The sequence below is a fragment of the Kitasatospora sp. NPDC015120 genome (genome assembly GCF_043080305.1).
Taxonomy (GTDB): Bacteria; Actinomycetota; Actinomycetes; order Streptomycetales; family Streptomycetaceae; genus Kitasatospora.
On the sequence record NZ_JBIBVJ010000006.1, the window covers coordinates 113,778 to 170,758 of the forward strand.

49 protein-coding genes (2 of these 49 cut by a window edge) are annotated in these 56,981 nt (G+C 73.6%); 19 read left to right on the forward strand and 30 right to left on the reverse strand.

The annotated features are described in order from the left end of the window. The 4 genes in view from ACF1AK_RS17070 to ACF1AK_RS17085 are tightly spaced (at most 59 nt apart) and all read right to left on the reverse strand, a layout consistent with a single transcriptional unit that may run on beyond the window. Positions 1-198 carry the 5' portion of a radical SAM protein gene (locus tag ACF1AK_RS17070; RefSeq protein WP_391499559.1) on the reverse strand. 900 nt of this gene lie to the left of the window's left edge, so the window shows 198 of its 1,098 coding nt (coding positions 1-198); the start codon lies at positions 196-198; its stop codon lies off the left edge, out of view. A 59-nt stretch (positions 199-257) separates the two neighbouring features. Then, positions 258-1,082: a carbohydrate ABC transporter permease gene (locus ACF1AK_RS17075; RefSeq protein ID WP_391499560.1), complete on the reverse strand. Its 825-nt coding sequence runs from the start codon at positions 1,080-1,082 to the stop codon at positions 258-260. Beyond that, the gene (locus ACF1AK_RS17080) at positions 1,079-1,993 is read right to left on the reverse strand and encodes a carbohydrate ABC transporter permease (RefSeq protein WP_391499561.1); all 915 of its coding nucleotides are present in this window, start codon (positions 1,991-1,993) and stop codon (positions 1,079-1,081) included. Before ACF1AK_RS17080 ends, ACF1AK_RS17075 begins: the two co-directional genes overlap by 4 nt. Next, a complete protein-coding gene (locus ACF1AK_RS17085) occupies positions 1,983-3,242 on the reverse strand; it encodes an extracellular solute-binding protein (RefSeq protein ID WP_391499562.1) in 1,260 nt (419 codons plus the stop codon). Before ACF1AK_RS17085 ends, ACF1AK_RS17080 begins: the two co-directional genes overlap by 11 nt. Positions 3,243-3,465: 223 nt before the next feature. On the opposite strand from ACF1AK_RS17085, the gene ACF1AK_RS17090 reads away from it, so the two are divergent. Continuing rightward, on the forward strand, positions 3,466-4,638 hold the full coding sequence (locus ACF1AK_RS17090; RefSeq protein WP_391499563.1) for a serine/threonine protein kinase: 1,173 nt from the start codon (positions 3,466-3,468) through the stop codon (positions 4,636-4,638). 10 nt (positions 4,639-4,648) lie between these two features. After that, complete coding sequence (locus ACF1AK_RS17095; RefSeq protein WP_391499564.1) at positions 4,649-5,413, forward strand: HAD family hydrolase; 765 nt, start codon at positions 4,649-4,651, stop codon at positions 5,411-5,413. On the opposite strand, the gene ACF1AK_RS17100 is transcribed toward ACF1AK_RS17095, so the two are convergent. Next, complete coding sequence (locus ACF1AK_RS17100; protein ID WP_391499565.1) at positions 5,364-6,815, reverse strand: N,N-dimethylformamidase beta subunit family domain-containing protein; 1,452 nt, start codon at positions 6,813-6,815, stop codon at positions 5,364-5,366. The genes ACF1AK_RS17095 and ACF1AK_RS17100 overlap by 50 nt on opposite strands. A gap of 239 nt (positions 6,816-7,054) precedes the next feature. On the opposite strand from ACF1AK_RS17100, the gene ACF1AK_RS17105 reads away from it, so the two are divergent. Next, positions 7,055-7,900 (forward strand): class I SAM-dependent methyltransferase, encoded by an 846-nt coding sequence (locus ACF1AK_RS17105; RefSeq protein WP_391499566.1) that lies wholly within the window; start codon positions 7,055-7,057, stop codon positions 7,898-7,900. Positions 7,901-7,926: 26 nt separating this feature from the next. Further along, positions 7,927-8,688, forward strand: coding sequence for an N-acetyltransferase (locus ACF1AK_RS17110; protein WP_391499567.1), 762 nt, complete (start codon positions 7,927-7,929; stop codon positions 8,686-8,688). Between the two features lie 96 nt (positions 8,689-8,784). Here ACF1AK_RS17110 and ACF1AK_RS17115 read toward each other — a convergent pair whose 3' ends face one another. Both ACF1AK_RS17115 and ACF1AK_RS17120 read right to left on the reverse strand, forming a co-directional pair. Further along, the gene (locus tag ACF1AK_RS17115) at positions 8,785-9,888 is read right to left on the reverse strand and encodes a hypothetical protein (protein WP_391499568.1); all 1,104 of its coding nucleotides are present in this window, start codon (positions 9,886-9,888) and stop codon (positions 8,785-8,787) included. Positions 9,889-9,989: 101 nt separating this feature from the next. Beyond that, positions 9,990-10,247, reverse strand: coding sequence for a hypothetical protein (locus ACF1AK_RS17120; RefSeq protein ID WP_391499569.1), 258 nt, complete (start codon positions 10,245-10,247; stop codon positions 9,990-9,992). A gap of 431 nt (positions 10,248-10,678) precedes the next feature. On the opposite strand from ACF1AK_RS17120, the gene ACF1AK_RS17125 reads away from it, so the two are divergent. Next, on the forward strand, positions 10,679-11,728 hold the full coding sequence (locus ACF1AK_RS17125; RefSeq protein WP_391499570.1) for a substrate-binding domain-containing protein: 1,050 nt from the start codon (positions 10,679-10,681) through the stop codon (positions 11,726-11,728). Positions 11,729-11,800: 72 nt separating this feature from the next. Here the strand turns inward: ACF1AK_RS17125 and ACF1AK_RS17130 are convergent, their stop codons facing one another. Further along, on the reverse strand, positions 11,801-14,161 hold the full coding sequence (locus tag ACF1AK_RS17130; RefSeq protein WP_391499571.1) for a collagenase: 2,361 nt from the start codon (positions 14,159-14,161) through the stop codon (positions 11,801-11,803). 369 nt (positions 14,162-14,530) lie between these two features. Between ACF1AK_RS17130 and ACF1AK_RS17135 the strand changes: the two genes are divergently transcribed. The 10 genes from ACF1AK_RS17135 (at position 14,531) to paaI (ending at position 26,432) form a co-directional block, all read left to right on the forward strand. Next, positions 14,531-15,715, forward strand: coding sequence for an aminotransferase class V-fold PLP-dependent enzyme (locus ACF1AK_RS17135; RefSeq protein ID WP_391499572.1), 1,185 nt, complete (start codon positions 14,531-14,533; stop codon positions 15,713-15,715). Between the two features lie 57 nt (positions 15,716-15,772). After that, on the forward strand, positions 15,773-17,116 hold the full coding sequence (locus ACF1AK_RS17140) for an extracellular solute-binding protein (RefSeq protein WP_391499573.1): 1,344 nt from the start codon (positions 15,773-15,775) through the stop codon (positions 17,114-17,116). Next, a complete protein-coding gene (locus ACF1AK_RS17145) occupies positions 17,113-18,057 on the forward strand; it encodes a carbohydrate ABC transporter permease (protein ID WP_391499574.1) in 945 nt (314 codons plus the stop codon). Before ACF1AK_RS17140 ends, ACF1AK_RS17145 begins: the two co-directional genes overlap by 4 nt. Before the next feature lie 83 nt (positions 18,058-18,140). After that, complete coding sequence (locus ACF1AK_RS17150) at positions 18,141-18,938, forward strand: carbohydrate ABC transporter permease (RefSeq protein WP_391499773.1); 798 nt, start codon at positions 18,141-18,143, stop codon at positions 18,936-18,938. Positions 18,939-18,945: 7 nt separating this feature from the next. Next, positions 18,946-20,736: a glycoside hydrolase family 36 protein gene (locus ACF1AK_RS17155; RefSeq protein WP_391499575.1), complete on the forward strand. Its 1,791-nt coding sequence runs from the start codon at positions 18,946-18,948 to the stop codon at positions 20,734-20,736. Between the two features lie 28 nt (positions 20,737-20,764). Then, positions 20,765-21,793 (forward strand): LacI family DNA-binding transcriptional regulator, encoded by a 1,029-nt coding sequence (locus ACF1AK_RS17160; protein WP_391499576.1) that lies wholly within the window; start codon positions 20,765-20,767, stop codon positions 21,791-21,793. 405 nt (positions 21,794-22,198) lie between these two features. After that, the gene (locus tag ACF1AK_RS17165) at positions 22,199-22,870 is read left to right on the forward strand and encodes a hypothetical protein (protein ID WP_391499577.1); all 672 of its coding nucleotides are present in this window, start codon (positions 22,199-22,201) and stop codon (positions 22,868-22,870) included. Between the two features lie 95 nt (positions 22,871-22,965). Then, the gene (locus ACF1AK_RS17170; RefSeq protein WP_391499578.1) at positions 22,966-24,231 is read left to right on the forward strand and encodes a styrene monooxygenase/indole monooxygenase family protein; all 1,266 of its coding nucleotides are present in this window, start codon (positions 22,966-22,968) and stop codon (positions 24,229-24,231) included. A gap of 150 nt (positions 24,232-24,381) precedes the next feature. Further along, positions 24,382-25,833 carry a WGR domain-containing protein gene (locus ACF1AK_RS17175; protein WP_391499579.1) on the forward strand — a complete coding sequence of 484 codons (1,452 nt, stop codon included), beginning with the start codon at positions 24,382-24,384 and terminating at the stop codon, positions 25,831-25,833. 203 nt (positions 25,834-26,036) lie between these two features. Further along, positions 26,037-26,432 carry a hydroxyphenylacetyl-CoA thioesterase PaaI gene (paaI, locus tag ACF1AK_RS17180; protein WP_391499774.1) on the forward strand — a complete coding sequence of 132 codons (396 nt, stop codon included), beginning with the start codon at positions 26,037-26,039 and terminating at the stop codon, positions 26,430-26,432. Between the two features lie 47 nt (positions 26,433-26,479). On the opposite strand, the gene ACF1AK_RS17185 is transcribed toward paaI, so the two are convergent. From ACF1AK_RS17185 to ACF1AK_RS17260, 16 genes are all read right to left on the reverse strand, one after another. Further along, the gene (locus ACF1AK_RS17185; RefSeq protein ID WP_391499580.1) at positions 26,480-27,733 is read right to left on the reverse strand and encodes a phenylacetate--CoA ligase family protein; all 1,254 of its coding nucleotides are present in this window, start codon (positions 27,731-27,733) and stop codon (positions 26,480-26,482) included. 21 nt (positions 27,734-27,754) lie between these two features. Continuing rightward, positions 27,755-28,624: an SDR family NAD(P)-dependent oxidoreductase gene (locus ACF1AK_RS17190; protein ID WP_391499581.1), complete on the reverse strand. Its 870-nt coding sequence runs from the start codon at positions 28,622-28,624 to the stop codon at positions 27,755-27,757. Beyond that, the gene (locus tag ACF1AK_RS17195) at positions 28,621-29,916 is read right to left on the reverse strand and encodes an MFS transporter (protein ID WP_391499582.1); all 1,296 of its coding nucleotides are present in this window, start codon (positions 29,914-29,916) and stop codon (positions 28,621-28,623) included. Before ACF1AK_RS17195 ends, ACF1AK_RS17190 begins: the two co-directional genes overlap by 4 nt. Further along, positions 29,913-31,163, reverse strand: coding sequence for a phenylacetate--CoA ligase family protein (locus ACF1AK_RS17200; RefSeq protein ID WP_391499583.1), 1,251 nt, complete (start codon positions 31,161-31,163; stop codon positions 29,913-29,915). Before ACF1AK_RS17200 ends, ACF1AK_RS17195 begins: the two co-directional genes overlap by 4 nt. Beyond that, entirely contained in the window at positions 31,160-32,191 is a 1,032-nt protein-coding gene (locus ACF1AK_RS17205) for a RimK family alpha-L-glutamate ligase (RefSeq protein ID WP_391499584.1), read from the reverse strand. The genes ACF1AK_RS17200 and ACF1AK_RS17205 overlap by 4 nt, the downstream gene beginning before the upstream one ends. Beyond that, the gene (locus tag ACF1AK_RS17210; RefSeq protein ID WP_391499585.1) at positions 32,188-33,624 is read right to left on the reverse strand and encodes a KamA family radical SAM protein; all 1,437 of its coding nucleotides are present in this window, start codon (positions 33,622-33,624) and stop codon (positions 32,188-32,190) included. The genes ACF1AK_RS17205 and ACF1AK_RS17210 overlap by 4 nt, the downstream gene beginning before the upstream one ends. A 7-nt stretch (positions 33,625-33,631) precedes the next feature. Continuing rightward, positions 33,632-35,368 (reverse strand): class I adenylate-forming enzyme family protein, encoded by a 1,737-nt coding sequence (locus tag ACF1AK_RS17215; RefSeq protein ID WP_391499586.1) that lies wholly within the window; start codon positions 35,366-35,368, stop codon positions 33,632-33,634. Between the two features lie 98 nt (positions 35,369-35,466). Next, positions 35,467-36,858: a flavin monoamine oxidase family protein gene (locus tag ACF1AK_RS17220; RefSeq protein ID WP_391499587.1), complete on the reverse strand. Its 1,392-nt coding sequence runs from the start codon at positions 36,856-36,858 to the stop codon at positions 35,467-35,469. Positions 36,859-36,869: 11 nt separating this feature from the next. Next, on the reverse strand, positions 36,870-37,112 hold the full coding sequence (locus tag ACF1AK_RS17225; RefSeq protein WP_391499588.1) for an acyl carrier protein: 243 nt from the start codon (positions 37,110-37,112) through the stop codon (positions 36,870-36,872). 124 nt (positions 37,113-37,236) lie between these two features. Beyond that, positions 37,237-38,775 (reverse strand): amino acid adenylation domain-containing protein, encoded by a 1,539-nt coding sequence (locus ACF1AK_RS17230; RefSeq protein ID WP_391499589.1) that lies wholly within the window; start codon positions 38,773-38,775, stop codon positions 37,237-37,239. Positions 38,776-39,312: 537 nt separating this feature from the next. Next, positions 39,313-40,893 (reverse strand): S41 family peptidase, encoded by a 1,581-nt coding sequence (locus tag ACF1AK_RS17235; RefSeq protein WP_391499590.1) that lies wholly within the window; start codon positions 40,891-40,893, stop codon positions 39,313-39,315. After that, positions 40,890-42,461 (reverse strand): hypothetical protein, encoded by a 1,572-nt coding sequence (locus tag ACF1AK_RS17240; protein WP_391499591.1) that lies wholly within the window; start codon positions 42,459-42,461, stop codon positions 40,890-40,892. The genes ACF1AK_RS17235 and ACF1AK_RS17240 overlap by 4 nt, the downstream gene beginning before the upstream one ends. Continuing rightward, the gene (locus tag ACF1AK_RS17245) at positions 42,461-43,231 is read right to left on the reverse strand and encodes a hypothetical protein (protein WP_391499592.1); all 771 of its coding nucleotides are present in this window, start codon (positions 43,229-43,231) and stop codon (positions 42,461-42,463) included. The genes ACF1AK_RS17240 and ACF1AK_RS17245 overlap by 1 nt, the downstream gene beginning before the upstream one ends. Positions 43,232-43,504: 273 nt before the next feature. Continuing rightward, positions 43,505-45,487: a LamG-like jellyroll fold domain-containing protein gene (locus ACF1AK_RS17250; RefSeq protein WP_391499593.1), complete on the reverse strand. Its 1,983-nt coding sequence runs from the start codon at positions 45,485-45,487 to the stop codon at positions 43,505-43,507. 109 nt (positions 45,488-45,596) lie between these two features. After that, positions 45,597-46,199, reverse strand: a complete 603-nt coding sequence (locus ACF1AK_RS17255; RefSeq protein WP_391499594.1) for a response regulator — start codon at positions 46,197-46,199, stop codon at positions 45,597-45,599. Next, positions 46,196-47,401, reverse strand: a complete 1,206-nt coding sequence (locus ACF1AK_RS17260; protein ID WP_391499595.1) for a sensor histidine kinase — start codon at positions 47,399-47,401, stop codon at positions 46,196-46,198. The genes ACF1AK_RS17255 and ACF1AK_RS17260 overlap by 4 nt, the downstream gene beginning before the upstream one ends. A gap of 329 nt (positions 47,402-47,730) precedes the next feature. On the opposite strand from ACF1AK_RS17260, the gene ACF1AK_RS17265 reads away from it, so the two are divergent. Then, positions 47,731-48,369: a hypothetical protein gene (locus ACF1AK_RS17265; protein ID WP_391499596.1), complete on the forward strand. Its 639-nt coding sequence runs from the start codon at positions 47,731-47,733 to the stop codon at positions 48,367-48,369. Between the two features lie 35 nt (positions 48,370-48,404). Then, complete coding sequence (locus ACF1AK_RS17270) at positions 48,405-49,022, forward strand: RICIN domain-containing protein (RefSeq protein WP_391499597.1); 618 nt, start codon at positions 48,405-48,407, stop codon at positions 49,020-49,022. Between the two features lie 124 nt (positions 49,023-49,146). Here ACF1AK_RS17270 and ACF1AK_RS17275 read toward each other — a convergent pair whose 3' ends face one another. The 5 genes from ACF1AK_RS17275 to ACF1AK_RS17295 all read right to left on the reverse strand — a co-directional run bounded on the left by ACF1AK_RS17275 (position 49,147) and on the right by ACF1AK_RS17295 (position 52,842). Further along, positions 49,147-49,614 carry a hypothetical protein gene (locus ACF1AK_RS17275; RefSeq protein ID WP_380287518.1) on the reverse strand — a complete coding sequence of 156 codons (468 nt, stop codon included), beginning with the start codon at positions 49,612-49,614 and terminating at the stop codon, positions 49,147-49,149. Between the two features lie 336 nt (positions 49,615-49,950). After that, the gene (locus ACF1AK_RS17280; protein WP_391499598.1) at positions 49,951-50,898 is read right to left on the reverse strand and encodes a hypothetical protein; all 948 of its coding nucleotides are present in this window, start codon (positions 50,896-50,898) and stop codon (positions 49,951-49,953) included. Between the two features lie 2 nt (positions 50,899-50,900). Next, complete coding sequence (locus ACF1AK_RS17285) at positions 50,901-51,824, reverse strand: ABC transporter ATP-binding protein (RefSeq protein WP_391499599.1); 924 nt, start codon at positions 51,822-51,824, stop codon at positions 50,901-50,903. Then, positions 51,821-52,276, reverse strand: coding sequence for a septum formation family protein (locus ACF1AK_RS17290; RefSeq protein WP_391499600.1), 456 nt, complete (start codon positions 52,274-52,276; stop codon positions 51,821-51,823). The genes ACF1AK_RS17285 and ACF1AK_RS17290 overlap by 4 nt, the downstream gene beginning before the upstream one ends. 275 nt (positions 52,277-52,551) lie before the next feature. After that, positions 52,552-52,842: a hypothetical protein gene (locus ACF1AK_RS17295; RefSeq protein ID WP_380287522.1), complete on the reverse strand. Its 291-nt coding sequence runs from the start codon at positions 52,840-52,842 to the stop codon at positions 52,552-52,554. A gap of 499 nt (positions 52,843-53,341) precedes the next feature. Here ACF1AK_RS17295 and ACF1AK_RS17300 point away from each other — a divergent pair, with 499 nt between their 5' ends. Continuing rightward, a complete protein-coding gene (locus ACF1AK_RS17300) occupies positions 53,342-54,463 on the forward strand; it encodes a serine hydrolase domain-containing protein (RefSeq protein WP_391499775.1) in 1,122 nt (373 codons plus the stop codon). Between the two features lie 52 nt (positions 54,464-54,515). Next, a complete protein-coding gene (locus ACF1AK_RS17305; protein WP_391499601.1) occupies positions 54,516-56,015 on the forward strand; it encodes an alpha/beta hydrolase in 1,500 nt (499 codons plus the stop codon). Positions 56,016-56,108: 93 nt separating this feature from the next. On the opposite strand, the gene ACF1AK_RS17310 is transcribed toward ACF1AK_RS17305, so the two are convergent. Then, on the reverse strand, positions 56,109-56,981 hold the 3' portion of the coding sequence (locus ACF1AK_RS17310) for an alpha/beta hydrolase family protein (RefSeq protein ID WP_391499602.1). 345 nt of this gene lie beyond the right edge of the window; only the last 873 of its 1,218 coding nucleotides appear in the window; its start codon lies beyond the right edge, outside the window — the gene reads right to left on this strand; its stop codon occupies positions 56,109-56,111.

Here is a 56,981-nt window from a genome sequence, read left to right on the forward strand (position 1 = left end):
CCGCTCGGGGGTGAACCGGCCCTGGTTGAGCAGCTTGCCGCTGATGCACTCGGGGCAGGCGAGATCGCAGAAGGTCGTCGGGTCGAGGTCCACGACGAGCGGGGCGTCGGAGGCGGCCCCTTCGGCCGCTTGCAGGATGCGGGGCCAGCCGGAGGGCTGGTAGAGCTTGGAGACGAGATCGAGACGGTCGTGCGTCACGGAGTCCTCCTGTGGACGTGAACGGGGTGCGACCGGGGCAGGGTGTTCGTCGTGAGGGGTCAGCCCTTGACCGCCCCGGCGGCGAGGCCGGAGGCGATCCTGCGCTGGATGACGAGGAAGAAGACCACGACGGGCAGGGCGGTGAGCGTGGCTCCCGCCATCAGGCCGCCGTAGTCGGTCCCGCGGCTGGTCGTGAAGGAGACCAGCCAGATGCTGACGGTCTGCTTCTCGGGAGTGGACAACAGGATGTAGACGAGGACGTACTCGTTCCAGGCCTGGACGAGTGCGAAGACCGAGGTGGCGACGATGCCGGGGGCCAGCAGCGGGAGCACCACCCGGCGGAACGCGCCGAGGCGGCCGCAGCCGTCGACCATGGCCGCCTCCTCCAGCTCCACCGGGACCCCGTCGATGAATCCGCGCAGCATCCACACCGTGAACGGCAGGGTGAACACCAGATAGGTGAGGATCACCCCGGTGAGGCTGTCGGTCAGCCCGGCGTCGTTCAGCAGCAGGTACAGCGGGATGATCAGGGCCGTGAGCGGCACCATCTGGACGACGAGGATCACCACGACGAAGGCCTTGCGGCCCGTGAAGCGGAACCGGGCGAGGGCGAACGCCGCGAGCGTGCCGACGATCAGCGACACCACGACGGTGCCGAGGCCGATGAGCACGCTGGAGCGGACGTTCGCCCAGAAGGTGTCCGATCCCAGCGCCCGGGCGAAGTTGTCCACCGTGGGCGAGCTCGGCCAGAACTTCGGTGGCAGGCTCAGGATCTCGGACGCCGGCCGGAACGCGGTGAGCACCATCCAGTAGATGGGGAAGCCGATCACCGCCGCGACGAGCAGCCCGAGGAGGTCGTGGCCGAGCGACCGTTGCCGCCTCATTCGAGCTCTCCCGTTCTGAGCATCTGACGCAGGTAGACGACCGATCCGGCGAGCAGCAGGACGACGGTCACGAGGGCGATCGCGGCCCCGGTGCTGTACCGGTTCACCGCGAAGGACTCGATGAAGGAGTAGACGCCCAGCAGGTAGTACTCCCGCTCGGGCTGGCCGCCGCGCATGAGCCAGATCTGGTTGAAGACACCGAAGTTCCAGATGGCGTTCAGCGTGGTGACCATGAGCAGGACCGGTCTGATCACCGGCAGGGTGACGTGCCGGAAGACCTGGAACGGCCGGGCGCCGTCCAGGATCGCGGACTCCTCCAGTTCGGGCGGGACCTGTGCCAGCGCGGCCCGCAGGGTGATGGCGGCGAACGGCAGTGCGCCCCACACCACGACGGCGACGATGACGGTGAAGCCCTGCCAGGGGTCGATGAACCAGTTGTGGTGGGTCATGTCGACCCCCGGCAGTCTGGACAGCACCCAGTTCGTGACGCCGTAGTCGGTGTCGAACAGCCAGCGGAAGATCGACGCCGCGACCATCGCGGGCATCGCCCACACGGTGACCAGCACCGCGGCCATGACCGCGCGCACCCACGGGGAGACCCGGTGCATCAGCTGCGCCGTGAACAGCCCGAGGGCCACGGTGAACACCACGGTCACCGCGGTGAAGAGCACCGTGCGGCCCACCACCGTCCAGAAGAAGCCGTCCCCGAGGATCCTGGTGAACTGGTCGAGCCCCGCCCACGGCGGTGCCTCGCCGCTGAAGAGCTGCTCCCGGGTCATGTCCTGGAAGGAGAGCATGACCATGTCCACGAGCGGGTAGCCGAGGACCAGCAGGAGCGCCAGGACGGTGGGGGCGATCAGCAGGTACGGCAGCAGCGGTCGACGCTGCCGCCGGCCCCGGTCAGCGCTCATTGATCACTTCGTCGATCCGCTGGTCCGCCTCACGCGCGGCGTCCTGCACGGACTGCTTGTTGTTGGCGATGCGCTCCAGCATCTCCGGCAGGATGTTGGACTTCTCCACCGACGTCCAGCCGGGCGCGAACGGGGTCATCCAGCCGCCGGTGGCCGCGGCCTGGGCCGCCGGGCCGTTGATGCCGCCGGCCGCGACCTCGGCCAGCTGGACGGTGTTGTTGGGGAGGGTGTCCACCTCGATCAGGGTCTTCTGCGACTGCGTGTCGGTGAACATCTTGATCCAGTCGGAGGCCAGGTCCTTGCGGCCCGACTTGGCCGGCACCGCCAGGGTGGACCCGCCGAGGAACGGCGGCAGGAGCTTGCCGGACGGGCCGGGGAAGGGGAAGGTGCCGAACTTGTCCTTCAGCTTGGGGTCGCCGCCGGAGCGCTCGTCGGTGGCCATGGCGGACTCCCAGGTGTTGCCGTAGAAGACGCCCACCCGGCCCTGGCCGACCACGGCCGGCTGGTCGGAGTTGTCCTTGGCCCGGTCACCGACGTAGTAGGTGTCGATCAGCCGCTTCCACTCGGTGAGCCCGGCCACGGACTTGGGCGAGGCCAGCGAGCTCTTCCACTTGTCGCCCTCCTTCACGGCGATCTCGCCGCCCGCGTCCTTCACGAAGGCCATGGCGGCGTACCAGTAGCGGCCGGGCATGTAGAGCGCCGAGTAGTTGGGGTCCTCGGGGCCCAGGGTGGCCTTCAGCTTGTCGAGCGCGGAGAGCAGCTCGGGGTAGGTCTTCGGAGCGTCGGCGACACCCGCGCGGGCGAACTGGTCGGTGCGGTAGATGCCGATCCGGGCCCCGACGTAGTACGGCACGCAGTAGGTCTTGCCGTTGGCACGACAGGCGTCGGCGAGCGCCGGCAGCCACTCGGCCGAATGGTCGAAGCGCGCCGGGTCCACGGGGGCGAAGGCGTTGTTGACGATGTAGTTGGTGGTCTCGCTGTTGCCCATCTCGACCACGTCGGGAACGTTCTTCCCGGCGAGGACGGCGTCCAGCTTCTGGTTCTTCGTCGTCCACTGCTGGTACTGGACATCGACCTGCACCCCGGGGTGGGCCTGGGTGAAACGGTCATTGGTGGACTGGACCAATTGCGGCCAACTCTCCTGCGCGTCCACCGCCAGCCACACCGTCAGTTTGCCGCCCGCATCGGACCCGCCGCCCGACCCGGAGCTGCAGCCGGTGGCGGCGAGGGACAGGAGAAACGTGAGCACAAGGGGGCGATAGGACATGCGAATGGCCATGAGGTCTCCAAGTTCGCTATGGGGGTACCCATCTGATTACCCGTCTGATCGCCAAGAGTCGCAAAGGTCCAGACATTCGGCCGGAAGATGACGTTCAGTGTCCCGCATAGAGATCAACCCTTGACTCCTCCCGGGCGGTACCCGCAGGTTAGGCCTCTGCACCCACGTGATCCCGATACGAAGGGCCTGTTACGTGTCCGAGCAGACGACTTCCCCCGAAGAGACCCCCGACGCCGCCGCCCGCCCGGTCCGGGTCAACGCCTGGAACGGCTGGGACCCGCTGCGCCACGTGATCGTCGGACGCGCCGAGGGCACCGTGGTCCAGGCCCCCGAGCCCGCGGTGCGCCGGGACTACCCCGAGGACGGGTTCCCCCTGGGCACCTACGGCCCGATGCCCGAGGACATGGTCGCCGAGGCGGAGGAGCAGCTCGACAACTTCGCCGAGATGCTGCGCCGCCGCGGCATCAGGGTGGACCGCCCCACCCCGATCGACTTCAACCAGAAGGTCTCCACCCCCGAGTGGACCCAGGACTCCATGTTCGGCTGCATGCCGCCCCGCGACCTGCTGCTGACCGTCGGCAACGAGGTCCTGGAAGCGACCATGTCCTACCGCAGCCGCTGGCACGAGTACCTCGCCTACCGGCCCCTGCTGCAGAACCTGTTCGATTCCGACGAGCACATGCGCTGGGAGGCCGCACCCAAGCCGCGGCTCACCGACGCCTCCTACAACACCAAGTTCTGGGACACCTACAACGACCTGCCGACCGAGGAGCAGCTGGCCCGGGTCCGTGACTACGACCTGGTGCTGACCGAGGCCGAGCCGCTGTTCGACGCCGCCGACGTCGCCCGCTTCGGCAAGGACCTCTTCGTCCAGCTGTCCTTCGTCACCAACCGCAGCGGCTACCAGTGGCTCAAGCGCCACTTCCCCGACCACCGGGTGCACGCGGTCACCTCCACCAACACCCACCCGCTGCACATCGACGCGACCTGGGTGCCGCTGCGCCCAGGCCTGGTGCTGCACTGCGGCGAGCGCCTCGCGGACGCCGAGCTGATGGAGTTCTTCCGGCTCAACGACTGGGAGATCATCGAGGCGGTGCAGCCGGCGAGCTGGGACCACCCGCCGAAGCTGTCGTTCTGCAGCCCGTGGCTCGCCGGGAACATGCTGAACATCGACGAGAACACCCTGTGCATCGAGGAGAAGGAGGTCCGGCTCTCGGAGCAGCTGTCCTCCTACGGCTTCGAGATCGTGCCGGTGCCGTTCCGGGCGGTCGGGCCGTTCGGCGGCGGGCTGCACTGTGCGACCGTCGACATCGAGCGGGACGGCGAGCTGCAGGACTACTTCCCGCGCCGCCACGGCCGCTACTGAGGCCGGGCCGGTGCCGTCCGAGCCGTTCGCGGCGTCGGAGGTCCGCGCCGTCGTCTTCGATTTCTACGGGACGCTGGCGCGGATGGTCGAGCCGCTGCCGCCCGACCACCGTGCGGTCTTCGACCGCCGGGGCCTGTCCGCCCAGGGCGCCCGCTGGGGCGACCAGTGGACGGTGGGCCCCGCCGAGGGCGAGCATCACGCGGCCCACTCCGCCAGCGAACTCACCTATCACCAATGGGAGTTGGACCGTCTTCGGCGCAGGGCCCGCGGTTGCGGAGTGCCGGAGCACGAACTGGAGGGACTGGTCGGGGAGATCGACCGCGCCATGAAGGCCGTCCGGCTGGAGCTCTTCGAGGACACCCGCCGTGTCCTCGGGGAGCTCCGCGCCCGGGGGCTGCTGGTCGGCATCTGCTCCAACTGGTTCTGGAACCTGGAGGACTGCCTGGAGGAGGTCGGCCTCGGCGGGGCGGCCGACGTCGTGGTGGGCTCCGCCCGGGCGGGCGCGCGCAAGCCGCATCCGCTGATCTACCGGGTGCTGCTGGAGCGGTGCGCCCTGCCGGCCCGGCAGGTGCTGTTCGTCGGCGACATGTGGGCGCCCGATGTGCTCGGCCCGGTCGGGGCCGGGATGCGGGCCGTTCACCTGTGCCGGCCCGACCCGGCGGTGCTCGGGTCCGAGCCGCCCCTGCCGGACGGGGCGGCCCGGATCCGCGGGCTGGACGCGTTGCTCAGTCTCCTGCCGAGCGGTGCCGCAGCCGGTCCAGCAGGTTGCGGGTGACGCGGACGACGCCGGCGTCCTGCTCGTGCCCGCAGACCACCGGCCAGTCGGTGGTGCCCGCGGAGAACACGGTGCCGCCGGCGGTGTAGACGCCCATGGTCGCGGCCCGGGGGCTGGTGATGCCGGCCTCCCGGGCCGGGCCGTTCCAGTGACCCCACTTGAAGTCGTGGAAGTCCTCGTGGACCGGGTCGAGCACATGGATCCCCAGGATGAGGAAGGAGTCCGGGGTGCCGTCCTCGCCGGTGGCCCGGGCGACGCCGTGCTCGTCCCGGGCGTAGGCGGCGCCGTCGCACTCGTACCCGATCAGCGTGGTGCCCGCCCCGAGCCGGTCGGGCTCGCCGCCGTCGGAGCCGTCGCGCAGCCCGGTGCCGGCGAAGACCCAGTGGTCGGCGTGCTGCACGGTGTACCCCTCGCGCGGACGGTCCCCGGGCCACCCCTCGGCGCTCGCCCACATGCCGCCGTTGCGGAAACTCACCCCGGTGAGGGAGTTCTCCGGGCGGCCCACGCCGTTCGGCCGCTCCGGCCACCACTGGTCGGTCGCCGGAAGATGCGGATACTCGTCCCCGACGTGGTGGTCGGTGTCCGAGACGAAAGCGGTGTTCCGGTCCGTCGGATGAATGCGCCACCAACAGGTGTTGGCGCTCAGGAAAGCGATGTTCCCGCCGTCCCGGACGAATCGCTCGGCCTGGCCGCGCATCGCCTCGCTCCAGTATTCGTCATGGCCGACGCTGAGCAGCAGATCGTACGATGACAGCAGCTCCGGATCCTCGTGCAGATCGAGATCCGTGCAGAATTCGACCGGGTAGCCGTTGCGCTCCAGCCAGGCGATGAAAGGGGCGTCCCAGTAGGCCAGGTCGATGATTCCGCCGGGCCGGTGCAGGCTCACTTTGTGCCCGCGGGGATCGCCGTCCGGCAGGTACACCGGGTGGTCGTAGAGGCTGACGGCGCGTTCCTCGCCCGGCCGGTCGGAGCGGTTGTAGGCGTGCCGGGTGTACGTCGACTTCTTGTAGAGGACGCGCGAGCGGCTGCCGGCCCGCCGGGGCCGGACGACGAAGAACTCGCGGGCGGGCCCCTCGATGCTCGCGGCGTCCAGCAGCGGCGGGTCCTCGCCGTCCTCGACGAACTGGACCAGGTGCATGCCGGGCGTCCAGTGCTCCGGCACGGGCAGGGTCAGCGGCGGCCAGTCCCAGTCGTGGGCGGGCGAGACCCGGCCGGGGACGCCGTCGGGGTGCGGGGGCGCCGGGTGCCGGGAGCCCGGGTACGGGCCGCTCTCCGCGAGCAGTTCCACGTCCTCGCCCAGCCGGTAGAACCGCAGCCGGAACCGCGCGGCGTCGGTGGAGACGTGGACCGTCAGCTCCTCCCCGACGACGACGCTTTCCCTGCCGAGATATCCCTCTGTCATTCCGCCTCCCAGCAGAGCGAGCGGCCGGTGAATAGGTGTCCGGCGGCTTCGGCCCGCCATCGTAGGCGGTGCCGGGAATTCCCGGCAATCGGTGCCGTGGAACCGGTCATTCAGCGCCGCCTTTCGGACAGCGAACCGGACCGGGAGAATCCTCTACGGTCCGGCCGGGTAACCGGAATTCAGCCGGTCCGGTCCGGCTGTCGCAAATCCTTCGGCTCAGGCCAGGAACGAGGCTTCGCATGAGCAATGAATTCCGGGTGAGGGAACTCGTCCTCGGAATCGAGGGCCTGGCGCTGCTGCGCCACGCCATGGACGGGGAGGAGAAGTTCCTCAAGGAACGCGTCGAGGACATCCGGCGCTTCGTGACCGGCGACGGCGAGCTGCCGGCCGGGGGCACCGACGTCAGCGAACTGGGCCTGTCCGAGGGCTACGCGTCCTGGTCGGCGGTCTACGACTCGCTGCCCAACTCGTTCATCGAGGTCGAGGAGCCCGTGCTGCACGGGATCCTCGACACCCTCCCCGTGGGCACCGCCCTGGACGCCGCCTGCGGCACCGGGCGCCAGACCGGCGCGCTGGTCGCCCGGGGACACCGCACCATCGGTGTGGACCAGTCGCCCGAGATGCTGGCCAAGGCCGGTGAACGCGCCCCGCAGGCCGAGTTCAGGACCGGGCGCCTGGAGAGCCTGCCGCTCGACGACGACTCGGTCGACCTGGCCGTCTGCTCGCTGGCCATGACCCATCTGCCGGACGTCGCGGCGGGCGTCGCCGAGCTGGCCCGGGTGGTCCGCCCGGGCGGGCGGATCCTGGTCTCGGACCTGCACCCGTTCGTCATCGCCCTCCAGGGGCAGTGCGTCTTCGTGCACGGCTCCGACCGGCTCGCCTTCGTGCGCAACCACGTCCATCTGCCCGGGAAGTACCTGGAGGCGTTCACGGCGGCCGGGCTGCGCGTCCGGGCCTGTCATGAGCCGCTCTTCAACGGCCGCCTGGCGCCCGGGGGTTACGAGGAGTTCATCGCGGACGCGGCCCGCGCGGCCTGGGACGGGCTGCCGATCGTCATCGTCTGGGACGTCGAAGTCCCGGCCTAGGAACACGAGAAGAGGAGGACGACGCGATGGCCCTGGTCGTGGTGACCCACGCGGAGAAGCCCGAACTGTGGGACCGCATGCCGGAACGGTTCGCCGGCATCGTGCCCGAGTACAACCTGCACGGCGACGTCAACGACGGCTACTGGGACCGGCTGTTCGGGGACTTCCCGGAGTACCAGTTCGTCCTGTACGACGACGAGCGCGAGGAGGTGGCGGGCGCCGGCCGCTCGCTGCCGCGCACCTGGGACGGCACCGGGGCCGACCTCGGCCCCGGACTGGACGACTCGATCGCCCGGGCGTTCGCGGACCGCGAGGCGGGCCGGGCCCCCGGCGCCCTGTGCGCGCTGGGCATCGAGGTCGCGGAGGACTACCAGCGCAGGGGCCTGTCCAGCCTGCTCCTCGGCGGGATGCGCGAGGTCGCCCGGCGGGCCGGCCTGTCGACGGTGCTGGTGCCCGTGCGGCCGACCTGGAAGGACCGCTACCCGCTGGTGCCGATCGAGCGCTACGCGGCCTGGCGGCGGGAGGACGGCGCCCCGTTCGACCCGTGGATCCGCACCCAGGTGGGCGCCGGCGGTGCGATCGCCGGCGCCTCCGAGCGTTCCTCGCGGATCACCGGTACGGTGGCCGAATGGGAGCGCTGGACCGGCCTCGCCTACCCGGAGGACGGCGACTACGTCTTCCCGGCGGGCCTGTCCACCCTGCGGATCGAGCGCGAGCGGGACCTCGGCTCCTACTGGGAGCCCGCGGTGTGGATCACCCACCCGGTCACCCCGGACGTCACCGGGTAGGCCGCGCCGGGGGCCACCGGACCGGTCGCCGTACCGGTCGCCGGCCAGGTCGCCGGTCAGGTCACCGGTCAGGTCGTCCGGGGGCCGCCGTCCGGGTCACGCCGGGGGCCACTTCTCCCCGGCCCTGACGGCGGTCCACGCGAAGGCCGACATCAGCCGCACCTCGTCCGGCCCGGCCTCCGGACGGCGCTCCGGCGGCAGGCCGGCGGGACCGGCGGTGGACACCGCCGCGTCCCGCAGCCGGGCGAGGGCGGCCGGCGGTACGTCGCCGGGGTCGTCGCCCAGCCGGCGGGCGGCCTCGGCCGCCTGCCGGCCGAGCAGCAGGCAGTGGATCCACAGTTCCTCGGCGAAGTCGCGGCCGAACCGCCCGGCCACCTGCGCCGCCAGGTCCGCCGGCATGGCCTCGGCCACCGCGTCGAGCACCGCGCGCTCCGTGAGGCCGGTCGCCGGCAGGGCGTCGCGCCACCGGTGGTGGCCGCGTCCGCCGTCTGCGCCGTGCTCCTGGCCGACCAGCCGGATGTAGCCCTCGCCGTAGCGCATGTACGGGATCCAGCCCGGCTCCTCCAGGACGCGGCCGTGCTCCAGGAGCGGTTCGGCGTCGGCGGCGTCGGTGGGGCAGACGGCGAGCCGGATGCCCTGGGTGGCGTGGCCGTTGATGCTGCTGGTGCCGATGTGCTCCACCACGTTGGGCACGGCGATCAGGGCCATCCGGCCGCGGGCGCGGAAGAAGACGGAGAAGAGCTCGTCGTCGTGGCGCTCGGCGCTGCCGGTGGCGAACCGGCGGAACTCCTCCGCGGTGCCGAGCGGCAGGCAGACGGCCAGCGACGGCGTGAACTCGTCGGGCACGGCCCGCACCCAGGCGGCGCCGGCGAGCGCGGCGAGCCGGGAGGCGCCGCCGTTGCGCGCGTGCCAGTTGGTGTAGAACACCAGGGCCTCGTCGGGGAAGCGGGCGGCCGCGCGGCCGACCAGCTCCACCAGGTTCTCCGGGGCGGAGACGTCGTCCTGGACGACGAGGTGGTGGCTGCCGCCGGTCTCCGCCGCCGCCCAGGCCACCAGGGCCGTCCGGAGGGCCGAGGGCGGACCGTCCGGCTCCGGGTCGAGCGCCAGGCCGTCCAGCCCGAGCCGCTCGGCCAGTTCACGGGCCTGGACCAGGCGCACCGGGTGGGTCATGACCGCCGAACTCACGCGCACCGTACGCACCGTGGCTCTCCCTCGCTTCTGGGGTCTCGCGCCATCGTGGCAGGCGCCGCCCCGCCGCCGGAAGGGTGCGGAGTGATCTCGGCCGGTTACCGACGTCGGGCTCAGGGCCAGTGGCGTCCTCTCCAGCGCGCGGCGATGCGCGGCTCGTTCTCCGCCCGGTAGGGGAGGGCGGCGAGGAGCGGCCGAGCCGCACAGTCGTCCACCGGGTCGACCGGGGGCTCGCGGCGCGGGAAGGCCATCGCGGCGATCGACATCCAGCTCACCAGCACGAACCCGTCCACACACAGGGCGGGGACCAGCGGCATCCCGTCACCGGCGTGCACGGCCGTCACCACACCGGCACCGATCACGGCCGCCATCCCAACGATGAGACCGCGTAAGGCCCTTCGCATTCCTTCTCCACCCTGCAGTCGTGCGGCCAGTGAACCCGGCTGCTCGGGTGCAACAGTGAACGGCACACCAACGCCTGTTGTGACGACGTATTCCGGACAGAATTGGAGTAGACCAATATTTCTTCGGCCGGCCCGGGTACCAGGGGCGGGACCGCGCGGAGCCGGTAGCCGTGCGTCCGGTGTGCGGACGGCCGGGTTGCCGGGGGAAGAACTCTTGGGGGGCGGGGCTTCGCCCGGGGCGCATCCTGGCTGGTCGGAGGCGCCGGGCCGGCTGTCAAGAGCACGAGGTGAAATCGACTCGGCGTTGCCGCACCTTGGCCGGGCGATGAAGATGGGCGGGCCCGTCGGCCGGTGGGGCCGGGCGGGCCGATACCCGAGGGGGATCTTCGATGCGTTCGATGGCTGCCCGTGTGACGACGGGACTCGCGGCCGCGGTGTGCGCGGCGGGACTGCTGGCGCCGGCGGCGGCGGCCGATCCGCCGGCCGGGGGGAGCCTGCCGGCCGCCACCGACCTGGTGGGGGCCGGGGCGGACACCACGCAGGGATTCATGAACCAGACGTCCCTCGACTACGACGCGGCCGTCGTCGGGACCACGCAGCCGAGGCTCTACAGCATCGACGCGACCGGGGCCAGCCCGATCACCACCAAGACCGGGGCGACGCCCATCCCGCGGCCGGACGGCAGCCTGGCCGGCTTCAACGCGCTGGCGGGCACCACCGCCGCGACCCTGGACTACGCCCGCTCCGCGCGCGGGCCGGTGTCCAGCCTCAACCCCCAGCCGTTCACCTTCGTGGCGTTCGCGCGGGACGCGGTCAGCTGGGCGGCCAGGGCCAGCGGCCACGCGCCCGCCAATCTGACCACCGGGCAGCTCAGGGACATCTACCAGTGCACCGTCACCAACTGGACCCAGATCGACCCGACGCTCGCCAACGCCACCATCAAACCCGTGCTGCCGCAGGCGGCGTCGGACTCCCGCCAGGCCTTCCTGAAGGCGCTCGGCGGGGGGACGACGGTGCTCACCCCCGGCGCCTGCGTGACCACGGGCCCGCGCAGCGACCGCGGCACCGACCCGCTGCTCAACGACGACGACGTGGTGTTCCCCTACTCGGTCGGCCTCTTCGTCGACCAGGTGTACCGGGGCCACGGCACCGCGGTGGAGTCGCCCGGCCTGCTGGACCTGCGCCGCATCGACGGCATCGCGCCCGTCGACGCCTCGAACAACATCAACTCCTCGTTCGTCGCCACCGCCTACGGCCACCAGCTCTGGCACGCCTTCCGCACCGCCGACTACGCCGCCGCCAACGCCCGCGGCGTCGCACTGCGCTCCGTCTTCAACTCCTCCGGCTGGATCTGCACCCACCCGGCCGCGACCGTCGCCCGCGGATTCCTCCCGCTCCCCGTCCCCAACTGCGGCGCCTCGGTGTACGCCACGGGCCTCGCTCTCTGAGGCCGGCGGGCGCCGCGCCGAACGGGAGGACCGGGCCGGTGGGTGCGGCCCGGTCCTCCCGCGGCACGGGGGTCAGCGGCGCAGCGGCCCCTCGCAGGTGTAGTCGGCGCTGCCGGCCCGGCCGTCGGGCCAGACGTCGACCTTGCCGAACCAGCAGGTCATGTCGTCGAGGTTGTTGGCGGCGGCCCCGGCCCGGGTGAGCAGGAAGTAGTCGACGGTGTCGGCCATCGACTCGCGGACCTGCCCGGCGCTCAGCGCGTTGGTGAGGGTGGCGGTGATCCGGCCGGTGCAGGAGAATCGCACGCTGTTGTTCCAGTCGGCGTTGTCCTTGCAGACCGGGGTGTTCTGGGTGGCGCGGGCGAAGGCGTCCTGGACCTCGGAGGCGTAGGCGTAGCGCAGCCGGCCGTTGGGCGTGTAGGTGGTGACCGGCACGTAGAGCTCCTCGGCGCGCGGGATCTCGGCGTCGAGGTGGGCGTCGTACTCGCGCTGGAGGCCGGCGTCCCGGCCGAGGCGGTCGCGCCAGGCGTTGTAGCCGTCGAGGTCGTCGGCGCGCAGCAGGCGGTACATCTCGGCGAGCTGGTCGGGGTGGCGCTCGCCGAGCAGGTTGAAGAAGGTGGCCGCGTACGGGTAGGCCCGGAAGCCGAGACCGCGCCAGGTGGCGTGCAGGACCTGGTCGACGGTCAGCCGCGCGTTGCCGTTGCGGACGTCCGAGGCGACCTGGCCGACCATGTACTTGCGGGCCTTCACGCCGTCCCTGGCGGTGGCGCCGGCGAAGTACTCGGCGGTGCCCTCGTTCATCGCGAAGGTGGCGTCGCTCGGCCAGCGCGTGGTGTACCCGGTCTCCGGGATGGCCCAGCGGGCGTTGAGGTAGTGGGTGTACTCGTGCCGGAAGAGCTCCTCCAGGCTGAAGTACGACTCGGCGCTGGTGCGCTGGTAGGTGTAGAAGGTGGAGTCCTGCTCGATGAACATGCCGCCGTTCTCGACGTCGCCGATCCCGAACAGCAGGTACTGCAGCCACTTGTAGTTGGTCTTGGTGTCGTACAGCTGCACGGTGAGCACGGGGTGGGTGTCGTCGGCGAGCGGGAGGTCGGTGCCGATGGTGCGGAAGAACTGCGCCTTGACCTGCTTGGTGGCGTAGTAGAGCTGGTCGGCGGTGTCCTTGTCGAGGGCGGTGCGGATGACCAGGGTGCCGTTGTCGTAGCTGTAGGTGTGGGGGAAGTACTGCCGGACCAGGTCGGCCCGGCAGGCCTCGTACGGCTGACAGAGGCCGAAGTCGTTCACCGGGACGGCCACGTTGATCCACGGGCGGCTGAGCCGGCCGAAGGTGTCGCGGACGGTGGTGATGACCCCGCCGATCTCGGCCTTCATCTCGGGCTTGAGCGCCTCGACGGTGGCCAGGCGGGCGTACTCGTTCAGGGCGTCGCCGACCGCCCACTCGGTGCCGGTGCCCTTGAGGTGGGCGTAGCCGGCGAAGTCGCGGATCGCGTGGCGGTAGCCCGGGGCGGCGACGGCGGCGGCCCGGAACGCGCCGCCGTCCTCGCTGACGTTGTTGACGCCCTGGAAGTTGATCTGCAGCGCGCCCTGCAGCGCCCAGTTCCAGCCGCGGTTGCCGATGTACGGGCTGGTGGCGTAGGTGTACTGGCGCAGCACCCGTTCGGTGAGCGGGAGGCGGCCGGGGCGCAGCCGGGGGGCGGTGGAGGCCTGCAGCAGCTCGCCCATGGCGTTGCCGGCCGCCTCGGTCGGGTCGAAGACCCGGGGGTTGGCGGTGTACGCGGCGATCGCGCGCTCGATCGCGGCGGTGGTGGTGTCGTCGTTGAGGTCGAGTTCGGCGTGGTCGAAGTCGAACAGGGCGGCGACGTGCAGGAAGTACCAGAGTTCGTGCTGGTGGAGGGTGTTGGCGCCGTCGAAGCGCGGCGCGAGGGCGGTGATCCGCTCGGCGACCGCCCGCACGTGGGCCGGGGTGAGGACCTGGGCGAGTTCGGGGCTCCAGGTGCGCAGCAGCGGCAGCAGGCAGCTCTCGTAGCCGTGCGAGCCGTCCGCGAGGAAGTCGGCCAGCGCGGTGGGGGAGAGGGCGGCGAAGGCGGCGACGGAGCACGCGGCGTGGGCGTCGGCGGCGGGCGTGGCCGGGGCCGCGGGTGCGGCGGTGAGGTCGGACGGGTCGGCGACCGGCTGCCCGGCGGTCGTCGTCGGCCGGCGGGTCTCGTTGCCCGGCGCGCCCTCGGGGCCGGGGATCGCGGTGCCGGTGGTGCCGTGGGCGACGTCGCCGGCGGGGCCGAACGGGGAGGTGGCGGCGGGCGCGGAGGCGGCGGCCGCCGGGGCGGTGGGGAGGGGGCCGGGCGTGGCGGCATGGGCGCTCTGCACGAGCGGGGCCGCGAGGGTGACGGCGAGGGCCGCCGAGAGCAGGACTGTGCGCAGACGTGGGGTGGCTGACACCGGTTCTCCAGTGAGGGTGTGGGGGTGCACGGCGCTGGGCGTGGTGCCGGCCGAGGGCGTGGGGGAGCGCCAGGACCGCGGAGTCGCACGGCAGTTGTGTGGGCGACGGGGCCGGCGTGGGTTCCGGCGCGGGTTCTCTGGCCCGTCGTTCAGTAAAATAGTAATGTCAAATTGCATTGCGCAAGAGGCTTTCGGCGGGGTGCCGGGCGCGGGTAACGAGAGGGTCTCGACCTGGTCTTCCGGTCGCACAGGTCTTGACGCGCACTCGACCAGGGGCGTTTGCTGGCTCCCGCTCGTTCGATGTTGATGCCTTCTGTTGATTTATGTGTGATTTGAACGTTCAAATCGCCCCAGAGGTGGGGGATAGCCATGCATGACTACCTGGCGCAGTTCGCCGAACCGTTCGGCTATCTGGACTTCGCCCGGTTCGGGCCGGTTTCGGACCCGGTCCGCCGGGTGCTCGTCCGCGAGGCCGACCGGCTCCACCGGCGCGGCTGGGCCGCGCTCGACCGCCTCGACGCGGAGGCGGACGCGGCCGCCCGGACGGCGGGCGGGCTGCTGGGCTGCGCCCCGCACGAGATCGCCTTCGTCAGCTCCACCTCGCACGGGCTCTTCGCCGCCGCCCACGCGTTCGCGCCGCCGTCCGCCGGCGCGTCCCCGCGGCCGGCGGACCGGGCGTTCGCGCACCGGCCCGGCCGGGCGGACGGGACGGTGCTGATGGCGCGGACGGACTTCCCCGGCGCCCTCTACCCGTGGCTCCGGGCCGAAGGCCACGGGGGGCTGGCCGTCCGCCTGCTCGACGGGCCGCTCACCGTCGACACCGTCCGGGCCCGCCTCGACGACCGGGTGCGCGCCGTCGCGGTCTGCGCCGTGGACGCCGCCACCGGCGTCCGGGCGCCGCTGGCCGCGCTCAAGGAGCTGATCGGCCCGGACCGGGTGCTCGTGGTCGACGCCGTCCAGGCCCTCGGCGCCGTCGACCTCGCCGCCGACGCGGCCGACGTGCTCGCCGCCGGCGGCCAGAAATGGCTGCGGGCGGGCTGGGGCGCGGCCGTGCTGATGGTCCGCGACCGGGTCGCCGGGCGGCTCGGTCCCGGGCTCGGCGGCTGGTCCGGCGTCCTCGACCCGCTGGAGGCGCCGGCCCACCCGTGCCCGCCCCGGCCCGGCGCCGTCGCCCACACCCTCACCAACCCGGACGGCCCCGCCGTCGCCGCCCTCGGCGCGGCGCTCGGCCTGGTGCGGGACGCCGGTGCCGCCCGGATCGAGGCCCGGATCGCGGAGGTGCTCGGCGGGCTGCTGGCCGCCGCCCGCGCCGCCGGGGCCGAGACCGACGGCGGACCGGGGGTGCCGGGAGCGCCGGGCAGTGGCATCGGCCGGCTGCGGCTGCCCGGCGCCGACCCCGCGGCCGTCCACCGGGCGCTGACCGCCGCCGGACTGGCCACCACCCTGCGCGGCGGCTGGATCCGGCTGTCGCCGCACGCCAGCACCGACCCCTCGGCCGCCGAGCCGCTCGCCGAGACCCTCGACCACCTCCGGCGGGGCGTCCGCGCCGCCTGAGCGGACCGCCGCACCGACCCTTCGCCCAGCCCTTCACCCCCCTCGGAAAGGCCTGCCATGTCACACCTCACCCGCCGCGACCTGCTGCGCGCCTCCGGCGCCGGCCTGCTGGCGCTGTCCGCGGGCGGCGCCCTCGCCGCCTGCGGCGGCTCCGACGGCGCCGGCTCCTCCGGTGGGGACGCCGCCACCGGCACCGTCACCGTCTGGTCCTGGACCAGCGCCGCCGAAGCCCTGCGCGGGGTGGTCCCCGCCTTCGAGAAGGACAACCCCGGCATCAAGGTGGACGTCCAGGACGTCGGCAACCCCGCCATCTGGGACAAGATCACCGTGGGCCTCGCGGCCGGCGGCAAGGGCCTCGCCGACGTCCTCCACATCGGCTGCGACTACCTGCCCGGCTACCTGGAGAAGTTCCCCTCCGGCTTCGCCGACCTCTCGGCCCTCGGCGCCGACGCCCACAAGGACAAGTTCACCCCCGGCCTGTGGCCGGTCGTCACCGACAAGGCGGGACGAGCCCGAGCCCTGCCCTGGGAGGTCAACGCCCAGGGCTTCTTCTACCGCAAGGACATGTTCGACAAGGCCGGGCTCGACCCCACCACCTTCGCCACCTGGGACGACGTGATCGCCGCCGCCGGCGCCTTCAAGGCCGCCAACCCCGGCGTCGGCCTGGTCGGCATCAACCGGACCGGCACCCCCAGCCCCGACCTGGACTTCCTGCAGTCCCTCATGCAGCAGCAGGGCGCCTTCTTCTTCGACCTCCAGGGCGACATCACCCTCACCTCCCCCGAGTGCGTGCGCGCCCTCACCCTGCTCAAGCGCCTCGACGAGGCGGGCGTCGTCGTCGAGACGCCCGGTTCCACCGTCTGGCGTTCCCAGATGAAGGAGGGCAAGCTCGGCGCCGGCCCGCAGCCCTCCTGGGCCGCGCACTTCATCGAGAGCAAGTTCCCCGACCTCAGCGGCAACTGGCGGCTCACCCGGCCTCCGGCGGTCACCCCCGGCGGCAAGCGCACCGCCCTGGTCAACTCCACCCACCTCGCCGTCGCCGCCTCCAGCCCGCGCCGCGCCGCCGCCTGGAGGTTCGTCGAGTACGCGCTCACCCGGCCCGACGCCGTCAACGCCATGTTCAAGGCCGGCAGCGTCTTCCCCGCGCTCACCGCCGCCTACCAGGACCCGGTCTACAGCGAGCCGAGCGCCTACTACGGTGGTCAGCCGGTCCTGAAGACCTTCACCGACCTGCTCGCCGAGGGCGGCGACGCCACCAACTACTCCGGCGACTACGCCCGCGCGCTCAAGCTCGTCAGCGACGCCCAGGCCAGGGTGCTGACCAAGGGCGCCGACCCGGCCGCCGCCCTCCAGGAGGCCGCCAAGCAGCTCGCCCAGCAGACCGGGCGCAAGCTCAAGTGACCGCCACCGCCCCCTCGGCGGCCCCCGCCGCCGGCACGCCGACGGCCCGGCCCGCGCGCCCGGGCGGACCGGTCCGCCGCGCCCGGCTGCGCCGCCGCGCCGTGCCCTACCTGCTGCTGGCACCCGCGCTGGTGCTCTTCGGACTCTTCAAGGCCTACCCCGTCGTCTCCTCGATGCTGCTGTCGCTGACCCCCGGCTCCGGCAGCGTCACCCACGGCACCGGACTCGCCAACTACCGCCGGCTGCTGGATGATCCGCTGTTCTGGACGGCGCTCGGCAACACCGCCCGGATCCTCGTCGTGCAGGTCCCGGTGATGCTCGCGCTCGCCCTGCTGCTGGCGGTCGGCCTCAACACGGCCCTGGTCCGCTGGCGCGCCGTGTGGCGGCTCGGCGTCTTCATGCCCACCGTCACCGGCCTGGTCGCCACCGGCATCCTGTTCTCCTTCCTGCTCAACACGGACAACGGCGTGGTCAACAAGGTGCTCCAGGCGATCGGCCTGCCCGCCGTCGACTGGTTCGGCAGCGGCTTCTGGTCCCGCATGGCGATCGTCCTGGTGCTGACCTGGCACTACACCGGCTACAACGCGGTCCTCTACCTGGCCGGACTCCAGGGGATCCCGCGGGAGCTGTACGAGGCCGCGATGGTCGACGGCGCCGGACCGGTACGCCGCTTCCTGTCCGTCACCCTGCCCGCGCTGCGGCCGGTGGTGCTGTTCACCGTGGTGCTCTCCACCATCGGCACCCTCCAGCTCTTCGACGAGCCCTATGTGCTGACCCGCGGCGGCCCCGACAACGCGACCCTCACGGTCTCCATGTACCTGTACGACAACGGCTTCCGCTACTTCGACTTCGGTTACGCCTCCGCCATCGCCTACGCGCTCACCCTGATCGTCGCGGTGCTCGGCGCCCTCCAGATGCGTCTGATGGGAGAACGCGAATGACGCCCGTCACGCCCCCGGCCCCCGCCGCCGCCCCTGCCGCCCCCGGCGCCCGCCCGGGACGCCGCCGGCTGCGCGGCTGGCCGATGACCCTGCTGCTCGCCGCCGTCACCGGCCTGTCCGTCGCCCCCTTCTACTGGCTGGTGGTCTCCGCCACCCACAGCGACAACGAGATCTTCGACTGGCCGCCCCACCTGCTGCCCGGCTCCCACCTCGGCGAGAACCTCGCGCACCTCCAGGAACGGGTGGGCCTCGGCCGGGTCGTGCTCAACTCCCTGCTGGTGTCCGGGATCCAGACCGTCGGCGCACTCGTCGTGGCGCTGCTGGCCGGCTACGCCTTCGCCAAGTTCCGCTTCCGCGGCCGCACGGTGCTGTTCGCCGTGCTGCTGTCCACCCTGGTCGTGCCCGACCAGGTGATGCTCGTCCCGCTGTTCCGGATGATGATGTCCTTCGGCCTGCTCGACAGCTACCAGGGCCTGATCCTGCCCGGCCTGTGCGTGCCGTTCGCCATCTTCCTGATGCGCCAGGCGCTCAGCAGCATGCCCGACGAACTGCTCGACGCCGCCCGGGTCGACGGCGCGGGCGAACTGCGGGTGCTGTTCGGCGTCGTGGTACCCGTCATGCGGCCGGTGCTCGCGGCGCTCGGGATCTTCCTGTTCCTCGGCTCCTGGAACAACTTCGTCTGGCCGCTGATCGCCCTGCGCACCCCCGCGATGCACACCCTGCCGGTCGCCCTCGCGACCCTCCAGGGCATGAAGACCAACACCGACTACGGCCTGATCCTCGCCGGAACCGCGCTGTCCACCCTGCCGATGATGGTCCTCTTCCTGGTCCTCCAACGGCAGTTCATCTCCGGCCTGCTGGCCGGCGCCACGAAGGGCTGAACCGAACATGACGGAGAACGCCGAAGCCACGGCGGCCACGGCGGCCACGGCGGCCGCGGAGGTCTGGGAGCCGCACGCCACCGCCACCACCGCCCGCCCGCGTCCGCTCGCCGTGCCCGGCCTCGCCCCCGGCCGGCTGGAGCTGCTGGTCGCCGGGACCCCGGGCGTGCGCACCGTCGCCGCGGACGTCGTCGAGATCACCGCCGAGGACCAGGGCCCCGACGGCACCGGCGACGTCCGGATCGAATGGCGCGTCCCCTGCACCGACGCCACCTCCTTCTGGACCCCCGAACCGCGCGGCACCGGCTGGCTGCCCGCCGCCTGGAGCGCCCCGCGCCGCACCACCCTCTCCCGCGGAGCCCCCGTCGCCGCCCTGGTCGGCACCGGCGACACCACGCTCTGCGCGTTCGCCGCCGACCGCGAGGACGCCCTCGCGAGCGCCGGTGTCGTCGAGGAGAGCGGGGAGTTCCGCTTCTGGGTCCAGGCCGCCGGCCGGCTCACCGTCCGCATCGACACCTCCGGCCGGCACTTCGCCCACAGCCTCGCCGACCTCGCCGACTGGTGGGCCGCCCTCGCCGGACGCCCGGTACGCGTCCCCGACGCCGCCCGGCTGCCCGCCTACTCCACCTGGTACGCGCTGCATCAGAACATCACCCCCGAGGCCGTCGAACGCCAGGCCGCCCTCGGCAAGGACCTCGGCCTCGACACGATCATCGTCGACGACGGCTGGATGACCACCGACCGCACCCGCGGCTACGCCCACTGCGGCGACTGGGAACCCCACTCGCTGCCCGACACCGCCGCCCACGTCGCCCGCGTCCACGACCTCGGCGTGCGCTACCTCCTCTGGTACGCCCTGCCCTTCGTCGGCAAGGACAGCGCCGCCTGGGACACCCTCTCCCGGTACGCGCTCGCCGACGCCGGCCACCTCGGCGCCGTCGTCGTCGACCCCCGCTACCCGCAGGTCCGCGCCCACCTCGCCGACCGGCTCGCCCGCGCCGCCGAGGAGTGGGGCATGGACGGGCTGAAGGTCGACTTCGTCGACTGGTTCGGCGTCCAGGACCCGCCCGCCCCCGGCCCCGAGGCCGACTGCGCCACCGTCGACGAGGGCCTGCACCTGCTGCTCGGCGAGATCCGCCACCGGATCGACGCCGCACGCCCCGGGGCGATGATCGAACACCGCCAGCCCTACGTCAGCCCCGGCCTGTGGCCCTACGCCACCATGGTCCGGGCCACCGACTGCCCGCTCGGCCCGCACGAGAACCGGCAGCGGATCGTGGACACCCGGCTGATCGCCGGCCCGCTCGCGGTCCACGCCGACATGCTGATGTGGCACCCCGCCGAACCGGCCGAACAGGTCGCCTGCCACCTGATCAACGTCCTGTTCGGCGTGCCGCAGATCTCCGTCGACCTCGCCGGGCAGAACCCCGGCCAGCTGGAGGCGCTCGCCTTCTGGCTGGGCATCGCCCGCACGCACCTCGACACCCTGCAGCTCGGCGCGCTGCGCCCGGCCCGGCCCGACCTCGGCTACCCGATGGTGACCGCGATCGGCGACGACGAGGTGATCGTCGCCCGCTACGCGGCGCTGCCGGTGGCCGCGGCGGGGCAGTGGCGTACCCTGCTGGTCGCCAACGCCGACGCCGACCCGGACGTCCGCCTGGCCGGCGGACTCGGCATCGTCGAGGCCACCGTCCAGGACGCCCGGGGCCGTACCGTCGGCACCACGACGGTCCCCCTCGACGGCGGGGCCGCCGTCCACGTCCCCCGGGGCGGGCTGCTGACCCTGCGCCGGGTCTGAGGGCCCCGCCCCCGCCCGAGGAGCACCGATGACCACCCCGGCACCGCGTCCGGCCCGCCGCGCCACCACCGTCGCGGACGTCGCCCGCGAGGCCGGGGTGTCCCGGCAGACCGTCTCCAACACGCTCAACGCCCCGCACCGCGTCCACCCCGACACCCTCGCCCGGGTCAGCGCCGCCATCGACCGGCTCGGCTACCGGCCCGACCAGTCCGCCCGCTCGCTGCGCACCGGCGAACGCCGCACCATCGGCTACCTCGCCCCGGTCGACGACCCGCACGACCCCAACCCGCTGATGGCCGGCTTCCTCGAAGCGCTCGTCGACGCCGCCGGCGCCGAGGGCCACCACGTGCTGCTGCTGCGCCCGGCGGCGGGGGAGCGGCACGCCCGGGCGGCGATCGACGCCGTGGTGGCGGCCCGGCAGGTCGACGGACTCGTCCTCGCCGACGTCCTCCCCGACGATCCGCGCGCCGACCACGCCGCCCGCCTCGGCATCCCCTTCGCCGCCTTCGGCCGCACCGGCCCCGGGCTCCCGCAGCACTGGGCCGACATCGACAACGCCGGCGCCACCGCCGAGGCCGCCCGCCACCTCGCCGAACGCGGCCACCGCCGGGTCGCCTTCGTCGGCTCCGCCTCGCCCCTGCCCTGGCTCGCCGCCCGCCGCGAGGGCTTCCACCGCGAGGCCGCCCGCCTCGGCCTCACCCTCGTCCCCCCGCCCGCCGACAGCGACCTCCGCACCCTGCTGCGCCGCCCCGACCGCCCCACCGCCCTCGCCGCCGACAACGACCTCGCCGCCCTCGACATCTACGAGGCCGCCCGCACCGAGGGCCTCCACGTCGGCCGCGACCTCGCCGTCACCGGCTTCCACGACACCCCCCTCGCCCGCCACCTCCGCCCACCCCTCACCTCCCTGCGCCTTCCCCTGCGCTCCATCGCCACCGCCCTGGTCACCCGCCTCCTCGCCCAACTCCGCGGCGACCCCATCCCTGCCGAGGGCACCGAACTCCCCGCCACCCTGGTCATCCGCCCCAGCTCCTCGGAGGACTGGCCGCCCCGGTGAGCCGGGGAAGGCACTCCTGCACGCCGCGTCCCGCTTGTTCGCCCGGAGACCGGTGAGGGCGTACGGGTAGAGGCGGACGCCGCCGGCTGCCCCGTCGAGATGACGTGCACCATCCCGGCGCGCCGATTCTCACCGACGACCTGAGGGACATCGGGCAACCCGTCCAGGCCTCCGGCCAGGCGCATCAAGGTCGCCCGCCCGGAGCGGACGGGTGTGGATCCGGTCCTTGCTCCGGCGCTGTGCACGAGGGCGGGGTTTCAATCCCCGGATCCCCGGCAATGCCCCCGCTGAGGTCCACGGCCGGGCTTGTGTCCGTGCGGCGTTCGTAGGTGACCAAGGAGGGGTATGCCCGGACTTTTCGGTCGGCGCTGGGGTAGGGCCGTCAACGGGGCCCATGGGATCCAGGTGAAGGCCGGCGCAGACAGCACGGGTGTCGCGGTCGGTCGCGACCTGGCGATTCGCGCGGACGACGGGGGTGTCGCAGTCGGTGGTGACATCCGCGGCGACATCATCGTCAACCATGCCCCCAACCACGAGGCGGCAGCGGCTGTCCACGCGAGTCTTTCCGTCGAGCGCCAGAGACTGCGAATGGCCGCCTACCGGCAGGCTCTCCGGCACAACGAGATGATGTTCATCCTGAGTGTGCTGGCCATGGCGAGCGGTGCCGGTGTGGTTCTCACCGGGGCTGTCCTCGCCGTTCTGCACGCGAGCCATGGGGAGACCGTCTCGGTGGCCTTGATCACGAGCCTCGCAGGCGCGTTGATCACCACCGTCGGCGGAGCCCTGGCAGTCCACACCAACAGGAGTCGCAGACATCTTGCGGAGCAGGACGACCGTCTCGACGCCCAGATCGCGCGGGACCATCTGATCGAGAAGCTCCGGGGTTGGATCGATCGGGTCGCGGACCCGGAGACACGGGATCGGCTCAATGCCACGGCTGCCATGCGTGAGATGGGCTTGGAGCCCGATTCGACCATCGTGACGAACCGGGTGCTGCCCGAGCCGAGCACTGCCGTCCCGATCCTGGAGGCCGGTGACCTTCCCCCGGAGCCCGCGTCACCGGACGGCCGCACGTGAGAATTCCTGGGGAGTCTCGCCGCGCGGGCACGCAGACACTGACCCTCCCGTAGGGACGTTCGGTGAGTGTGCGGTGGCGGATGAGGGAGGCCGTGATGGCCGTCGGCCGGGAGAAGGGAAGGTGTGCTGTGGTGCGGCGGATCGCGGTGGTGGGGGCGGGGCAGGCGGGGTTGCAGCTGGGGCTGGGGCTGTTGGGGGCGGGCGGGTACGAGGTGACGGTGGTGGCCGCGCGGACGCCGGACCAGGTGCGGGGCGGGCGGGTGATGTCGACGCAGGCGATGTTCGGGCCGGCGCTGCGGGCGGAGCGGGCGGCGGGGCTGGACCTGTGGGAGGGGGAGGCGCCCGGGGTGCGGTCGGTGGACGCGGTGCTGGTGCCCGAGGCCGGGGTGCGGGCGCTGGAGTTCACCATGACGCTGGACGAGCCGGCGCAGTCGGTGGACCAGCGGGTGAAGACGGCGCGCTGGCTGGAGCTGGTGGAGGAGCGCGGCGGGCGGGTGGAGTACCGGGAGCTGGACCTCGCCGGGCTGCGGGCGTTGGCGGCCGCGCACGAGCTGACGGTGGTCGCGGCGGGGCGGGGCGAGCTGGCCGGGATCTTCGCACGGGACGCCGCCCGCTCGCCGTTCGACGCGCCGCAGCGGCGGCTGTCGGCGCTGTACGCGCACGGGGTGCGGGCGCCGGATCCGGCGGCCGGGCCGCGGGCGCGGATGCACGCGGTGCCCGGGGTGGGGGAGTTGTACCTGCAGCCGGCGCTGACGCTGTCGGGGCCGTGCGACATCCTGCTCTGGGAGGCGGTACCGGGCAGCCCGTTCGACCGTTTCGGGGACCGGCCGGGCGGTGACGAGCAGCTGCGCAGGATGCGGGAGCTGATGGGGCAGTACCTGCCGTGGGAGGCGGAGTTGTGGGCCGGTGCCGTGCCCACCGACCCCGGCGGGTCGCTGTACGGCGCGCTGACGCCGGTGGTGCGCCGTCCGGTGGCCGAACTCGGCGGAGGGGTCCGGGTGCTGGGGATCGGGGACGCGGTGGTGGTCAACGATCCGATCACCGGCCAGGGCGCGAACAGCGCCGCGCGGGCGGCGGAGGCGTACCTGCGGGCGATCGTCGAGCACGGGGACCGGCCGTTCACCGCGGAGTGGATGACCGCCCTGTTCGAGGAGTTCTGGGAGCGGCACGCCCGCCACGGCGTGGCGTTGACGGCGGCGCTGCTGACGATGCCGGACCACCTCCAGGCGGTGTTCGCGGCCGCCGGTGAGCACGAGGCGGTGGCCCGCCGGCTCGCCAACACCTACGCCGAGCCCGCCGACCACGCCGCCTGGCTGGCCACGCCCGAGCTGGTCGGCGCCTACCTCGCCACCCTCGGCTGAGACGGCCGGCCGCCGTCGGGGCACCGCGGCGGGCCCGGGCCCCGGGCCCGCCGCTGTCGGTGCCGGCGGCTAGGTTCTGGGGTGTCGCCGGGCACCGCGCCCGCAGCGGCCCGAACATCACGTACGCCGTGCCCGGAAGGGGCCCACGCCATGTCAGCCACCGCCACCGACGCCCGGTCGACCTACCTGGAGCTGTCCGAGGACAGCGGCAGCGCGCACAAGTTCTACGAGGTCCTGGTCAACGGGGCGGACGTCACCATCACCTACGGGCGGATCGGCGAGAGCGGCCAGACCAGGACCACCAGCTACCCCTCGCCGGAGAAGGCCGCCGCGGCGGCCGCCAAGAAGATCGGCGAGAAGGTCCGCAAGGGCTACGCCCCGGCGGTGCGCGGGGTGCGCCAGCCGCGCGCGGTGACCCGCCGGGCGATCGTCAGCAGCCGCTCGACGGCCCGCCAGGCTCCGGTGCTGTGGCGGTTCCGCTCCGGGGCGGCGGCGTTCGGCATCTTCGTCGGCGAGGAGCACGCCTGGGTCGGCAACGAACGCGGCGACGTCTACACCCTCACCCACGACGGCGAGGTGACCGGCCGCTACGGTCTGCCGGACGGCGTCAAGTGCATCGTCGCCGACGACTGGTGGATCTACGCCGGCTGCGACGACGGCAAGGTCTACGACCTGGGCGGCAAGGTGCCGCGGGTGGCGTACGAGGTAGCCGAGGACGTCGACATCTACTGGCTGGACATCCACGACGGCGTGCTCGGCGTGGCCGACGCGCGCGGCGGGATCACCACCGTCGACCACGAGGACGAGTTCCAGTGGCGCCGCTCGGCCGAGGGCAGCCACGGCTGGATGGTGCGCTGCGACGACGACGGCGTCTACCACGGCCACTCCCGCGGCGTGGCCCGCTACGCGGCGCGCGGCGGCGCGCCGGTCTGGCACACCGCCACCGACGGCGCGGTGCTGTTCGGCTGGCAGGAGCGGGACGAGGTGTTCGCGGGCACCTCGCGCGGCTCGGTGCACCGGCTGCGCAAGGCGGACGGCTCCGAGGTGGCCCGCTACCGCTGCGACGCCTCGGTGTTCTCCTGCGCGGCCTCGCCCGACGGCCGGTACGTGTTCGCGGGCGACAACCACTCCTCGGTGTACTGCTTCGCGGCCGACGGCACCCGGCTGTGGAAGCTGGGCACCGGCTGCGGCTCGGCGTACAGCATGCAGTACCGCGACGGCCGGCTCTACCTGGTGACCACGGACGGTTCGCTGGTCTGCCTGGACGCGAGCGAGGAGGCGGTACGCGCGGCCGAGGACGGCCGGCTGCCGCAGGCCGCCGAGGTGGACGGCAGCGGCTGGACGGCGGCGGTGGCCGGCGCCGCGATCGAGTCGGTGGCCGTCGGTTCGGCGGGCGCGACGGGCGGCATCGAGGTGGAGTGCGTGCAGGACGGCACCCGGCTGCGGGTGCGGGTGGTCTCGCCGGGGTTCGACCCGGCCCGCCGGGTGCAGTTCCCCAAGGACATCCGGGTGCCGGGCGCGCGGTACCTGGTGGCGGAGGTGCTGGAGTCCGGCAGCGGCTCGTTCTACCGCGCCCGGGGGGACATCAAGCGGCTGCTCTGAGTTCCCCCGGCGGACTTCCCCTTCCCGCCGGATGTCCGTTGACAGCCCGGAGCGGGCCTCGGTGTAATGCGGGTGCAATACGCACGTACGGCACACCGACCGTTTCGGGCTGTTCCCGGGGAAAGCAGGGCGTCATGAGCGTGGACACCGAGGCCGTCGCGGACACCGGGGCGTCGGCGGGGACGGCCGTGCCGCAGTCCCGGATGGCCGCCCTCTACCAGCGCGACCTGACCTGCCAGGGGCTCGGCATCGCGCTCGACCGGGTGTCCACCGGGCACGCGGTGATGCGGATGACGGTCGGCCCGGCGATGGTGAACGGGCACGGCATCGCGCACGGAGGCTTCCTGTTCCTGCTGGCCGACGCGGCGTTCTCCTACGCCTGCAACAGCTACGGCCCGGTGACGGTCGCCCAGGGCGCGCAGGTGACGTTCCTGGCGCCGGCGGCGGTGGGCGACGAGCTGACCGCCGAGGCGGTGGAGCGCACCCGCTGCGGGCGCACCGGCGTCTACGACGTGACGGTGCGGAACACGGCGGGGAAGGTGATCGCGGAGTTCCGCGGCCAGAGCGTGATGCTGGCCGGAACGCCGCACACGGGCTGAGCCCGGCCCCCGGGCGGGGGACACCCGCCCGGGAGGCCCCGGCCCGGTCAGGCCGGCGGGCGCTCGTCGATGACCTGCTGGAGCTTGCCGGTGCGCGGGTTGGTGACCAGCTCCGAGCGCGGCACCCACTCGATCACCAGGTCGTGGATCACCCCGGCCGCCACGTCGTCCGGGTAGAGCGGACGCGCCTTGTACACCGCCTCGATCAGCCGCTCGGTGAGGCCGGCCGGCGGCTGCTCGGTGCAGCCGAGGCGCAGGGTGAGCCCGTCCTTGCCGTCCCAGCGCCGCTGCACCATCTGCAGGCCGGAGATGATCTGCTCCGGGTCGTGGGCGAGCAGCACGGCGCGGATCTCCTCGGTCGGCATCGCCACCGTGCCGACCCGGGCGCCCTCGGCGGAGCGGCCGATCAGGCGGAACCGCCCGCGCTCCACGTCGACCCATTCGGCGCGGTCGCCGGTCGGGTAGCGCAGGATCGGCATCAAGGTGCGGAACAGGTTGGTGACCACGACCCGCCCGGGCACCCCGGGCTCGGTGATCGGCTCGCCGGTGGTGTCGTCGACCAGCTCCACCACGGTCCGGTGGGGGAACGCCTCGTGCACCCGGACGTCGTCGCCGGGCACCGGCGCGCCGACGAGGCCGGCGTCCACCGAGGCGTAGCCGATCGAGGCGACGGCGGCGTTGGGGAAGGCCCGGGCGAGGATCGGGCGCAGATCGGCGAAGAGCAGGTCCCCGCCGAACAGCAGCAGGTCGATCCGCTCGGCGGTCCTGCCCTCCGTGACCAGGTGCTCGGCGACGGAGCTGAGCTTCATCGGCTCGCCGGCCAGCACGTCCACGCCGAAGTCGTCGATCAGGTCGGCGATGTACGCCTCGGGCGCGGCGCCGACGGGCAGCCGGACGTTGTCGACCGGCGCGTGGTGCAGGGCGTTCTCGATGTAGAGGAAGCCGCCGTACAACTGGCCGGCCCAGAACAGGTTGGCGACCCGGTGGCCCGGCTTGAGGCCGGCCTGGACCAGGCCGGCGCCGAAGGCGGTCACCGAGTCGGCGTGCTCGGTGCGGGTCCAGGGGGAGAACTTGGGCACGCCGGTGGTGCCGCCGGTCTTGTAGACGCCGGCGTCCGTCAGCGGGCCGGTGAGCAGGCGGTTGTCCGGCCAGGAGTTGGCCGCCCAGAAGGCGCTCTGCTCGATCAGCGGCAGCTGGGTGAGGTGGTCGATGCGCGGTGGCAGGTCCCGGTAGAGCTCGGCGTAGAAGGGGGAGTTGCGGCGGGCGAAGTCGACCAGCTCGGGGAGGGGCTTGGCGGGCACGGAGTGGCTCCTGACGGTCGGTCAGCCGGGTCGGCCGGAGCGGCCGATCCAGGTGCGGGCGAGGGTCTGGACGGCCGAGCCGTCCGGGTCGGCGAGCTTCTGCTCCAGGTAGCCGGCGGCCCAGGCGTTGGTGGGGACGCGGAAGGCGGGCCGCTCGGCGCGCAGCGTGCGCACCACCACCTCGGCCACCTCACGGGCCGGCTGGCCGGCGGCCTCCCAGCCCTGGCCGCCGACCCAGGCCAGGTAGTCGGCGAAGACCGGCGCGTACGGGCCGGAAGCGGCCTCGATGGTGCGGCGGTCGATGTCGGGGAAGACCCCGAACGCGGTGTCGGGCACGAAACCGGGCACCACGACGGAGACCCGTACGCCGTGCGCGGCGGCCACCGGGGCCAGGCTCTCCATGAAGCCCTCGACCGCGAACTTGGCGGCGCAGTAGGCCTCGTTGAACGGCTGGCCGACCACGCCGTGCACGCTGCCGACGGTCAGCAGCCGTCCGCCGGCGGCCCGCAGCAGCGGCAGCGCGGCCCGGCTGACGGCGATCACACCGAAGAAGTTCACCTCCAGGTTCGCCCGCAGCGCGGCGTCGGTGGACATCTCCAGGGTGGGATCGAAGTTGGAGACGCCGGCGTTGTTGACCACCGCGTCCAGCCGCCCGTACGCCTCGGCCACGCCCGCGACGCAGGCGGTGACGGACGCGGCGTCGGTGACGTCCAGCCGCCGGACGTCCAGGGTGACGCCGGCCTGCTCGGCGGCCGTGCGCAGGGCGTCGGCGCGGGCCGGGTCGCGCAGGGTGGCGACGGTGGTGAACCCGGCGCGGGCGGCGGCCACGGCGGTGGCCAGGCCGATGCCGGAGGAACAGCCGGTGATCAGCAGGACGTCGTGCGCCGTCATGACGCGCTCTCCGACAACTCCGCCGCCGCATCGACGGGTTGCTGCTTCTGCGCGCGGGCGGCGGCGTCCAGCCGGGGCTGGATGCCGAGCGCCGGCAGGAAGGAGCAGGCGGCCAGCAGGGTGCCGCCGGCCATCACCCAGCGCGCCGCGTCCCGGATGCCCAGCGGCTCGGTGAGCGCGGACACGGCCAGGCCGCCGGCCAGCGCGGCGAGCGGGATCACGCCCCAGGTGACGGTGCGGAACGCCGCGTGCATCACGCCCTGGTGCTCGGCGGACATCCGCGACTGGCGGGTGGGCGCGCTGCACACGTTGATGCAGGACATGAAGAAGCCGTAGCAGCCCATGGTCACCGCGATCACCGGGCCGGAGGGCAGCGCGGGCGCGGCCAGCACGCCCAGCCCTACCAGGCAGTGCAGCAGCAGCGACCAGGCCAGCGTCCGGCCCAGGCCGAGCCGCCCGCTGATCCGCGGGGCGACCACGGCGCCGATCAGCGCGCCCACCGCGCCGACCGACATGGCCGCGCCGAGCACGCCGACCGACACGCCGAGCCCGCGGTAGGCGAGCACCGGCAGCACCGTGACGAAGACCGGCCCGCCGGAGTTGAGCGTGACGGCCGCCAGCACCACCCGGCGCAGCACCGGGTCGGCCCAGTTCATCCGGAAGCCCGCGGTCAGCCGCTCCCACACGGTGCCCTCGACGACCGTGCGCTCGCCCCACCGCGGCATGGAGCGGAAGCAGGCGGCGGACACCAGGTAGCTGGCCGCGTCCACCAGCAGCGCGCCCACCCCGAGCGCGCTGTACAGGCCGGCGGCGATCGACGGCCCGGCCACCTCGGAGACCGAGTTGCTGCCCTCCAGCCGGGAGTAGGCGCGCACCATCCGGTCCTCCGGCACCACGGCGGGGACGGCGATCAGGTAGCCGACGTTGAAGAAGATGGTCGCGCCGCTGATCACCGCCACGCAGCCGAACAGCAGCGCGGTGGAGAGCAGGTCCAGCCAGTACGCGAGCGGGATCACCAGGACGGCGGCCAGCCGCAGCAGGTCGCAGACGAGCATCGTGCGGCGCTTGTCCCAGCGGTCGACCAGCACACCCGCGACCGGGCCGAGCAGCGGGATGCCGAGGTACTGGGCCATCGCCACCACGCCGACCTGGAGGGCGGAGGCGTGCAGCACGAAGATCATCAGGGTGGGGACGACGAAGACGGTGATCCGGTCGCCGACCACGCTGACCGTCTGGCCGGCCCAGAACAGGTTGAAGCCGCGCCCCAGGTCCTCGGGGCGCCGCAGCCTCACGAGGCCTCCCCGGCGGCCGCCCCGGCCTCGCGGACCACGAAGGCGGCGGTCTTGCCGGTGCGCTCGTTGCTGACCAGCGCGTCCGTGACCCGGACCGTGACGTGCTCCGGGTCGTGCTGGAAGGCGGTGCTCAGGGTGAAGGTGCCGGACAGCAGTTCGGCGCGCAGCGCCGCCGCGTCCACCGCGGCGCCCGGTCCGGCCAGCAGCAGGACGTCCACGCCGGCGGCCCGTCCGCCGTCCTCGGTGATCACCACCTGGGCCCGGGAGACGCCGGGCTGCTGCTCCGCGCGGGCGACCAGCTCGTCCACGTGCAGGCCCAGGCCGCGCACCTGGACGACGTTGTCGCGCCGCCCCAGCACCCGGAACGAGCGGCCCGCCCGGCCGCACGGGCAGCCGGTCAGCTCGCCCGCGTCGCCCGTGCGGTAGCGCAGCACCGGGTTGAGCATCTCCGGGTCGAGGGTGGTGAAGTCCAGCAGCCCGTCCGGGCCGGCGTGCACCAGCTGCTCGGGCAGCGGGTGGAAGGTGTCGGCGGGGCAGTCGGGCGTGTTGGTGCCGACCACCCAGGTCTCGGTGGAGCCGAACATGCCCCAGCGGCGGGCCTGCGGCGCGACCGCCGCGAGGTCCTCCTCCAGCTGCGGCTGCCAGGCCTCGCCGAGCCAGAGCACCTTGCGCAGCGTCGGCAGCCTGATCCCGGCGGCGCGGGCGTGCGCGAACCACAGCCGCAGCACGCTCGGGGTGCCGCCGATCGCGGTGACCCCGCGGTCGGCGAGGAAGGCCAGCCAGTCCGGGTACTCCTCCCGGGTGATCGAGCCCAGGGCGATCACCCGGCAGCCCGCCCGGTCGGCGAGCGCGGCGGCCAGGAAGTGCGCGCCCCACATCCTCCCGGCGCCCCAGGCGTTGGCGAACACGTCGTCGCGGTCCAGCGCCCGCCAGTGGGCGTGCACTCCGGCCATGTAGAAGCCGGTGGGCGCGTAGCCGACCTTGGGGGCGCCGGTGGAGCCGCCGCTCTGGAACAGCCAGGTGGCGGCGGTGTCCGAGCGCGGCTCCAGGTGGGCGAGGGCGGTGTTGAGGTCGTCCTTGAGCAGCGGCGGCAGGGCGGCCAGGTCGTCGAGGGTGCGCACGGCGCCCGGGTGGGCGGCGTAGCGCGGGGCGAGCGCGGGCACCGTCCGCAGCAGCTCCAGCGTCCTGGCGGGGACGTGCAGTCGCGGCCCGGCCGCGTCGGGCGGCAGGGAGAAGGCGTCGGTCATCGGAGGTCCGATCGGGGGGTGGTGGTCAGGGGGCGGTTCGCGAGCCACGTGGCGTGGGCGTTGCGGTAGGCGCTGAACCGGGCCCGGGTGATGTCCCGTTGCAGCGTGCGCCCCGGGTCGTCGAAGTCCGGGGCGATCACGCCGTCCGGCTCCAGCTCGGAGAACCAGTACCGTTCGCCGTCGTACAGGAAGTCCACGCAGAAGAACGGGATCGCCAGCTTCTCGGCGAAGTACGCCGTGGCCTCGGCCAGTTCGGGCGGCACCGGCGGGAAGTCCATCGAGCCGCCGCGGCTGGCGTTGGCCACCGGCGAGCCGGGCTCGGGCACCCTGCGCAGCGCCGCGTACGGCTTGCCGTCGATCACGTAGACGCGGTAGTCCACCGTGCCGTCGCCGAGGTAGGGCTGGGCGACGAGCGTGGTGTCGCCGCCCTGGGCGAGGCTGGCCAGGCCCCGGACGTCCTCAGGGCCGCGCGCCAGGTTGATCCCGCCGCCGCCGCACCAGCCGGCCGGCTTGACGATCGCCGGGTAGGTCAGGGCGTCGAGCGCCACCTCGTAGTGGTGCTTGGCGACGTCGCGGCCGGTGCCGATCCGGATCGAGGGGATCGGCGGCACCGGCGAGCCGGCCAGGTGGAGCACGGTGGCCAGCTTGTCGTTGCCGATCAGCGAGACGTGCGGCGGGAACGGCAGGTAGAAGCCGGCCTGCTCCAGCACCGCGTACAGCGCGTACTGGTTGAACACGTCCATCGACTGGTACGGCAGCGAGTAGAGCGCGGTGATGAACAGGGTGTCCTGCGGGGTGACCGGCTCCTCGTCGACGTACACCCGCGGGTGCGCGGGGTCGGTGGCGTCCACGGTGACCGCGTCCGGCGCGTGCCGGCACCAGGTGAGGCCCAACTCCCCGGCGACCTCGGCGTAGAGGTCCCAGAAGTAGTGGCGCCAGGTCGCGGTGGTCCGGGTGGACTCGCGGTCGGGGAAGATCCAGCACATCCGGCGCAGCGGGCCGGGGTCGTCTGGCGTGGCGGGGTTCACCGTGCTGCTCCTTCCTGGGGTGCGGGGTGTCCGGCCCGCTCCGCCCACCAGCGGCGGCCGGCTTCGGGGAGGGTGTCCACCGGGTCGTAGTAGGGGTGGAGGCGGTCCAGCGCGTCGCGTCCGGCCGGTCCGGCGCCGGACCCGCGGACCTCCGGGCCGGTGCGGTAGTTCTTCGACCAGTACGAGATGCCGCGCTCGCGGTCGTACGCCACCACCTGGTGCACCCAGCGCTTGCCGAGCCGCGGCACGTCGCAGACCAGGCGCGGGGTGGCGTAGCCGGGCAGGTAGCCCATGATCGCCTCCTGGAGGCGCTGCGCCTGGTGGAGGCTGGTGCGCCAGTGCTCGGCGTTGGGGATCATGTCGCAGAGGTAGAAGTAGTACGGCAGGATGTTGGCCTCGCCCTGGAGGGCGAAGCAGAGGTCCAGCAGGTCCTCGGGGGTGTCGTTGATCCGCCGCATCAGCACGCCCTGGTTGCGCACGTCCCGCACGCCCGCGTCGAGCAGTGCCCGGGCCGCCTCGGCGACCAGCGGGGTCACCGAGCGGACGTGGTTGGCGTGGGTGTGCACGGCGAGGTTGACGGCCCGGCTCGCGGCGAGCGCGGCCACCCGGTGCACCCCCTCCAGCACCCGGGGCTGCAGCCAGTGCTGCGGCAGGCCCACCACCGCCTTGCTGGCGAGCCGGATGTCGCGCACCGACTCCAGTTCCAGCAGCCGGCGCAGGAAGGTCTCCAGCTGCGGCCAGGGCACATTGGCGAGGTCGCCGCCGGAGACCACCACGTCGCGCACGGCCGGGGTGCGCTTGAGGTAGTCGAGCATCTGCTCCTGGCGGTGTTCCGGACGCAGGGTGAGCCGGGTCTTGGCGACCTGCGGGGTGGAGGTGCCGACCAGGTCCATCCGGGTGCAGTGGCCGCAGTACTGCGGGCAGGTGGCGACCAGTTCGGCCAGCACCTTGGTGGGGTAGCGGTGGGTGAGGCCCTCGGTCACCCACATCTCGGCCTCGTGCAGCGAGTCGCGCTCGGCCTTGGGATGGCTGGGCCAGTGCGGGAGCCGGTCGGCGTGCATCGGCAGCAGGTAGCGGCGCAGCGGGTCGGCCAGGAAGGCGGCCGTGTACGCCGCGGGGGTGACCGGCGCGTGCGAGGCCACGGTGTTGAGCAGCTGCGGCGGCACCAGCAGCGGCATCGTCGCGAACTCCGCCTGATCGGCGTCGAGTTGGGCGTATGCCTCGGCGGAGAGCAGATCGCCCGCGACGGAGCGCAGTTGGCGGGTGTTCTTGACGCAGTGGGCGCGCTGCCACTGGGCGTCGCGCCACTGGGCCTCGGTCACGTCGCGCCAGCCGGGCAGCCGGCGCCAGTCCGGTTCCACCAGGGGGGTGCGGACGTACTGGTAGGGCTGCGACGGCGCGGGGTGCGCGGTGGTCGCGCGGTGGTCGGCCATCCGGGGGCTACTGGCCGGTGAAGAGGGTGGCGAAGCGGGTGCGCAGCTCGCGCTTGAGGACCTTGCCGGTGGGCCCGAGCGGGAACTCCTCCGCCGTACGGGCGATCCGGACGGCGGCGAGCGCGGCGAGGCCCGCCCCGGCGAGTGCCTTGTTGGCGGCCTCCTGCACGTCGGCCTCCGTGGCGTGCGCCGCCTCCTGCTGCAACTGGACGACGGCGATGGGACGTTGGCCCTCCCCGTCGGCTCCGGGCACGCCGACCACCGAGCAGTCGCGGACCAGGTCGCCGCAGTCGGCCAGCAGCACCTCCTCGATCGGCAGGCTGTAGACCGGGCCCGCGGCGGTGTCGATGACGTCCACGGTGCGGTCCAGGTGGTAGAACCGGCCCTCGGCGTCGCGCCGGGCGACGTCCCCCGTCAGCCAGTACCCCGCCAGTTCGAAGCTGCTGGTCAGCCGCTCGTTGTTCCAGTAGCCCGGGGTACGCGACGGCGAGTCGATCGCCAGCAGCCCGACCGTGCCGTCCGGCACCTCGTGGCCGTCCTGGTCCAGCACCGCGGCCCGGCGCACCACCTCCAGCGGCTTGCCGACGCAGCGGTCGTCGCGGTCCGACTCCGGCGTGGTGACCTGGCCGAACAGCGCCATGCCCATCTCGGAGGAGCCCAGGCCGTCGACGAACTGCGAACCGGGCAGCGCGGGTTGCTCGGCGCGTTCCTGCGGCAGCAGCCAGGGCCGGATCAGCCCGGCCGGGCGCTCGCCGAGGCGCACCAGACGGCGGATGTGCCCGTAGTGCGCGCTGTCGCCGGTGTTGAACCAGGAGTGCACCCTGGCGGCGGCCTTCACCGGCGCCTCCCCGGTGGCGAGTTCGACGAAGGTGCGCGGGAAGGAGGCGACCATGGTCGGCTGGAAGGCCTCCATCACCGGCTCGACCACCGGCCGGCGCCAGTCGGCCATCACCACGGTCGGCAGGCCGAGCAGGGTGGCGGTGAGGAAGTAGCTCAGACCGCCCGCGTGGGTGTGCGGCATCAGGGACATCAGCCGGTCGTACGGCTCGGCCGGGAAGCGCACCATGCGCGGCTGCTTGCCGTCCCAGAACTGGCGGTGCCCCAGCATGGTGGACTTCGGCGTGCCGGTGGTCCCGGAGGAGTGGATCAGCGCGACCACGTCGTCCGGCGCGTGCCGGTACGGGTAGCCGGCGGGCAGGGCGCCGGAGGCCTCCGCGTCGAAGGCCTGGACCTCCGCGGCGAGCGCGAGGAAGCGGGGCCGGTGCTGCGGGTCCTGGCGGTAGGCGGCGGCGAGCCGGGTGGTGTCGTCGGCGACCACGCCGACCACGCCGACGTGGTGGAGGTAGCGGACCATCACGTCGTGCCGCATGGCGTCGTTGACCAGCGCGGGGACGGCGCCCAGCGCGGTGAGCGCGAGGAAGTGCAGCAGCGGCTCCAGGCCCTCCGCGATCACCACCGCCACCGGCTCGCCGGGGCGCACCCCGTTGGCGTGGTACCAGGCGGCGTAGCGGTCGCGCAGCGCGGCCAGGTCGAGCAGGCTGTGGCCGCGCAGCACGACGGCGCCGCGGTGGTCGGTGTGGTGGCTGTAGGCGAACGGGACCGCGCGGTGGGGGTTCACGGCGATCGCGTGGTCGAGGAAGTTGCCGGCCCCGAGGCCGGGCTCGGCCATCAGCCGCTCGCGGGCGGCGAGCGGCGCGACCGGGGTCGGCGCGGTGCTGCTCGGGGAGGAACTCGGGTCGCTCATGGCGTCTCCAGAGGGGGGTGGCCCGCGGTTCTTGTGGAACGGGAGCACGGGCTGAAGGGGGGAACGGTGCCGGGTGGTGCTGCCGCCGGGGCGGCGGATCAGGCCGCGCCGTCGAGGATCTCCGCGACGACCCGGTGGCCGGAGCGGATCGCGCCCTCCAGCAGGCCGAAGAACTCCGTGCTGGTCTCGGTGCCGGCCCAGTGCACCCGGCCGTGCGGCGCGGTCAGCGCCGGGCCGAGCCGCAGCCAGTCGCCGGGCCCGAAGAGCGCCGCGTAACAGCCCTTGCTGTAGGGGTCGCCGACCCAGTCGGTGAGGTGGAAGCCGACCGGTTCGGGGAGCATCGGGAAGAGCCGGGCGGCCTGCGCGACCGCGGCCGCGCGCTGCTCACGCGGCCCCAGTGCGCCGTAGCGGTGCGCCTCGGCGCCGGTGACGAAGCCGGTGAGGACCCCGACCGCCGAGCCGGCCGGGGAGTCGTCCACCGTGGAGAGCAGCGGGCCCTGCGCGTTGACCGACCAGCCGGACAGGCCGTGCTCGCGCCAGACCGGCGACGGGTAGACGAGGTTGACCTTGACCGCGCAGCCGCGTCCGGTGTGCGCGCCCGCCCGGCGGGCCGGGGGCTCGGGCCCCAGGTCGAGGGCGTCGGCGAGCAGCGGCGGCAGCGCCACCACCGCGGCGTCGGCCCGGTACGCCGTGCCCCGCCCGGTGCGCACGGTGACCCCGTCGGCGTCCTGCTCGACGGACCGCACCGCCTCGCCGAGCCGCAGGGTGCCGCGGTGGCGTCCGGTCAGCCTGGCCGCCAGCCGCTCGCAGAGCAGGTGCGCGCCGCCCGCGATCCGGTCCTGCTGGGCGCCGCCCTCGAAGGCGTTGAGGTAGCGCAGGCCGCCGCCCGACCGCAGGTAGAAGGCCATGTGCAGGACCGAGACGTCGGCCGGGTCGGCGGCCATCATCTCGCCCAGGAAGAGCGGGAAGAACAGCCGGGCGTGCGGGTGGGTGAGGTACTGCTCCGCCCACTCGGCGGCGGTGACGGTGTCCAGCCGCTCGGCGTCCGGCGTGAGCCAGGGCGCCTCCGGCCGGATGGCGGCGGTCAGTTCGGCGAGGTGGTCGAAGAGGTCGCCGAGCGCCACCGCGTTGAGCGGCGGGAACCGGCCGTCCCGGGTGGCGTGTTCGCACGTCTCGCCGCTGCCGCCGTCGCCCGTGCCGTCCTCGCCGGCCTCGTTGATCCCGAGGGCGAAACGGCTCGCGCCGAGCATGGTGGTGGGAGTGGTGCGGAGGTCCAGCTCCTTGATGAGGTCCAGGAGCGCGGTGTGCCGGGCGCCGAGGTAGGCGGCTCCCGCGTCGACCCAGGCACCGGGCGCGACCTCGATCCCGTGGGTCCGTCCGCCGACCCGCTCGCGCGCCTCCAGCACGGTGACGTCCACCCCGCGGGCGGCCAGCCCCTCGGCGGCGGTCAGCCCCGCCGCTCCGGCGCCGACGACGACGGCGGAGCGCACTCTGCGGCCTCTCATCCGGCGTTCGCGATCAGCTCGACGAGGCCTGCCGGGGTGGGCGCGAGCACGAAGTCCTCGAAGGACAGCTCCACGCCGTACGTCCGGGCGAGGGCGCTCAGCACGCGGGTGGCGACGAGGGAGTCGCCGCCCAGGAGGAAGAAGTCCGAGTCCGCCGTGACGTCGTCCGTCTCCAGGACGCGACGGAAGATCGCCGTCACGCCCTCGGCCTCGGCGGGGGTGGTGTCTGTGCTGCTCAACGTGGCTCCTAGGGCCGTCGGGAGTGCGGTGCCGCCGGGGCGGCGCCGGGTGAGGGGGCCGTTCGTCCGCGCGGGCCCGGGCGTGCGGGCGCCACGGGGGGAGCGGGCTACGGGTGGATCGGGGCTACGGGTGGGCCGGTGCGGCCTGGGCGGGAGCGGGAGCGGGGGCGGGCGCGGTGGCCGGAGCGGAGTGACGGCGGTGCGTGGCGGCCCGGTCGACCTTGCCGCTCGCGGTGAGCGCCAGCCCGGGCACGAGGGTGATCCGGCCGGGCACGAGGTGGCCGGGCACCCGGTCGCGCAGGTACGCGCGGAGCCCGGCGGCCAGGGTCCCCGCCGCCGCCCCGGCGCGCGGGACCACGTACGCGACCAGCACGCCGCGGCCGGCCTCGGTCACCCCCGTCACCGCCACGGCCTGCACTCCGGGATGGGCGCCGAGGTGCGCCTCCACCTCGGCCGGGTCGACCCGGATCCCGCGGATCTTGAACTCGCCGTCCGTCCGGCCCCGGTGGGTCAGCACGCCGTCCGGCGCGCGGCTCACCCGGTCGCCGGTGCGGAACCAGCGCACGCCCTGGTCGTCCTCGCCGAAGCGGGCCCCGGTGGCCTCCGGCAGACCGAGGTAGCCGAGCGCCACGGCGGGCCCGCCGATCAGCAACTCGCCGTGGTCGTCGATCCGTTCGCGCACATGCGGCAGCGCCCGGCCGATCGGCACCCGGTCGCCGGCCGCCCAGGGCCGCTCCCGGTCGGCGGCCAGCGGCCCGTGCAGGTCCACGGCATGGGTGATCAGGGTGGTCTCGGTGGAGCCGTAGGTGTTCAGCAGCCGGATCCGGCCGGTGTCGAGGGCGGCCCAGTCGGCGAGCCGGGCCGGGTTGGCGGCCTCGCCGCCGATCACCGTCAGCCGGACGCAGCCGGGCAGCGTGGTGCCCTCCTCGGCGAGGTGGAGGACCAGTTCGTGCCAGAAGGCGGTGGGCAGGTCGAGCACGGTGATCCGCTCGCGCTCGATCATCCGCAGGAAGCGCGGGAACGATCCGCAGTGGGCCTCGCGGTCCAGGACGAGCGCGGCGCCGACGGTGAGGGCCGGGAGGATCTCCTCGAAGCAGGTGTCCCAGTTCAGCGAGGCGAATTGCAGCACCCGGTCCTCGGCGGTGAGGCCGAACAGGGTGCGCAGCGAGTCGACGGCGGCGGAGATCGCCCGCCGCGGGGTGACGACGGGTTTCGGCTGCCCGGTCGAACCCGACGTGAAGAGCACATAGGCGGGACGCTGCGCGTCGTCCTCGGGTGCCGCGGCTAATCGCGGTGACCCGGCGCCCTGCGGGCCGGGCCGGTGGTCGAGGCCGAGGGCCGTCCGGCAGCCGGCGGCCGTGAGCATGTCCCGCTGCCGTTGCGGCGGGAACGCCGGGTCGACCGGGCAGTACGCGCCGCCGGCCGCCAGGATGCCGAGCAGCCCGACGACGGTGTCCGGCGTGTGCACCGCCGGCACCGCCACCACACCCGGAGCGGTACCGAGCCGGTCGGCCACATCCATGGCCGCTCGGTGCAGGTGGCGATAACTGATCTGCTGTCCGTGGTGGACGATCGCCGGTCGTCCGGGAAATCGGCGCACGGTTTCCGTGAACGCGTCAATCAGGTCGGAAGTGGCCCCGTTGATGTTGCGGTTATTTGTCATGCCCGCCCCAAAGAATGCCGTGCGAGCACGTGTTCGGTGCTCGGCGGACCGGGACTCTACCCGCCGGGGCTGCGCAGCCACAATGGTTGTTGAGGATGTCGCTTCAAGGATGTGTGGTTGACATGTGAACGGGACTGCCTCTGTCTGGGCGGACTCCTGGGATCCGAGTGACTGCGGACGGTGGGAGTCCGGTCACGCACCGTTGCGGCCCGTCGGCGCCGATTCGCCAGTGGATTGCACACCATCCAACCCGCCTGCCTTTTCCCGCCGTTCGGGAATTCCCCGGCCTTTCCGCCGCCGTTCCGCCGGCCGGGACCGCGCCCGCCCCGGCGTTCCCGCTGCTCGCGGGCCCGGCGGGCAAGGGCGTTCATTCGCCCGGGAATTGCTGCCCGGGCGGCCGTCGGCGCGCCGATCGGACGCCGACGGACCGTCCGTCCGGCAACGGTGCGCGCGGCCTCCCGCGTCGGGCCGCCCCTTCGGGAAGCATGGGTCGAGCGCCCCTGATGAAGCCTCAGCCCTTCGGTGGACAACCGTGGTTCAGCGCGGCAGGAGCAGCGCGGCCGCCGCCAGCAGGTCCTGGTTGTGGCCGAGGACGTCGCGCCGGGTCAGCCGGTGCAGCGGGTCCGCGGCCACGCCGAAGTCCTCCAGCGGGACACCGGTGTGGCCGCCGGCCCGGGTGGCCCGGCGCAGGGCGACCCGGAACCCGGCTCCGCGCGGCAGTGGCACCAGCAGCTCGGGCAGCCAGACTCCGAGCAGCTCGTACGTCCAGACGTTGGCGCCGCCGGCGCCGGTGGTCGCGGCGGTGCCGAGGACGGGCCCCAGCCCGTTGTCCGCGAAGCCGGCCGCGAAGATGTCCGCGGCCGAGTAGGTGAGGGCGTCGACGATCAGCACCTTGGGCCCCGGGTAGCGCGGCAGCCCCTCGGCGACCGCCTCCGGGTCGGTGAGCGGGAACCCCTGCGAGTACGGCTCGCCGCTCTCCACCGCGTCGCGGATCGACGGCGCCCACGGGCGGAAGGCCGGGTTGGCGCGGGCCAGCGCCAGCGCGGTGCGGGTGGTCGGCAGGGAGAACCGGACCGGCGTGACCGGGCCCGTGCCCAGCACCCGCAGGGCGGCCTCGGCGGCCAGGATGTTGCCGCCCGGGTTGCCGCGGACGTCGACGATCAGGCCGTCGGCCGGCGCGCCCGCCGCGAGCGCGGCCACCTGCTCGGCGAACCGCCGCGCGCTCGCCACGTTGAACGAGTAGATCCGCAGGTAGCCGTACGGGCGGCGGCCGCGCGTCCTGCGGTACCCGAGGACGTCCCGGGGGGCCCGGGCGGCCGAGCGGCGGGCCGGGGCCGGGGCGAACAGCGCGCGTTTGGCCTGGCGGACGGTCTCGTTGCCGGCGTCGATGCCGAGGTGGGTGCCGAGCGTGGGCACGGGGTCCTGGTCCCGCCCGCGGTGCCGGCCGGCGGGGCGCACCCGCCACGGCACCCGGGTCTCGCGCAGCCGCCCGCCGGGGGTGCGGTAGGTGAGCAGGACCCAGCGCTCGTCCGGCGGGGGAGCGGTCCGCAGCGGACGCAGCGTCAGCGACTCCAGCCCGCGCGCCTGCCGGGCGTCGGGGCTGCAGCCCACCTGGGCGGCCGCGCCGCGCTCGACGGCCCGCTCGACCGGGACCCCGTTCCACAGCTCCAGCTCGACGCCCGCGTCGAAGTCCGCGTGCCGCAGCGAGTCGTCGATCCGGGAGACCGGGTAGTGCGGCGCGCCGTCCTCGTCGTGGTAGCACTCCACCAGGAAACCGAGCACGGCGACCTGCCCCCGGTACGGGGAGGGCAGCTGGTAGACGGTGTGCAGATCGCGCAGGTCCCGGAAGACGGCGGCCAGTTCGGCGTGGAACTGGAGCTCGCTGAGGGCGGGCGCCCGGCGCTCCAGCAGTCGCAGCCGCTGCACCGGGTCGGTGGCGTAGCGGGCCCGCTTGAGCGGGAGGTGTACGTACAGCTCCTCGACCAGCACGCGGGCGGCGGTCAGCAGGCGGTAGCGGTCGGCGAGCGGCAGCGGGTCGGCGGCGGCCGCGGCGAGGAAGGCGTCGAGCCCGGTGGAGTCCGGCAGGGCGCGGGCCGGGGCGGTGAGCCGCGGGCTCACGGGTAGCGGGCCTTCAGGCGTTGCAGTTCCGGGATCCCGCTGCGGTCGACGGCCGCGAAGAAGGCGGCGTCGTGGGTCAGCGCGTCCGGCTCCGGGACGACCAGGCCGGCCGGGACGTCGTCGGTGCCGGCCAGGGCCGCCGCCTCGCCCTCGGGCATGTCGCCGAAGAGCGCGAGCGGCGCGTCCGGGTCGTCGAGCGGGCCGCCCCACGCCGCCAGCGCGTCCTGGGCGTCGCGCCAGGCTGCCTGCGGATCCTGGCGGACCTTCGCGAGCGCCCGCCCGACGGCCGGCCAGCCGAGTCCGTCCAGGGCCACCCGGCGGTGCAGCCCGGGCGCGGGCTCGATCGCGCTGCCGGCGCCCGCCCCCGCGGCGGTCATCAGCGCCGCCGTGCCGTAGCGCGGCCGGCCGCGGGCGACCACCAGCAGGACGTGGCGCTCGGTCGCGTCGATGAGGGTGCGGTAGACGTCCTTGCCGGGATCGGGGCGGTCGAGCACCAGCAGGTCGGCGGCGCTGCCGTCCGCCAGCCGCCCCACCTGCGGTCCCCAGGCGGTCGCCAGCGCGTCGCCGGGGTTCGCGGTGACCAGGTCGCACAGGCTCCGGTCGTCGAAGGGGCCGGCCGCCTCGTGCTGGTTGAGGATGTCGGCCACCTTGAGCTCGCCCAGCACGTGCTTGGTCCCCGACGGCGACCAGTCGGAGCCGAGCGCGATCCGCAGCCCCTGCGCCCGCGCCGCGACGACGTCCGTCGTCTCGTGGTAGAGCCAGAGGTTGGAGAACGGCGACCACACGACGGTGCCCCGTTCGGCGGGGTCGGCCGCCGCCACGGCGCCCTGCCAGGCCGCGAACTCGGCGGAGGTCAGCGCGGTGGCGTGCACGCAGACCAGGCCCGGCTTCAGGCAGGGTGCGAGGTCGGCGAACTCGCGGTGGACGTGCGAGACCGGCTTCGCCGGGTCCGGTTCCGCGGCGCGCCGCCCCTCCGCGACGTGGTAGATCAGCACCCGGGTGCCGTCGAGCTTCGGCGCCGTCTCCTCGCGCAGCACGTCGGCGTCCTGCTGGAGCGCGGAGGTCAGCACCATGTCCCGCCCCGCCGGCAGCTTCTCGGTGTCGACGATCCGCAGCAGCCCGCCGTCGAGCGGGCGGGTGGAGCGCGGCGCGCCCTGGACCGAGGTGGTGCCGCCGACCAGCGCCTTCACCTCGGCGTACGCGAGCAGCGCCTCGGGCGCGGCGTGGCCGAGCACCTTGGCGGGCCAGGTGACGGTGGTCGCGTAGTCGGGCGCGTGCCGCTCGTCCACCCAGCGGTCGTGGTGCAGGTACGGGACGCCGACCGCCTCCCAGAGCGGCAGGGTGTGGTACTGGAGGTGGCCGTGGAGGTCGACCAGGCCGGGCAGGACGAGAGCGCCGGTGGCCGTGAGGTCGACGACCGGGGCGGCGGCGAACCCGGCGGGCGGCGGCCGGTCGGCCGGCTGCACCGCGTCCAGCCGGCCGTCGTCGCCGACGTACACCGCGCCGGGGTCGAGGACGGTGTGCCCGGCGTCGAAGGTGACCACGGTGCCGCGCAGGACGAGCGCCATCAGTCCCGCGCCTTCCAGACCAGCGTGTGGCCGTCGTCGGGCGACGGGCGGCTCACCGAACCCGGCTGCCCCGTCCCCCTGGCGCGCACCCAGGCGTCGTCCCCCAGGAACGCCGGCACGCCGAACGGCAGATCGCGCCGCGGGATCGGGCGGTAGTCGCCCTCCTCGAACGTGTCACCGTAGTTCGGCCCGGTGTTGTCGCCGTCCTCGTCCGGTCCGACCACGACGCGCAGCGTGGTGACGGCCGCGCGCCAGCCGTCCAGCAGCGCCGCCGGGTCGTGGCTCGACGGGTGCGGCACCTTCACCAGCACCGCCTGCTGCGGGCGGCCGTCCCAGAGCCGCACGGCCTCCTGCGCCATGAACCCCATCGCGACCACGGCCTGCAGGGCGGGGCCCACCGCTGTGCTGAACACCTCGTTGCGCCACTGGAGTTGGGCGGAATCGCCGAGCCGTTCCTTCATCGCCTCCGCCTGGCTGGGGTGCACCGCGTACGCCCAGCCGTTGAGGCAGACGTAGGAGCGGGTCAGTCCCAGCTTCGCCAGGAAGCCCTGCACCCGCTGCCCGGCGTCGCCGACCAGGGTGCGCCCGGCGATCCGCTCGGTCGGTCCCGGGTCCGAGGCCACCACCAGCACCCGGGCCGAGCCGTCCAGCCGCCCCCGGTAGAAGACCGGCCCCCAGTCGGACCAGAACGCCTGCGCGTCGGGCGGATCGGGCACCCGCGCGAACAGCTCCGCGAACGCGTCCGTCGGCCCCCGGTCGAACTCGGCCATGGCCCACCACCTCCTCAGCGGCGGCCTCACGGGCCCGGGCCGCTGTGGTGTCCTTCCCAATGCACCACACCGCCCCCGCCCCCGCAAACGGGCCCGACCGACCCCGGCGGGCGGGCGGGAGGACGGGGCGCCGGCCCGGCAGCGGCTGCCGCCGCCGGGCGTCCCGTGATCGGCACACCGGACGCGGCCCGGCGCGCCCGCGCTCCTGCCACCGGCCCCGGGACGGCGGCCCCGCCCCGCACGCCGCGCCGCCCCCGGGCCGGGGCCGGCGGGTCAGGCGGTCATGAACTCGCGGGTGCGCAGGGCGCGCCTGGTGATGCGGACGTCGCCGATGTGGCCGTGGAAGACCTTGTCCAGCAGTCCCGCGTAGGAGTAGCCGCCCAGCATCCACGGGCGGCCGAGGGTGGTGAGGCCCACGGCGGGGGTGGACGGGTTGCGGGCGACCTCGCAGCCGTCCACGTACATCCGGCTGAGCTTGCCGTCGTTGACCACCGCGACGTGCCACCAGGTGTCCAGGGGCAGCTGGTGGCCCCAGCAGGTGGAGGCGCCGGTCTGGTTGAGGGGATAGACGCACCACTGCAGGGCGGGGGCCTCGGAGAGGCTGAGCGTCACCACGGGCTCCTCGGGGTCCGTGCCGGGGCCGCTCCGGCCGGCCTCGCCGGCCATGCCCCAGCGGCTGAGCAGGGCGGACCAGCGGCTGCGTCCGGAGTCCCAGTCGGCGGGCAGCTTGCAGAACGCCTCGACGGTGAAGCCGCGTTCGAAGGTCTCCCGGTTCAGCGGCGCGGTGGGCACGGTCTCCAGGTAGCTGCCGCGCAGCGGTGAGCGGGTGCCCCGGAACAGCAGGCTGCCGTGGCCCGGCTGGTCGGGGTGGTGGTCGGCGGACCAGGTGAGCGCGTCGTCGGGGGTGCCGGGGGCGCTGCGCCGCAGCAGGTCGTTGCCCTGGCCCGTGAGGTCCTTGACGACCTGCTGCGGCGGGACCGCCGTGCCGTCGCGGCCGCCGTCGTCGAAGCGCCAGTACGCCACGGTGTCCCGCACCAGCAGCTCGGCGGGGCGGCGGGCCGGGCGCGGGGGGACGGGCGCGAAGCCGGCGAAGCGCCGGTCGAAGTCGATCGCGAGCGAGAAGCGGTCCACCTCCGAGGTGAGCTCGACCTGCTGCGCCGCCAGCGTGTTGCGCTCCTCGGCCGCGATCTCCTGGATCCACGGGGAGAAGGTGGAGACGTCGACGGTGTTGCGGTCGAGGTCGAAGCGGTACGCCCGGATCATCGCGGCGCCGCCGTAGTAGCGGTCCTGGTAGTTGGTGATGTGGACGTGGACGTCGTGGCCAACCCGGTTCTTCAGCACGGTGCGCCCGGGCGGCCAGTAGTGGCCGTTGACGGTGAGGAAGATCTGGTCGTTGCCGCTGATCAGCCGGTCCCAGAGCTTGCGGCCGTAGTCGGACAGCTCGGCCCGCCCGGCGGCGTCGGCGTACGCCAGCTCGTGGGTGGTCAGGATCACCGGGACCTCCGGGTTGGCGGCGATCACCGCGTTGGCCCACGCGAAGCCGGCGTCCGAGAGCCGCCAGTCCAGCGAGAGCAGCATCCACGGGCGGCCGCCCGCCGTGAAGACGTGACAGGTGTTGTACCCGTCCGGGCTGGAGCTGTGGTAGCCGGAGGTGCGGGCGGCCCGGGCCTGGCCGAAGGTCTCCAGGTACGGGGTGCTGCCGCGCCGGTCGTCGGTCGAGGAGCGGACGTCGTGGTTGCCGGCCAGCACGCCGTAGGCCGCGCCGGCGTCGTCCAGCAGCCCGAACACCTTGCTGACGGCGGCGTACTCGACGGCCAGTCCGTTCTCGGTGACGTCGCCGAGGTGGGCGAGGAAGACGATGTTGTCGTCCGTGCCGTCCTCCCGGTTGACCCCGCCGTCGAGCACGTAGCGGATCGAGGCCTCCACGGGCGCCGGGTGGATCCGGTCCTGGTCGAAGAGGTACTGGGTGTCCGGCATGACGACGACGGTGAACCGCCGGGCGTCCGGGTCCGGCTGCCAGCGCCCCTTCTTCGCCTTCCCGCGCGCCGTACCGCCGCCGCCCTCGGCCGGCGCGGAACCGGCCGCCTGCGCGGGCTCCGCGCCGAGCAGTCCGAGCCCCGCCGTCCCGATCCCGGCGCCCAGCAGGCCGGCCCCGCGCAGGAACCGTCGCCGGCCGGCCGCGGCCGGACCGTCCCCGTCGAGATCGGCGGTCCGCGGGCACTCGCAGGCGTGCCCGGACTCGTGGATGTCGTGCATGTTCGCTCCCGAAGTGGTGTGGGCCCCGACGGTAGGGAGCGGGTCTGGTCGGAGATCATCGTCGGAGCCACGCGCCGCTGAACAGCGGCCGAACCTGGCGCGGCGAGGATCAGATCCACCCCTCTTCCCAGGCCCGGCGCGCCGCCTCGTGGCGGGTGCGGACGGCGAGCTTGGTGATGGCACCGGAGAGGTAGTTGCGGACGGTGCCGGGGGCGAGGTGGTGCTGGGCGGCGAGGTCGCCGATGGCCTGGCCGTGGTGGACGCCGCGCAGGACGTCGAGCTCGCGCGGGGTGAGCGGACAGGAGGTCTCGGTGAGGGCGTAGGTGGCGAGCCGGTGGTCGATGTAGCGCCCGCCGGCGTGCACGTCGCGCAGGATCTCGGCCAGCCGGTCGGCGGGAGTGGTCTTGGGGACGAAGCCCTGGACGCCCGCGGCCAGCGCGCGGCGCAGCACGCCGGGCCGGGCGTGGCGGGTGACCAGGACGGTGGGGACGGGGCGGTGACGGCGGATCGCCTGGGCGGCCGAGATGCCGTCGAGGCGGGGCATCTCCAGGTCCAGCAGGGCGATGTCGACCGGGTGCCGGGCGGCGGCCTCGACCGCGGCGGAGCCGTCGCGGGCCTGGGCGACGACGGTCAGGTCGGGTTCGAGGCCGAGGAGCGCCGCGAGCGCGCCGCGGGTGAGGTCCTCGTCGTCGGCGAGCAGGATGCGGATCACGAGGGGACCTTCCCGCGGGCGTGGCCGGTCAGTTCGAAGTGACCGCCCGGATGGGTGGCGGCGCGGACGTGCCCGCCGAGGGTGTGGAAGCGTTCCCGCAGTCCGGCCAGGCCGCTGCCGGGTTCCACGGGGCCCGACGGGGCGCCGTCGTTGCGCAGCAGGACGCGGGCTTCACCCGCGCCGGTGGTGATGGTGATCCGGCAGTGGCGGGCCCGGCTGTGGCGCAGGATGTTGGTGACGCCCTCGCGGACCAGGGCGGCGAAGGCCGGCTGGAGCTGGTGGGAGATGCCGGCGGCCTCGCCGTCGACGGTGGTCCGGATCCCGGCGGCCTCCAGGATCTCCACGGCGTTGGCCAGTTCGGTGCTCAGGCTGGCGCGCCGGTAGCCGTGGACCACGGCCCGGGACTCGTCGAGCGCGGCGCGGGCCAGGTCGGTCATCTCCCGCACGTGCGTGCGCGCCTCGTGGTCGCTGCGGCCGATCAGCCGCTCGGCCAGTTCGCCCTTGAGCGTGATGACCTGGAGCCGGTGGCCCTGGACGTCGTGCAGATCGGCGGCGAACCGCAGTCGCTCCTCGGCCACGGCCAGCGAGGCCGCAGTCTCGCGGACCTGTTCGGCCTCGCGCACCGCCCACCAGAGCCGGACCAGCATCAGCTCCCCACCGGCGATGAACAGCACCATTCCCGCGCCGATCACCCCCTGCTGTCCGGGCAGCAGGCCGGGGAGCTGGTGACGCCACTGCGTCACCGCCTCACCCAGCACTCCGCAGCCCACCGCGACCGCCGCCACCAGCCGCCGGCGCGCCCGGGAGGACAGCGACAGGGCCATCGCCGCCACCGTGGCCCCCGGCAGCATGGCCCAGTCGATCGCGGTATGCGGACGGTCCGCCATGTCGCCCCACACCGCGATCGCCGCGACCAGCAGCAGGTGGTTCCACCGCCCGCCGGCGACGGCGGAGCCGTGGAGCGGGCCCCGGCCCGCGCGGCCGTCCCGGACCGCCTGGCGGATCAGCCGGGTGTGCTGGACCGCGATGGCCACGAACACCGGAGGGGCGGCCAGGACCATGCGTCCGGGATACGGGTTGACCGCGAGATCGTGCGCGGCCAGGACCAGCCACGCGGGGCCCAGGGCGAGCAGCAGCCGGGAGGTCAGGCGGCCCAGACGCCCCGGATCGGCCGCCCCGGACCCCATGATTGAGGTGATCATCGAACGCCACCCTAGGGCCCGCCGCAGCCCGTTGTCTGTTGCCGAACCAGCCAAAGGCATGACAACTGTCATACGCCGTCCGTGACTCGGCCCGGCCGGCCAGTGGCACCGGCCACTACTGGCGGGTGCCGCGCCCCGGCGAGACTCTTCACCACCCGGACCACACCGGTACCGGGAAGCCCCGCGGTCCGCCCGGACCGCGGCGGCCACCGCGCTCCGGGCGCGTACCGGCCGTCGGCCGGCGTCGAACCCCGTCCCACCTGCACGAGGCGTGCGCGCATCCGTCGACGCGCGCCTCCTCCCTGCATCCGCAACCGCTGGAGGAACACGTGAACACCACCCGCAGGACCCGCCGGCGCACCCTGGCCGCCTCGGTCGGCACCGCCGTGGCCGTGGGTCTGTCGGCCTTCGCCGCGGCCCCGGCCGCCCACGCCGACACCCTCCCGGCCCTCTGCAACCCCGCCGTGGACCGCACCACCACGGAGCCCTTCAACCTGCAGATCACGCCCGTCGTCACCGACTTCCTGATCTACAACGTCACCCCGGGCACCGTCGGACAGCACACCGACACCCTGAGCCGGGTCAGCTCGGTGAGCACCACCGTCGACAACAGGACCGAGATCAGCGCCAGTGCGAGCGCGTTGTTCGCCAAGGTCGAGGTCAAGGTCGGCTTCTCGGTCCAGAAGACCACCTCCAGCACCACCAGCCAGACCGTCAGCGACACCTGGACGCTCAACGCGCCCGGGCGGTACGGCCTCTACCGCGGCACCCGGGTCGTCACCGGCCAGTACGTCAACCGCGTCTGTGCCCAGACCGGCGCCACCACCGGAATCTGGGTCACCACGTCGGCGAGCCCCGGGAGCTTCACCACCTACGAGTCCCCGGAGATCGGATCCGTCGGCTGCGCCCCCGTCCAGCCGGCCGGCACCGTGCGCCGGGCCGCCCAGCTCCTCATCAGCAGCTGCTGACCGCCCCCACCGACCCCATGACCACGGAGGACACCGTGACGAACCAGCCGCACCGCACCGCCTCCCGCCGGGGCACGGCGCTGCGCGCCCTCGGCGCCGCCGCCCTCGCCTCGCTGGCCGGCCTCACCCTGCTCGCGGGCCCCGCGTCGGCCGCACCCCAGGGGCTCGCGTCGACCGAATGGCACGGCTACGTCTGCGACGACGGCTTCTACCGGATCAGGACGCCGTTCGGGAAGCTGGTGGAGCGGAACCCGAACAGCCCCTGGGGGCAGGCCGTCCAGAACTCCGACACCGGCGGCTACAACCAGCAGTGGAAGCTGTGCCACTACAACGCCGACAACCAGTACCTGATCCTGCGCAGCCGGTCGAACGAGAACACCTGCCTGGGCGTCTGGAAGCAGAACCCGAACGACGCGTCCGAAGGGCTGGCCGACGGCGCCAACCTGAACGTCTTCGACTGCTCGGGGTACATCCACGCCAACCAGGCCTTCCAGTTCCTGTTCCCCACGCCCGGCTCCAACGAGGTGCTGATCATCCTGCGGCACAGCGGCAGCTTCGCCGCCGTCGCCGACCCGGCCGGCTCCACGGGTTCGGCAGTGGCGCAGTACACCTACCGGGCGAGCCTGTTCACGCTGGAGCACCTCGCCGCGTGACGGCGGCGGGCCGCCGGGCCCGGGCAGGCGCGCCCCGCGCCCGTGTGCGGGGCCGCGGCCCGGATGCAGCGGCCCGGGGCCGGGAGCCGTGCGGCTCCCGGCCCCGGGTTCACGGGTGCCCGGTTCAGCAGGGGATGGGGGTGCTCACGGAGACCGGCGACGGGTACCAGCCGAACTTGGACACGCTGAAGGTGCCGCTGACGACGTTGTTGCACGGGACGGTGCTGCTCGGGCCGTTGACGGTGACCGTGCTCGCGAGGAAGTTCACGCCCTGGTTGACGGTGCCGAGCGAGGCGCCGCCGACGACCTGGCCGGAGATCGTGGTGGAGAGCTGCTGCGGCTGCGGCGGGAAGTCGGGGGACGGCGGGCCGGCCAGGGCGACGCGGCCGAGGAACTGGACGTTGGTGCCGTTGACGGCGGCACAGACCTGGGTCATCAGACCGGCCTGCAGCGACCAGGCGCTACAGGTCTCGAAGGTCGCGGTCGTGGTCGAGGTACTGGTGGTCGCGGCCTGGGCGGGCGCGGCCATCAGCGTGCCGGCGGCGGCCGTGGTGGCCGCGAGCAGGGTCAGACCCTTCAGCGAACGGTTCATGGCGAGGTACTCCTTCACTCGGTGTGGTGTCCGCCCGGGGTGTGCTCTCGGGGCGGTAGTGCCATTTCACATGTGAAACCTCACGTGTGCAATGGCATGAGTGTGTATGAGCTTCGAATGTCAGATGGATTCTTGGCATTTGGAATGGTGTGTCAGGCTGGAAAATGACCTTGGATGGCTAGATCGCATCGTGTCGGTCGGAGCCCGGCGAGGGGGACGTCGGCCGACCGCCCCGGCCCCGGTGCGCCGCCCGGAGCCGGGGCGGTACATCGGGGCCGGGGCGGTGCACCGGGGCGGCGGACGCCCGCGGCGCGGGGCGCTCGGGCGTTCAGGCGCTCAGCGGACCTCGCGTCTGCGGACCAGGAGCCAGGCCGCGGCCAGCAGCACCACGGCGAGGGCCGTGACGGCGAGCGCGGCCGGCCAGGGTGCGAGGACCGCCGAGGCGTCCTCGCACAGGCCGTCGGCGGTGCACGTCGCCGGAGCGGGCGGCTTCAGCTCGGTCGCGGAGGGGATCAGCACGGTCAGCGTCCAGGGCCGCAGGGCCGTCAGGCTGTTGCGGACGACGGCCTCCGCGAACAGGACGTAGACGAAGACCGTGGCGAAGGGGACGACGGCGCTGCGTGCCGCCCATCCGAACGAGGTGCCGAGCGCGCCGAGGGCGGCCACGACCAGGGTTCCGCGCAGCGCGGCCTGGAGGACGTCCGCGAGCCAGGCGGCGGTGACGCCGTCGGTGGTTCCACGGGTGGCCGCGGTCACGAGTGCGGCGGCACCCACGATCGCCAGCACCACCACGGACAGCAGCACACCGGCCAGGGCGATGACGGCCACCCGGGCGACCAGCAGCCGGTGCCTGCGCGGCTCGGCGAGGATCCAGACGTTCGCCGAGCGGCTCTGCCAGTCCGCGCCGCCGAGGGAGGCCCCCAGGATGAACAGGATGCAGGCGGTCACCGAGGTGGCGACGGTCAGGTCGTCTGGCAGCGCGTCGGTCAGCAGGTAGCGCGGGTCGGTGTAGAACTGGTCCGGGTCGACCAGGGACGCGTCCACGCCCATCCGGGCTATCAGGTCACCGCGCCGGCGTTCGGCTGCCGCGTGCGCGGCCGCCAGGTCCGTGTTGTGCGTGAGCCACAGGAAGCCGCCGTAGCAGAGGGCCAGCAACGGCGCGATCACGGCGGTGATTCCGAAGACCCTGGCGCTGCGCAGCCATTGGACGGATACCGAGAGGAGTCGTCCGGCCGACGGCGCGCCGCGGACGACCGCCGGGGAGGGGGGGCTCGGGTGGGTCATCGTCATGCTCCGCTTTCCGGCTTCGTCCCGTCACCGGAAACGCTGGCGAGGAACAGTTCTTCGAGACTCGGGCGGTGCCGCCGGACTTCCAGCGGCGTCTGCCCGGCGTGGACGAGGGCCTCGACGGCCTTCTCCACGGGAATGCCCCGGACGTCCAGGACGCCGGCCTCGCCGGCCTCGGCGGTCGCGCCGGAATTCCGCAGGACGCCCGCTCCGGAGTCCGGGTCGGAGCAGGTGATCAGCGCCCGGTCGGCCTGCGGGGTGATGAGCTCGTCGACGCGGCCCGCCAGGAGGGTCCGGCCGGCCTCCACGACGACGACGCTGTCGCACACCAGCTGCGCCTCGGAGAGCAGATGGGAGGAGAGGATCACGGTGCGCCCCTCGTCCCTGAGCTGCCCGAGCAGGGAGCGGAGCCAGCGGATGCCCTGGGGGTCGAGGCCGTTGGCGGGCTCGTCCAGGACGACCAGCGCGGGGTCGTGCACCAGGGCGAGGGCGATGCCCAGCCGCTGGCGCATTCCCAGGGAGTAGCCCGTGACGGCCTCGTCCGCCCGGCCGGCCAGGCCCACGAGCTCCAGGGTGGCGTCCACCCGGCTCCGGGGCAGGCCCGCCAGCGCGGTCACCTGGTGCAGGAAGTGGCGGGCGGTCAGCCCCCGCGGTACCGGCGAGGCCTCGATCAGCGCTCCCACCGAGCAGGAGATCTCCGGTAGTTGGTGCGGCACCGTCCGGCCGAGCACCGTGATCGTCCCGCTGTCGGCGCGGGTCATGCCGAGCAGGCAGCGCAGGGCCGTGGTCTTGCCGCTGCCGTTCGGGCCGAGCAGGCCCAGGACCTCGCCCGCCCGCGCCGTCATGCCGAGGCCGTCGAGGGCCGCCCGTCGGCGCCTGCCGCGGCCGTAGAACTTGGTGAGCCCGTGGAGTTCGACCGTCATCCAGTCGCTCCGGCGCCCGCGGTCTGCGCCTGCGCGTCGAAGAGCGGGGCGCCGAGGAGCCGGCGGTCCCCGCTGAAGACCGCGCACACCACCCGCCGCTCGCCGGAGTTCCAGGCCTCCTCTCCCACCGGCGTGACCGGGAACAGGCTCAGGCGTCCGGTGGGGCGCCTGTCCTTGTAGGCGGCCTTGGCGAGCTTGTCGCCGCAGAAGGGCACCAGCGTCTTGACCATCGTGTCCTGCTTGCCCGGGTAGGTCCCGCCGGGCGGCAGGTAGGTGAGGGCGGGGGAGAGGACCTCGTACATGTGGGGGGTGTCGCACGGCACGGTGGCGACGTCCTTGCCGTCCTTGAGCTCCTCGCCCGAGAAGCACTGGCCGGGCTTGAGGTCGTACCAGGCGACGATCTGCGGTTCCGCGGTGGCGGTGGCGGTGGCGTAGGGCATCGTGTCGGCCACCGGTGCCGCGGCCTGCTCCGAGTCCCCTCCCGAGCAGGCGGACAGCGCCGCCACGAGGAGCCCCGATGCACAGACGAGAACTCCACGGTGGCTCTTTTTCAAAAGATTCACAACTCACCCCACTTGACGACCTGGCCGCACCGGAAGAAGGTCCGGGGCGCAGGGTGGTCGTTTCGCCCCTGCGCCCCGAACCTTTCACACCCTAGGTGATTCGGGGCCTGCCGGCAGGCGTTTCGCCGTCATATCCCGAATCGTTCACGCTCCATCGGAAGCGACTAGCACTGCTTGATGCCGTAGAAGGTGTCCCAGGTGTCGCCGTCGCTGCCGCCGTCGTTGTCGGCGTACCAGTACCAGATCTTGCTGGAGTCGATCGCGCCGACGTAGTGCCGCCCGGTGTTGTGGCTGTGGCCCTGGGCCTGGCTCGGAGGCTCGGCGCCGGCGCCCTTGTTGATCGTGATGGTGGTCGCGTTGCAGGCGGTGCTCGCCGACGCGGTGGGGGCCGCGACGAGGACGCCGCCGGCCGCCATGCCGACCGCCAGGAGCACGCCCGAGGCCTTGAGCTTCATTCCCATAGTTTCCCCTCGAATTGACTCGGAACTCGTATCGCGATCGCGATGGTCGGAACGTTAACTATCGATGTCGGGGGAAGTAAAGCGATTACCAACTCTGGAATTTCGATCACGATCAGATTTATCCGAAGAATTCGGAACTGTTTGACCAATCATTACCAGACCGCACGTATCGGACGGGACAAAACGGTCAGCCGTCCCACCGGTCCCTGGTGTCACCCGCCGAGCGGAGACAATCGGCCACGGCGACGGTTTCCGGACTTTCGGTGGTGGGCCCGGCGGTGGCGCGCGGGCACGGAGTCCGCCACGACCCGGCCCGCGCCGGCCTGCGGCCCGGACCGCGTACGCCCGCAGGACGACGCGGTGCGGGCCCTGGGGATCATGCCCGGGACGCCGCGCTCGTCCGGGGAGCTGACGACGGTGCGCCGGGCCCGGTGATGTCGTGGGAGGACGCCGAACCGAGAGGAACCCCGTGAAGCCGCAGCCCTTCCGCCTGATGACGATCGCCGTCGTCGCCGGGACCCTGGCCGTCACCGCCCCGTCCGCCGTCGCCGCCCCGTCCGCCGCGGGCGCCCCCCGGCCGGACGCCGTCCGGCAGGGGCTCGACGCGCTGGTGGCGGAGGACGGCGCGCCGGGGGCGCTGGGGACCGTCCGGTTCGCGGACGGCCGGACCCGCAGTTACACCGCCGGGGTGGGCGATGTGCGCACGGGCGAGCGGGTGCCCCGGGACGGGCAGGTGCGGATCGGCAGCAACACCAAGACGTTCACCGCCGTCGTCGTGCTCCAGCTCGTCGGCGAGGGAAGGATCGAGCTCGACGCGCCGGTGGAGCGGTACCTGCCGGGCGTCGTGCGCGGCGAGGGCATCGACGGCAACGCCATCACCGTTCGCCAGCTCCTCCAGCACACCAGCGGGTTGCCCAACTACACCCGCTACCTCAGCGACGACGTCCGCCGCTACCGCCCGCGCGAGCTGGTCGACATCGCGCTGCGCCACCCGGCCGACTTCGCGCCCGGCGAGTCGTGGGCGTACAGCAACACCAACTACGTGCTGGCCGGCCTGATCGTCCAGGAGGTCACCCACCGCCCCCTCGCGGACGAGATCGACCGGCGCGTCGTCCGCCGCCTCGGCCTGCGGCACACCTACTTCCCGGCGCCCGGCGACGCGACGATCCGCGAGGCCCACCCGCACGGCTACTACCGGGAGACGGCGGACGGGCCGCTGACCGACATCACGGAGATGGACCCGTCCTGGGCGTGGGCGGCCGGTCAGTTGGTGTCCACGGCCGCGGACCTCAACCGGTTCTTCGGCGCCCTGGTGGACGGCGAGCTGCTCCGGCCCGAGCAGCTCGCCGAGATGCAGCGGACCGTCGACGCCGGGGAGCCCTTCGCCCCGGGCACCGGGTACGGGCTGGGTCTGGTGAGGACGCCGCTGTCCTGCGGGGGCGTCCACTGGGGCCACGGCGGCAGCATCCCGGGGTACGAGACGCGCGGCGGCGCCACCGCGGACGGGCGCGCCGCGAACATCACCATCACCGTGCAACCGGGCGACGTGGCGACGGCGCGGCACCTGGAGGCCGCCGTGGACACCGCCCTGTGCGCGGCCGGGCAGGCGAAGTAGTACCCCCGAAGGAGGACGACACCCTGCGGAGTCGTCCCTATGGTCCAGACCTATGAGATTACGAGGACCCCTGAGAACCGCCGGCGCCGCCCTCGCCCTGCTGCTCGCCGCGGCCGGTACCGGGGTGGCGGAAGCCGCCCCGCAGGAACGGCCCCGGCCGCTGGTGTGGACGGACTGTCCCGCCGACCCGTCCGGGGCGCCGGTGGACCCGCGGCTGCGCTGCACCACCGTGCGCGTGCCGCTGGACTACCGGGACCCCGGCGGGCGGACCATCGAGATCGCCGTCTCGAAGCTCGCGACCGCCGCGCCGGGGTCACGGCGCGGCATCCTGGTGCACAACGCCGGCGGGCCCGGGATGGCCAGCCTGCACCTGCCCACCGCCCAGGAGCCCGGCTACCCGAAGGACGTGCTGGACCAGTACGACCTGGTGAGCTTCGACCCGCGCGGGGTCGGCCGCAGCGCGCCGGTGAGCTGCGGCCGGACGGCCGCCGAGGTGCCCTACGAACTGGTCTTCCCGTTCCCGGCCCCCGACGGCTCGATCGCCCCGAACGTGCGCTTCGCCCGTGACCTGGCGCGCGACTGCCTGGCCCGCAACGGCGAGTGGATCCGTCACCTCACCACCGCCAACACGGCACGGGACATGGACCGCATCCGGGCGGCCCTCGGCGAGCCGCGGATCTCCTACCGCGCCGCGTCGTACGGCACCTACCTGGGCGCGGTCTACGCCGAGCTGTTCCCCGGCCGCACGGACCGCTTCGTGCTGGACGGCAACGTCAGCCCCAACGTCACCTGGCAGGACCGGCTGGCCACCTGGGACGCGGCGAGCGAGCTGCGCTTCGCGGACTTCGCCGCCTGGGCGGCCGAGCGCGACACCACCCTGCGGTTCGGCGCCACCCCGGCGGCCGTGCGCGCCAACTACTTCGCCCTGGCGGCGAAGCTGGACCGCGCGCCGGTGCACCACCCGGTGGCCGGGCCGGTCAACGGCAACCTCTGGCGCACGCTCTACCGCCTGGACTCCTACCACACCGCGCTGTTCCAGGAGATCGCCGACTGGTGGCGCTACCTCGCCGACGACGGCGCCGGGCCGGTGCCGTACTGGTGGCTGGCGAAGGGCACCCCGGGCATCCCGGACGACAACGACGTGGCCGCACTGGTCGCGGTGCTCTGTGGCGACACCCCGGCGCCGCGCGACCTCGGCCGGTACCAGCGGAACGTCACCGCGAGCCGGCAGCGCAACCCGGTCCTGAACGGCATGGGCGCCAACGTCTGGCCCTGCGCCTTCTGGCCGGCCCCGGTGGAGCCCGCGGTCCGGGTCACCGACCGGGGTCCCGCCACCATCCTGCTGCTGCAGACCGAACGGGACCCGGCCACCCCGCTGGTCGGCGCGCTGGGCATGCGGGCGGCGCTCGGCAAGCGGGCCCGGATGGTCACCGTGGACGGCGGCAACCATGGCGCGTACGACCGGTCGGTCCCGTCCTGCGCGGTCGACGCCGCCGACCGGTTCCTGGCGACCGGGGTGCTGCCGGCCCGCGACCTGTCCTGCCGCGCGTAAGCGCCGGAGGCCCGCCGGGGCCCGCCGGTACGGAGACGTCCGTACCGGCGGGCACCCGTCGCGCCGACCGTCGCGGGAGCGGGCCGCCGGGGGTCAGCGGACCAGGCGCACCTCCGGGTGGGCGGGGGAGGGCGCGGTGAACAGGGGCGTCGGGCGGTGGCGCAGGTGGAGGTCGAAGAAGGCGGCCAGATAGACGCGTTGGGCGGCGACGGCGCGGGCCGGGTCGATCGTGCCGAGCAGGTGGTCGACCTCGTCGGCGGGCCAGGGCAGGACGGGCCGGGCGGCGGTCAGCAGCACCTCCAGGTCGGCGAAGCTGCCGTGTCCGGAGCCCTCCAGCAGGAGCTGGCGGCGCCAGGAGGAGAGGCGCGGCCAGAGCGCGTCCCACATGGCGTCGCGCACCGGGCGGACGTCCGCGGCGCCGAACAGCAGCAGCGGCCGGTCCAGGCCGTCGGTGGCGACGGTGCCGAACACCGGGCCGTCGAGGGAGGCGCCGGCCAGCACGCGCGGGTCGTCGTGCAGCGTCTGGACGGCGGTGGCGCCGCCCATCGAGTGGCCGGCCACGCCGACGGCGGTCAGGTCGAGGGCCGCGCCGAGGCCGGGCGGGAGGGGGCGGCGCTCGGCGTCGGGATTGCCGCCCGCGGCGAGTTCGGTGAGGCGGTCGAGCACGAAGCGGGTGTCCGCCGCCCGGTAGGCGACGATCTCCTCGTCCGTCATGGCGAACACGGCGGGTTTGTTGCGCACCTCCAGCCGGCCGTCCGGGAAGGCGACCTCGCCCGCGTCGAAGGTGTGGTCGAGGACGGCCACCGCATAGCCGCGGGAGGCGAGGTCCTCGGCGGCGAGGGTGGCGAAGGAGCGGTCGGCGCGCGAGCCGGGGGAGTAGAGGACCACCGGGTGGCGGGAGGTGCGGTCGGCGGGTGCGTCGAGGCGGGAACGGGTGGTGGGCCAGGCGAGCTGCCCGGGGGCGAC

What these genes read in the sequence shown, in the direction of transcription:
- ACF1AK_RS17075 (WP_391499560.1), bottom strand. Translation starts at nt 1,082, where the DNA reads ATGAGGCGGCAACGGTCGCTCGGCCACGACCTCCTCGGGCTGCTCGTC.
- ACF1AK_RS17160 (WP_391499576.1), top strand. Translation starts at nt 20,765, where the DNA reads ATGACCACCCCGGCACCGCGTCCGGCCCGCCGCGCCACCACCGTCGCG.
- ACF1AK_RS17170 (WP_391499578.1), top strand. Translation starts at nt 22,966, where the DNA reads ATGGCCGTCGGCCGGGAGAAGGGAAGGTGTGCTGTGGTGCGGCGGATC.
- ACF1AK_RS17305 (WP_391499601.1), top strand. Translation starts at nt 54,516, where the DNA reads ATGAGATTACGAGGACCCCTGAGAACCGCCGGCGCCGCCCTCGCCCTG.
- ACF1AK_RS17120 (WP_391499569.1), bottom strand. Translation starts at nt 10,247, where the DNA reads ATGGCGGCCGTGATCGGTGCCGGTGTGGTGACGGCCGTGCACGCCGGT.
- ACF1AK_RS17125 (WP_391499570.1), top strand. Translation starts at nt 10,679, where the DNA reads ATGGCTGCCCGTGTGACGACGGGACTCGCGGCCGCGGTGTGCGCGGCG.
- ACF1AK_RS17250 (WP_391499593.1), bottom strand. Translation starts at nt 45,487, where the DNA reads ATGCACGACATCCACGAGTCCGGGCACGCCTGCGAGTGCCCGCGGACC.
- ACF1AK_RS17200 (WP_391499583.1), bottom strand. Translation starts at nt 31,163, where the DNA reads ATGACCGACGCCTTCTCCCTGCCGCCCGACGCGGCCGGGCCGCGACTG.
- ACF1AK_RS17245 (WP_391499592.1), bottom strand. Translation starts at nt 43,231, where the DNA reads ATGGCCGAGTTCGACCGGGGGCCGACGGACGCGTTCGCGGAGCTGTTC.
- ACF1AK_RS17155 (WP_391499575.1), top strand. Translation starts at nt 18,946, where the DNA reads ATGACGGAGAACGCCGAAGCCACGGCGGCCACGGCGGCCACGGCGGCC.
- ACF1AK_RS17300 (WP_391499775.1), top strand. Translation starts at nt 53,342, where the DNA reads ATGACGATCGCCGTCGTCGCCGGGACCCTGGCCGTCACCGCCCCGTCC.
- ACF1AK_RS17215 (WP_391499586.1), bottom strand. Translation starts at nt 35,368, where the DNA reads ATGAGCGACCCGAGTTCCTCCCCGAGCAGCACCGCGCCGACCCCGGTC.
- ACF1AK_RS17260 (WP_391499595.1), bottom strand. Translation starts at nt 47,401, where the DNA reads ATGATCACCTCAATCATGGGGTCCGGGGCGGCCGATCCGGGGCGTCTG.
- ACF1AK_RS17285 (WP_391499599.1), bottom strand. Translation starts at nt 51,824, where the DNA reads ATGACGGTCGAACTCCACGGGCTCACCAAGTTCTACGGCCGCGGCAGG.
- ACF1AK_RS17110 (WP_391499567.1), top strand. Translation starts at nt 7,927, where the DNA reads ATGGCCCTGGTCGTGGTGACCCACGCGGAGAAGCCCGAACTGTGGGAC.
- ACF1AK_RS17210 (WP_391499585.1), bottom strand. Translation starts at nt 33,624, where the DNA reads ATGGCCGACCACCGCGCGACCACCGCGCACCCCGCGCCGTCGCAGCCC.
- ACF1AK_RS17240 (WP_391499591.1), bottom strand. Translation starts at nt 42,461, where the DNA reads ATGGCGCTCGTCCTGCGCGGCACCGTGGTCACCTTCGACGCCGGGCAC.
- paaI (WP_391499774.1), top strand. Translation starts at nt 26,037, where the DNA reads ATGGCCGCCCTCTACCAGCGCGACCTGACCTGCCAGGGGCTCGGCATC.
- ACF1AK_RS17080 (WP_391499561.1), bottom strand. Translation starts at nt 1,993, where the DNA reads ATGAGCGCTGACCGGGGCCGGCGGCAGCGTCGACCGCTGCTGCCGTAC.
- ACF1AK_RS17275 (WP_380287518.1), bottom strand. Translation starts at nt 49,614, where the DNA reads ATGAACCGTTCGCTGAAGGGTCTGACCCTGCTCGCGGCCACCACGGCC.
- ACF1AK_RS17280 (WP_391499598.1), bottom strand. Translation starts at nt 50,898, where the DNA reads ATGACCCACCCGAGCCCCCCCTCCCCGGCGGTCGTCCGCGGCGCGCCG.
- ACF1AK_RS17190 (WP_391499581.1), bottom strand. Translation starts at nt 28,624, where the DNA reads ATGACGGCGCACGACGTCCTGCTGATCACCGGCTGTTCCTCCGGCATC.
- ACF1AK_RS17140 (WP_391499573.1), top strand. Translation starts at nt 15,773, where the DNA reads ATGTCACACCTCACCCGCCGCGACCTGCTGCGCGCCTCCGGCGCCGGC.
- ACF1AK_RS17100 (WP_391499565.1), bottom strand. Translation starts at nt 6,815, where the DNA reads ATGACAGAGGGATATCTCGGCAGGGAAAGCGTCGTCGTCGGGGAGGAG.
- ACF1AK_RS17150 (WP_391499773.1), top strand. Translation starts at nt 18,141, where the DNA reads ATGACCCTGCTGCTCGCCGCCGTCACCGGCCTGTCCGTCGCCCCCTTC.
- ACF1AK_RS17105 (WP_391499566.1), top strand. Translation starts at nt 7,055, where the DNA reads ATGAGCAATGAATTCCGGGTGAGGGAACTCGTCCTCGGAATCGAGGGC.
- ACF1AK_RS17230 (WP_391499589.1), bottom strand. Translation starts at nt 38,775, where the DNA reads ATGACAAATAACCGCAACATCAACGGGGCCACTTCCGACCTGATTGAC.
- ACF1AK_RS17135 (WP_391499572.1), top strand. Translation starts at nt 14,531, where the DNA reads ATGCATGACTACCTGGCGCAGTTCGCCGAACCGTTCGGCTATCTGGAC.
- ACF1AK_RS17175 (WP_391499579.1), top strand. Translation starts at nt 24,382, where the DNA reads ATGTCAGCCACCGCCACCGACGCCCGGTCGACCTACCTGGAGCTGTCC.
- ACF1AK_RS17295 (WP_380287522.1), bottom strand. Translation starts at nt 52,842, where the DNA reads ATGAAGCTCAAGGCCTCGGGCGTGCTCCTGGCGGTCGGCATGGCGGCC.